The 55932-nt window shown below is 63.1% G+C and carries 57 protein-coding genes, 5 tRNA genes and 1 other RNA gene (1 of these 63 only partly in view); 40 read left to right on the top strand and 23 right to left on the bottom strand.

What is annotated here, in order from left to right; translation table 11 throughout:
* The 10 genes from trmD to B384_RS0109660 all read left to right on the top strand — a co-directional run.
* Positions 1-809 carry the 3' portion of a tRNA (guanosine(37)-N1)-methyltransferase TrmD gene (trmD, locus tag B384_RS0109705; RefSeq protein WP_019482918.1) on the top strand. 1 nt of this gene lie to the left of the window's left edge, so 809 of the gene's 810 nt are visible here — the last part of the coding sequence; the start codon is cut by the window's left edge — 2 of its three bases fall inside, at positions 1-2; the stop codon is at positions 807-809.
* Between the two features lie 201 nt (positions 810-1010).
* On the top strand, positions 1011-1370 hold the full coding sequence (gene rplS, locus B384_RS0109700) for a 50S ribosomal protein L19 (protein WP_019482917.1): 360 nt from the start codon (positions 1011-1013) through the stop codon (positions 1368-1370).
* Positions 1371-1391: 21 nt separating this feature from the next.
* A complete protein-coding gene (gene lepB, locus B384_RS0109695; RefSeq protein ID WP_035766873.1) occupies positions 1392-2066 on the top strand; it encodes a signal peptidase I in 675 nt (224 codons plus the stop codon).
* A gap of 15 nt (positions 2067-2081) precedes the next feature.
* On the top strand, positions 2082-2894 hold the full coding sequence (lepB, locus tag B384_RS0109690; protein WP_019482915.1) for a signal peptidase I: 813 nt from the start codon (positions 2082-2084) through the stop codon (positions 2892-2894).
* 5 nt (positions 2895-2899) lie between these two features.
* Positions 2900-3649 carry a ribonuclease HII gene (locus tag B384_RS0109685; protein ID WP_019482914.1) on the top strand — a complete coding sequence of 250 codons (750 nt, stop codon included), beginning with the start codon at positions 2900-2902 and terminating at the stop codon, positions 3647-3649.
* A gap of 7 nt (positions 3650-3656) precedes the next feature.
* Positions 3657-3983 (top strand): DUF2469 domain-containing protein, encoded by a 327-nt coding sequence (locus B384_RS0109680; protein WP_019482913.1) that lies wholly within the window; start codon positions 3657-3659, stop codon positions 3981-3983.
* A 121-nt stretch (positions 3984-4104) separates the two neighbouring features.
* The gene (locus B384_RS0109675) at positions 4105-4389 is read left to right on the top strand and encodes a hypothetical protein (RefSeq protein WP_019482912.1); all 285 of its coding nucleotides are present in this window, start codon (positions 4105-4107) and stop codon (positions 4387-4389) included.
* Between the two features lie 51 nt (positions 4390-4440).
* A complete protein-coding gene (locus tag B384_RS0109670; RefSeq protein WP_019482911.1) occupies positions 4441-4791 on the top strand; it encodes an ArsR/SmtB family transcription factor in 351 nt (116 codons plus the stop codon).
* Positions 4788-5282, top strand: a complete 495-nt coding sequence (locus B384_RS0109665) for an SRPBCC family protein (protein WP_019482910.1) — start codon at positions 4788-4790, stop codon at positions 5280-5282. Before B384_RS0109670 ends, B384_RS0109665 begins: the two co-directional genes overlap by 4 nt.
* A gap of 123 nt (positions 5283-5405) precedes the next feature.
* Positions 5406-5762, top strand: coding sequence for a YraN family protein (locus B384_RS0109660; protein WP_019482909.1), 357 nt, complete (start codon positions 5406-5408; stop codon positions 5760-5762).
* 125 nt (positions 5763-5887) lie between these two features.
* Here B384_RS0109660 and B384_RS19695 read toward each other — a convergent pair whose 3' ends face one another.
* The gene (locus B384_RS19695; protein ID WP_019482908.1) at positions 5888-6970 is read right to left on the bottom strand and encodes a hypothetical protein; all 1083 of its coding nucleotides are present in this window, start codon (positions 6968-6970) and stop codon (positions 5888-5890) included.
* A gap of 285 nt (positions 6971-7255) precedes the next feature.
* Here B384_RS19695 and B384_RS0109650 point away from each other — a divergent pair, with 285 nt between their 5' ends.
* The 6 genes from B384_RS0109650 to B384_RS0109625 all read left to right on the top strand — a co-directional run bounded on the left by B384_RS0109650 (position 7256) and on the right by B384_RS0109625 (position 12900).
* Complete coding sequence (locus tag B384_RS0109650) at positions 7256-7612, top strand: YraN family protein (protein ID WP_019482907.1); 357 nt, start codon at positions 7256-7258, stop codon at positions 7610-7612.
* Entirely contained in the window at positions 7612-9159 is a 1548-nt protein-coding gene (locus B384_RS0109645; protein WP_019482906.1) for a YifB family Mg chelatase-like AAA ATPase, read from the top strand. Before B384_RS0109650 ends, B384_RS0109645 begins: the two co-directional genes overlap by 1 nt.
* Entirely contained in the window at positions 9156-10394 is a 1239-nt protein-coding gene (gene dprA / locus B384_RS0109640) for a DNA-processing protein DprA (protein ID WP_019482905.1), read from the top strand. The genes B384_RS0109645 and dprA overlap by 4 nt, the downstream gene beginning before the upstream one ends.
* A 21-nt stretch (positions 10395-10415) precedes the next feature.
* Positions 10416-11066, top strand: coding sequence for a methylated-DNA--[protein]-cysteine S-methyltransferase (locus tag B384_RS21105; protein WP_019482904.1), 651 nt, complete (start codon positions 10416-10418; stop codon positions 11064-11066).
* Between the two features lie 197 nt (positions 11067-11263).
* The gene (locus B384_RS0109630; protein ID WP_019482903.1) at positions 11264-12184 is read left to right on the top strand and encodes a tyrosine recombinase XerC; all 921 of its coding nucleotides are present in this window, start codon (positions 11264-11266) and stop codon (positions 12182-12184) included.
* A gap of 212 nt (positions 12185-12396) precedes the next feature.
* Positions 12397-12900 carry a DUF3145 domain-containing protein gene (locus B384_RS0109625; protein WP_024476918.1) on the top strand — a complete coding sequence of 168 codons (504 nt, stop codon included), beginning with the start codon at positions 12397-12399 and terminating at the stop codon, positions 12898-12900.
* A gap of 133 nt (positions 12901-13033) precedes the next feature.
* Here the strand turns inward: B384_RS0109625 and fabF are convergent, their stop codons facing one another.
* The 6 genes from fabF to aceE form a co-directional block, all read right to left on the bottom strand.
* Positions 13034-14269 (bottom strand): beta-ketoacyl-ACP synthase II, encoded by a 1236-nt coding sequence (gene fabF / locus B384_RS0109620; protein ID WP_019482901.1) that lies wholly within the window; start codon positions 14267-14269, stop codon positions 13034-13036.
* 104 nt (positions 14270-14373) lie between these two features.
* On the bottom strand, positions 14374-14619 hold the full coding sequence (locus tag B384_RS0109615) for an acyl carrier protein (protein WP_019482900.1): 246 nt from the start codon (positions 14617-14619) through the stop codon (positions 14374-14376).
* Positions 14620-14702: 83 nt separating this feature from the next.
* On the bottom strand, positions 14703-15755 hold the full coding sequence (locus B384_RS0109610; protein ID WP_019482899.1) for a beta-ketoacyl-ACP synthase III: 1053 nt from the start codon (positions 15753-15755) through the stop codon (positions 14703-14705).
* A complete protein-coding gene (locus tag B384_RS0109605) occupies positions 15752-16717 on the bottom strand; it encodes an ACP S-malonyltransferase (protein ID WP_019482898.1) in 966 nt (321 codons plus the stop codon). Before B384_RS0109605 ends, B384_RS0109610 begins: the two co-directional genes overlap by 4 nt.
* A 96-nt stretch (positions 16718-16813) precedes the next feature.
* Positions 16814-18049, bottom strand: a complete 1236-nt coding sequence (locus B384_RS18450) for a PucR family transcriptional regulator (RefSeq protein WP_019482897.1) — start codon at positions 18047-18049, stop codon at positions 16814-16816.
* Positions 18050-18305: 256 nt separating this feature from the next.
* Positions 18306-21044, bottom strand: coding sequence for a pyruvate dehydrogenase (acetyl-transferring), homodimeric type (gene aceE / locus B384_RS0109595; RefSeq protein WP_019482896.1), 2739 nt, complete (start codon positions 21042-21044; stop codon positions 18306-18308).
* 348 nt (positions 21045-21392) lie between these two features.
* Here aceE and B384_RS0109590 point away from each other — a divergent pair, with 348 nt between their 5' ends.
* The 5 genes from B384_RS0109590 to B384_RS18445 all read left to right on the top strand — a co-directional run bounded on the left by B384_RS0109590 (position 21393) and on the right by B384_RS18445 (position 23839).
* Positions 21393-21812, top strand: a complete 420-nt coding sequence (locus B384_RS0109590) for a DUF3052 domain-containing protein (RefSeq protein WP_019482895.1) — start codon at positions 21393-21395, stop codon at positions 21810-21812.
* Between the two features lies 1 nt (position 21813).
* Positions 21814-22296, top strand: a complete 483-nt coding sequence (locus B384_RS0109585) for a peroxiredoxin (RefSeq protein ID WP_019482894.1) — start codon at positions 21814-21816, stop codon at positions 22294-22296.
* Positions 22296-23231 (top strand): NAD-dependent protein deacetylase, encoded by a 936-nt coding sequence (locus B384_RS0109580; RefSeq protein WP_019482893.1) that lies wholly within the window; start codon positions 22296-22298, stop codon positions 23229-23231. Before B384_RS0109585 ends, B384_RS0109580 begins: the two co-directional genes overlap by 1 nt.
* A gap of 87 nt (positions 23232-23318) precedes the next feature.
* Positions 23319-23394: transfer RNA gene (locus B384_RS0109575), tRNA-Val, on the top strand.
* A 103-nt stretch (positions 23395-23497) separates the two neighbouring features.
* Entirely contained in the window at positions 23498-23839 is a 342-nt protein-coding gene (locus tag B384_RS18445) for a DUF732 domain-containing protein (protein WP_019482892.1), read from the top strand.
* Positions 23840-23905: 66 nt separating this feature from the next.
* Here the strand turns inward: B384_RS18445 and B384_RS0109565 are convergent, their stop codons facing one another.
* Positions 23906-25951 carry an acyltransferase family protein gene (locus B384_RS0109565; protein WP_083850899.1) on the bottom strand — a complete coding sequence of 682 codons (2046 nt, stop codon included), beginning with the start codon at positions 25949-25951 and terminating at the stop codon, positions 23906-23908.
* Between the two features lie 214 nt (positions 25952-26165).
* On the opposite strand from B384_RS0109565, the gene gndA reads away from it, so the two are divergent.
* On the top strand, positions 26166-27605 hold the full coding sequence (gndA, locus tag B384_RS0109560) for an NADP-dependent phosphogluconate dehydrogenase (protein ID WP_019482890.1): 1440 nt from the start codon (positions 26166-26168) through the stop codon (positions 27603-27605).
* Positions 27606-27709: 104 nt separating this feature from the next.
* Here gndA and epsC read toward each other — a convergent pair whose 3' ends face one another.
* The 3 genes from epsC to msrA form a co-directional block, all read right to left on the bottom strand.
* Positions 27710-28297, bottom strand: coding sequence for a serine O-acetyltransferase EpsC (gene epsC / locus B384_RS0109555; RefSeq protein WP_019482889.1), 588 nt, complete (start codon positions 28295-28297; stop codon positions 27710-27712).
* Positions 28298-28320: 23 nt separating this feature from the next.
* Entirely contained in the window at positions 28321-29256 is a 936-nt protein-coding gene (gene cysK, locus B384_RS0109550; protein ID WP_019482888.1) for a cysteine synthase A, read from the bottom strand.
* Positions 29257-29356: 100 nt separating this feature from the next.
* Positions 29357-29881 (bottom strand): peptide-methionine (S)-S-oxide reductase MsrA, encoded by a 525-nt coding sequence (msrA, locus tag B384_RS0109545; RefSeq protein ID WP_026041086.1) that lies wholly within the window; start codon positions 29879-29881, stop codon positions 29357-29359.
* 110 nt (positions 29882-29991) lie between these two features.
* Here msrA and B384_RS0109540 point away from each other — a divergent pair, with 110 nt between their 5' ends.
* The 3 genes from B384_RS0109540 (at position 29992) to B384_RS0109530 (ending at position 32721) form a co-directional block, all read left to right on the top strand.
* Positions 29992-30891 (top strand): Nif3-like dinuclear metal center hexameric protein, encoded by a 900-nt coding sequence (locus B384_RS0109540; protein WP_019482886.1) that lies wholly within the window; start codon positions 29992-29994, stop codon positions 30889-30891.
* A gap of 113 nt (positions 30892-31004) precedes the next feature.
* A complete protein-coding gene (locus B384_RS0109535) occupies positions 31005-31745 on the top strand; it encodes a zinc ribbon domain-containing protein (RefSeq protein ID WP_019482885.1) in 741 nt (246 codons plus the stop codon).
* 4 nt (positions 31746-31749) lie between these two features.
* Positions 31750-32721, top strand: a complete 972-nt coding sequence (locus B384_RS0109530; RefSeq protein ID WP_019482884.1) for a reverse transcriptase-like protein — start codon at positions 31750-31752, stop codon at positions 32719-32721.
* 4 nt (positions 32722-32725) lie between these two features.
* Here the strand turns inward: B384_RS0109530 and B384_RS0109525 are convergent, their stop codons facing one another.
* On the bottom strand, positions 32726-33490 hold the full coding sequence (locus tag B384_RS0109525; protein ID WP_019482883.1) for a YaaA family protein: 765 nt from the start codon (positions 33488-33490) through the stop codon (positions 32726-32728).
* Positions 33491-33598: 108 nt separating this feature from the next.
* Here B384_RS0109525 and rnpB point away from each other — a divergent pair.
* An RNA gene (rnpB, locus tag B384_RS19700) (RNase P RNA component class A) lies at positions 33599-34003 on the top strand.
* A 115-nt stretch (positions 34004-34118) separates the two neighbouring features.
* Positions 34119-35402 (top strand): MFS transporter, encoded by a 1284-nt coding sequence (locus tag B384_RS0109520; RefSeq protein WP_083850898.1) that lies wholly within the window; start codon positions 34119-34121, stop codon positions 35400-35402.
* A gap of 87 nt (positions 35403-35489) precedes the next feature.
* Here the strand turns inward: B384_RS0109520 and def are convergent, their stop codons facing one another.
* From def to B384_RS0109495, 5 genes are all read right to left on the bottom strand, one after another.
* Positions 35490-36062, bottom strand: a complete 573-nt coding sequence (gene def, locus B384_RS0109515; RefSeq protein ID WP_019482881.1) for a peptide deformylase — start codon at positions 36060-36062, stop codon at positions 35490-35492.
* A gap of 48 nt (positions 36063-36110) precedes the next feature.
* Positions 36111-37268, bottom strand: coding sequence for an acyl-CoA dehydrogenase family protein (locus B384_RS0109510; protein WP_019482880.1), 1158 nt, complete (start codon positions 37266-37268; stop codon positions 36111-36113).
* A 115-nt stretch (positions 37269-37383) separates the two neighbouring features.
* Positions 37384-37459, bottom strand: a tRNA-His gene (locus B384_RS0109505).
* Between the two features lie 140 nt (positions 37460-37599).
* On the bottom strand, positions 37600-38202 hold the full coding sequence (gene orn, locus B384_RS0109500; RefSeq protein ID WP_083850901.1) for an oligoribonuclease: 603 nt from the start codon (positions 38200-38202) through the stop codon (positions 37600-37602).
* Between the two features lie 20 nt (positions 38203-38222).
* Entirely contained in the window at positions 38223-38624 is a 402-nt protein-coding gene (locus tag B384_RS0109495; protein ID WP_156809043.1) for a hypothetical protein, read from the bottom strand.
* Positions 38625-38994: 370 nt separating this feature from the next.
* Here B384_RS0109495 and mptB point away from each other — a divergent pair, with 370 nt between their 5' ends.
* The 5 genes from mptB to ettA all read left to right on the top strand — a co-directional run bounded on the left by mptB (position 38995) and on the right by ettA (position 43936).
* Positions 38995-40524: a polyprenol phosphomannose-dependent alpha 1,6 mannosyltransferase MptB gene (gene mptB / locus B384_RS0109490; RefSeq protein ID WP_019482877.1), complete on the top strand. Its 1530-nt coding sequence runs from the start codon at positions 38995-38997 to the stop codon at positions 40522-40524.
* Between the two features lie 55 nt (positions 40525-40579).
* A complete protein-coding gene (locus tag B384_RS0109485; RefSeq protein ID WP_019482876.1) occupies positions 40580-40990 on the top strand; it encodes a DUF3224 domain-containing protein in 411 nt (136 codons plus the stop codon).
* A 165-nt stretch (positions 40991-41155) separates the two neighbouring features.
* Positions 41156-41231, top strand: a tRNA-Arg gene (locus B384_RS0109480).
* Positions 41232-41499: 268 nt separating this feature from the next.
* Positions 41500-42150 (top strand): single-stranded DNA-binding protein, encoded by a 651-nt coding sequence (locus tag B384_RS19685; RefSeq protein ID WP_019482875.1) that lies wholly within the window; start codon positions 41500-41502, stop codon positions 42148-42150.
* A 103-nt stretch (positions 42151-42253) separates the two neighbouring features.
* Complete coding sequence (ettA, locus tag B384_RS0109470) at positions 42254-43936, top strand: energy-dependent translational throttle protein EttA (protein ID WP_019482874.1); 1683 nt, start codon at positions 42254-42256, stop codon at positions 43934-43936.
* A 134-nt stretch (positions 43937-44070) separates the two neighbouring features.
* Here ettA and B384_RS0109465 read toward each other — a convergent pair whose 3' ends face one another.
* A complete protein-coding gene (locus B384_RS0109465; protein ID WP_019482873.1) occupies positions 44071-44952 on the bottom strand; it encodes an acyl-CoA thioesterase in 882 nt (293 codons plus the stop codon).
* Positions 44953-45108: 156 nt separating this feature from the next.
* Between B384_RS0109465 and B384_RS0109460 the strand changes: the two genes are divergently transcribed.
* Together B384_RS0109460 and B384_RS0109455 are read left to right on the top strand one after the other, a co-directional pair.
* Positions 45109-45591, top strand: coding sequence for an acyl-CoA thioesterase (locus B384_RS0109460; RefSeq protein ID WP_019482872.1), 483 nt, complete (start codon positions 45109-45111; stop codon positions 45589-45591).
* A 3-nt stretch (positions 45592-45594) separates the two neighbouring features.
* Positions 45595-46263, top strand: coding sequence for a hypothetical protein (locus B384_RS0109455; protein ID WP_019482871.1), 669 nt, complete (start codon positions 45595-45597; stop codon positions 46261-46263).
* 7 nt (positions 46264-46270) lie between these two features.
* On the opposite strand, the gene B384_RS0109450 is transcribed toward B384_RS0109455, so the two are convergent.
* The 4 genes from B384_RS0109450 to pepN all read right to left on the bottom strand — a co-directional run bounded on the left by B384_RS0109450 (position 46271) and on the right by pepN (position 50791).
* Positions 46271-46756 carry a globin gene (locus tag B384_RS0109450; protein ID WP_019482870.1) on the bottom strand — a complete coding sequence of 162 codons (486 nt, stop codon included), beginning with the start codon at positions 46754-46756 and terminating at the stop codon, positions 46271-46273.
* Positions 46753-47400 (bottom strand): mechanosensitive ion channel family protein, encoded by a 648-nt coding sequence (locus B384_RS18435; RefSeq protein WP_019482869.1) that lies wholly within the window; start codon positions 47398-47400, stop codon positions 46753-46755. Before B384_RS18435 ends, B384_RS0109450 begins: the two co-directional genes overlap by 4 nt.
* 312 nt (positions 47401-47712) lie before the next feature.
* On the bottom strand, positions 47713-48207 hold the full coding sequence (locus B384_RS0109440) for an OsmC family protein (protein WP_019482868.1): 495 nt from the start codon (positions 48205-48207) through the stop codon (positions 47713-47715).
* A 31-nt stretch (positions 48208-48238) separates the two neighbouring features.
* Positions 48239-50791, bottom strand: coding sequence for an aminopeptidase N (gene pepN, locus B384_RS0109435; RefSeq protein WP_019482867.1), 2553 nt, complete (start codon positions 50789-50791; stop codon positions 48239-48241).
* Between the two features lie 176 nt (positions 50792-50967).
* Between pepN and B384_RS0109430 the strand changes: the two genes are divergently transcribed.
* Positions 50968-51441 (top strand): ribose-5-phosphate isomerase, encoded by a 474-nt coding sequence (locus B384_RS0109430; protein ID WP_019482866.1) that lies wholly within the window; start codon positions 50968-50970, stop codon positions 51439-51441.
* A gap of 4 nt (positions 51442-51445) precedes the next feature.
* The gene (locus tag B384_RS0109425; RefSeq protein ID WP_019482865.1) at positions 51446-52369 is read left to right on the top strand and encodes an Fpg/Nei family DNA glycosylase; all 924 of its coding nucleotides are present in this window, start codon (positions 51446-51448) and stop codon (positions 52367-52369) included.
* Positions 52370-52459: 90 nt separating this feature from the next.
* On the opposite strand, the gene B384_RS0109420 is transcribed toward B384_RS0109425, so the two are convergent.
* Positions 52460-52533: transfer RNA gene (locus B384_RS0109420), tRNA-Gly, on the bottom strand.
* A gap of 132 nt (positions 52534-52665) precedes the next feature.
* Between B384_RS0109420 and B384_RS0109415 the strand changes: the two genes are divergently transcribed.
* From B384_RS0109415 to B384_RS0109400, 4 genes are all read left to right on the top strand, one after another.
* Positions 52666-52739 (top strand) — tRNA-Pro (locus B384_RS0109415).
* 87 nt (positions 52740-52826) lie between these two features.
* Positions 52827-54377 carry a trigger factor gene (gene tig, locus B384_RS0109410; RefSeq protein WP_019482864.1) on the top strand — a complete coding sequence of 517 codons (1551 nt, stop codon included), beginning with the start codon at positions 52827-52829 and terminating at the stop codon, positions 54375-54377.
* A gap of 235 nt (positions 54378-54612) precedes the next feature.
* Positions 54613-55209 carry an ATP-dependent Clp protease proteolytic subunit gene (locus B384_RS0109405; RefSeq protein ID WP_024475965.1) on the top strand — a complete coding sequence of 199 codons (597 nt, stop codon included), beginning with the start codon at positions 54613-54615 and terminating at the stop codon, positions 55207-55209.
* Positions 55210-55261: 52 nt separating this feature from the next.
* On the top strand, positions 55262-55932 hold a 671-nt coding region (locus tag B384_RS0109400; protein WP_019482862.1), incomplete at its 3' end, for an ATP-dependent Clp protease proteolytic subunit.

Below are 55932 nucleotides of genomic sequence, written 5' to 3'. Positions count from 1 at the left end.
TGCGCATCGACGTCGTCAGTATTTTCCCGGAGTACCTGGCTGCCCTCGATCTGTCGCTGATCGGGAAGGCGAGGCAGGACGGGTTGCTGGATCTTCGGGTCCACGACCTGCGCAGCTTCACCACCGACCGGCACCGTACCGTTGACGACACGCCCTATGGCGGCGGCGCCGGAATGGTGATGAAGCCCGAGCCGTGGGCATTGGCGCTGCAGTCAGTGATAGACGCGTCGCCGGCCGAGGGCCGGCCGGTGCTGATTGTGCCATCGCCTGCAGGAGCGGTCTTTACCCAGCAAATGGCCCACGAACTGGCTGAGGAACCGCACCTTGCTTTCGCCTGCGGCAGGTATGAGGGGATCGACGAACGGGTGCTCGAGTGGGCCGGTGACCAGTTCGATGTTCGGCCGGTCAGCCTCGGCGACTACGTCCTTAACGGGGGAGAAGTCGCAGTGTTGGCGATGGTGGAGGCCGTCGGTAGGTTGCTGCCCGGAGTGGTGGGTAATCCCGAGTCACTGGTTGAAGAGTCCCACTCCGACGGGCTGCTGGAATACCCGGTTTACACCAAGCCCTCCGACTGGCGCGGCCGCGGTATTCCCGAGGTGCTGCTCAGTGGCAACCACGCGCGGATCGCCCAGTTCAGGCGGGACGAACAGTTCCGGCGCACGGCACAGCGTCGGCCGGACCTGCTGGCCGGGTTGCCGGCCGGGACGCTGAGCAAGGAAGACCTGGCCGCGTTGGCGCAGCTGGGGTACGTCGTCGTCGACGGGGCGTTGACCCGTCAACCGGAGATCACCTCCGAAAGCGTTGACTGACCAACCCCATCCATATGGCATAATTGAACTTTGTGTCTACTGGGTTGTTCCCTGCCACAGGGGGAGAACTACCAACAGGCTGACACGCTGGCGACCAACTCATGGTTTGCCGGTCCAACTAATTTTCCGGCGGACATTGCCTAGGCCTTGACCGCTGTGACTAACGTGAATGACCTGTGGCGTTCACCAGGAGCAATAACCATGCATATTCTTGACGCCGTCGACGCAGCATCACTGCGCACCGACATTCCTGCATTCCGCGCCGGTGACAACCTCAAGGTGCACGTAAACATTATTGAAGGCAAGAACACCCGTGTTCAGATCTTCCAGGGCTTCGTTGTTGGCCGCCAGGGTGATGGCCTCCGCGAAACCTTCACCGTCCGCAAGGTCAGCTTCGGTGTTGGTGTGGAGCGTACCTTCCCGGTTCACTCCCCAGTCCTCGACAAGATCGAGGTTGTCTCACGTGGCGACGTTCGCCGCGCGAAGCTCTACTACATGCGCGATCTTCGCGGCAAGGCTGCCAAGATCAAGGAAAAGCGCGAACCCAAGACTGCCAAGTAACACCAGTTCTTGAACCGCACCATGCCGGGATCAGATCTTCCCCGGCATTCTGCGGGAGCACAACCAGAACGCCGGCCCTTCCGGGGCTGGCGTTTTGTGCTGTCAGCACTCCTCATCGCCGTGGTGCTCGCCTCTGTCCTCAGGGCGACGGTGGTGGACATCTACTTCATTCCCTCGGAATCGATGCAGCCGCTCCTGGAAGAAGGAGACCGGGTGCTCGTTTCCCGGCTCGACGGCGAACCGCAGCGCGGCGACGTCGTCGTCTTCGACGGTCGGGGCTCGTTCGATCCCATCAGTGGGGGTGGTCCGGGGGAGCTCCTCGGGACGGTCGGCCACTGGTTAGGGGTCTCCGGCAGCGACACCGTCTACGTGAAGCGGATCCTGGGTGTCGGCGGCGACACCGTGGCGTGTTGCAGTCCGGGCGGGCAGCTGGAAGTGAACGGGAACCCACTTGACGAGCCCTACGTTTTCCCTTCGGACGCACCCAGTGACCAACAGTTCGAGGTTGAGGTCCCACAGGGTAAATTGTGGGTAATGGGTGATCACCGCTCCGATTCGTTTGATTCACGGTCGTTGCTGGGGGCACCCGGTGGGGGACTGGTCTCGACGGAGCGGGTACTGGGCCGAGCAGTGCAGATTGTCTGGCCACCCTCGCGCTCCGGCCCCATTGAACGTTTCACCGACCACCGACCTTAGGTAGATGACCAGCAGATGGCAACAAGCGTCCCCGGCAAGTCCAACGACGACGCTGATGCCCGTTCGGATGCCCCCAGCCCCGATGTGAGCCGCTCGGCGCACCGTGACCGGAGCGGGAAGAAGCAGGCGAACGACGACGGCGCCCGCAGCCTTGGTGGCTGGCTCAAGGAAATCCTGATCATCGTCGGCATTGCCATCCTGCTGTCCTTCCTGATCAAGACCTTCCTGTTCAGGGCCTTCTTCATCCCCTCCGGATCGATGGAGAACACCCTCGAGATCGACGACCGGATCTTCGTCAACCAACTGGTTCCCGCACCCTTTGAACTGCAGCGCGGCGACGTCGTCGTCTTCCAGGACACCGAGGGCTGGCTGCCAGCACCACCGCCCGGCACCGGCCCCGGAGCCAACTGGGTCAAGGACGGCCTGATCTTCGTCGGCCTCCTCCCCGATGACACCCAGCAGCACCTGGTGAAGCGCGTCATCGGCATGGCCGGTGACCGGGTGGTGTGCTGCGACGACGACGGCCGGATCACGGTCAACGGCGAACCCCTCGAAGAGCCCTACCTCTACCCGGGGGCGAGCCCCTCGGATACCGAATTCGACGTGACTGTCCCCGAAGGCAAAATCTGGGTGATGGGTGACCATCGCAACGCCTCGGCCGACTCGCGCGCCAACGCTGACAAGCCCAACTCCGGATTCATCGACGTCGAGGACATTGAAGGTAAAGCTGCAGTAGTTGCCTGGCCCCTGAACCGGATGGGATTCCTCGGCAATTACCCGGAGGTCTTCGACTCAATTCCCGCGCCCGAAGCCGCCACAGCTCCCTGACTGCGATGAAATCTGCTGCCCCCACCCTCCGCTTTGAACGGTCATTCCTGGACTCGGGACACCGTTTGCTGGCCGGATGCGACGAGGTTGGCCGGGGTGCCCTCGCGGGTCCGGTCTCGGTGGGGCTCGTCATGATCGACCTTTCGGCGGTCAAGGGGTTGAGAGGAGTCCGGGACAGCAAGCTGCTGTCCCCAGCGGATCGGGTGAAGCTGGTCCCGAGGATCCAGAAATGGGCGTTGGCCTACGGCGTCGGGCATGCCACCGCGGCCGAGATTGACGACGTCGGGCTGATGCGTGCGCTGCAGCTGGCGGGAAACCGGGCCTGGGAGCAGGTTGTGGTCACTGCACGACCCGATGCTGTGATCCTTGACGGCAACCACGATTGGCTTTCGCCGCGTGAGCAAGCCACTCTCTTCGACGCCGAAACCGTGGGCCCCGGGGCGCTGGACGTTGACGCGGTGGAGGCGGAGATCTTCACCGGATGCGATGTCCCAGTCCACACCCGCATCAAAGCCGACCTGCAATGCCTTAGCGTCGCGGCGGCCAGCGTCCTGGCGAAAGTGGAACGCGACGCCATGATGGTCGCCTATGCCGCTGAGCATCCCCAGTATGGCTGGGAGATCAACAAGGGTTATGCGACGGCGGGCCACCGCGCCGCGATTGATGGCCTGGGTGCCACCGCTTTGCATCGCACCACCTGGCGACTAGGGGCCGGGGACAGGATCAGCATGCCCCGAGTGGAAATTGGGGGATGATGGGACGATGAGTGCTGAGGATCTTGAAAACTACGAAACCGACATGGAGCTGCAGCTCTACCGTGAGTACCGCGACGTCGTCGGGCTGTTCAGCTACGTGGTGGAGACTGAACGCCGGTTCTACCTCGCCAACCACGTTGACCTGCAGGCGCGCTCGGCCGACGGCGAGATCTATTTCGACCTCACGCTTCAGGACGCGTGGGTGTGGGACGTCTACCGCACGGCACGGTTCGTCAAGAACGTCAGGGTGATCACCTTCAAGGACGTCAACGTCGAAGAACTGACCAAGTCCGACGACATCGCGCTGCCCAAGGATGGTCCACTCGGGAACTGAAGTCTCCCTGAGGTAGGCGCTGGGTAATTTCGGCACACCGCCGGATGGTATCTACAGCTTCCTGCTTCCCTCAGGGTGGGAAGCGGTCGCCGTCGAACCTCTGGACCTGCCCACCTACGGGGTGGAACCCAGCGCATCGGCCTACGTCATTTCGGAGGCCTCAGGTCGACAGATCGCCCGCTTCGACGGCGGAGTTCCAGGCGACGGCGCCGCCCTTCCCAGCCCGGACCATCTGGTCCTCGACTCGGAACTGCTCCCCCAAATCGAGGCAAAGTCCAATCTCCCGGTGCACTTGGTCTTCGAATCGCTTCCCGACTATGAGAATGGTGGACGGCTGTATCAGGCGCACCTTCAAGACGCCCAGCTGAAAGCGATGCTCCTGTCATTCACGGTTAATCCTGCCTGACCATTCCTGACCCCTTGACGGAAAGCTTCGCATTCACTAACGTACAACCACATGGTTGTAGATGAGTTGACTGACGTCGAGGTGGACCGCCTGTTCCAGGCGTTTGCTGACACCACCCGACGGGACATTCTCGTCCGAGCACTGGTCAGTGATTATTCAGTGTCCGGTTTGGCTGCCCACTACGCTATGAGTTTCGCCGCAGTGCAAAAGCATGTGGCCGTTCTTGAGCGCGCCAATCTTGTGACCAAGGAGAAGCGCGGAAGGGAGCAGATTGTGCGGGTTCATCTCGATGCGTTGAGAAGGGCGCGGCGGCTGCTCGAGGAGTACGAAGCGATCTGGCGGCAACGCGTCGACCGGATTTCCGACATCCTGGCCGAGGAAGAAGGGGCATCACCAACATGACAGTTATCAGTACACACAAGGACACCGAGGCTTTAACCCTCACGATCGTTGCCGAGTTCAGCGCCAGCGTTGAGCGGCTCTGGCAAGTCTGGGAGGATCCGCGTCAGCTCGAACGCTGGTGGGGCCCGCCGACCTACCCGGCGACGTTCGACAGCCATGATTTCGTTCCGGGCGGGAAAGCCAGTTACTACATGACCGGTCCGGAGGGGGACAAGAGCCGCGGGTGGTGGGAATTCACTGCCATCAACGCGCCCACCCATCTGGAGTTCGACGACGGTTTCGCCGATGAGAACGGGGATCCGATGGACGAAATGGGAACCACGCACGGCGTGGTCACTCTCGAAGCCATTGACAGCGGCACGCGTATGACGACTGTGTCGAGCTTCGAAAGTCTGGAGCAGCTGGAGAAGATGATCGCGATGGGCATGGAAGAAGGCATCAAGCAGGCGATGGGACAAATCGACGCCGTTCTTGAACGAACCGTGGTCTAGCCCGGGCTGTCACTCAGCGGCACCGTCCTGCACAGGGCGGGTGCCGCTGACTTTTCGCACATAGCTCGAGTAACCCGACACCTCCGGTACCGGCTGTAAGAGGCTGGTACCGGAGGTGTTGTGATGAAGGCGAAGGACCGACTGGGACGCAGGGGAGAGGCGCTGGCGGCGTCGTATCTCGAAGCCGCGGGGTTGGACCTGGTGGACCACAACTGGCGCTGTGGGCTGGGGGAGATTGACCTGGTCGCGATCGACGGATCAACGCTGGTGGTGATCGAGGTGAAGACCCGCTCGTCGCTGGATTTCGGTGATCCGATGGAGGGGATTAGCGCCACCAAGCTTCACCGGCTCTATTTACTTGGTGCGAGGTGGGCGCAGGCTCATGGGCTGCGCTTTTCGGAGATCCGCGTGGATGCGGTGGCCGTGCTCGACGACGGCACCGGCGAACCCCAAATCGACTATCTCCGGGCGGTCAGCTGATGCCGCCGGGACGCACCTACGCGGTGTCGCTCGTCGGGCCGAACAGCCACATCATCTCGGTGGAACCCGACATTGTCAGGGTGCCTCTTGTGGGCTCGTGGCAAGATGCTGACCACGCCGGTGGCTTATCGGGCGGAATTGCTGCTTCCGTCCGTGACGCGAGAAGGCTCCGGAAGGAGACGGGCTTTATCGTCGGTGCTTACGGTTCTCCCTGTCTTCTGGCGCTTGTTTAGCCTGCGCATCCTGCCAGTCTCGAGCGCCCAAAAAGTGGCAAACAATCCAATTTCCCACCACTCAAGTAGGATCACCTCGCGGCCCGGCGCGAAGCGCTGAGCCACAAGTATTGGAACAAAGGCACCAAAAGTCATAAGGACGGCGATGACCAGGTACCCCTGTCGCGCAGACTCGCGGAGGGCGCTGAACTTGAAGAAAGGCCAGGTATTGGTAAGAACGGCCACAAATAGCGAACTTATCAAGAATATTGCCGCAAGATCGTGAATCGTGAGGGGAATGCCCCACTGGGTGAGTCCATCCATGGTTACGTCACCTGCAGGGAAGTACAGCTGTTGGCTTGCTAGGGCCAGAAACCCGATCAGGACTGCCATGGTTGCAACAAGGAAAAAGCGGGTGAGCTTATGCAGCCAGTCACGGTCGACTTCAGCTCGGAAGAGCCTCTGGACGTTCCCCGCTCGCACCTCAAGCAGGAAGACCACCAGGACTAGGAACAAGACACATGCAAGTGTGACGCGTAGGAAGAAGATGTACTCGTCTGCCGACGGAGCCAAACCGTCCGGTGTCTCTGATGACTTCAGTTTCTCCATTAGCACCGGAAAATCCGCCGGAACCAGAGCCACATAGACGGCATAGAAACCGGCGCCGTTGAGTGCATAGTCCTCGATCAGACCCACTCCCTGATAAGCGACAAGGCAAACCGCTATCGCGATGAGGGTTCCTACGAAAACGTCCCGGACCCAGCCCCCATAGTAGGCACTAATCGACCTTTCTAAATGGCCCTGCTCAATTGCGGTGGAGACAGTAACGACGAATAGGACCACTGGCAGCAAAACCAGGAGCCAACGAAGGTAGCTATACGTGATGAGGTGGATGTCCCTCGGGGTTTCGCTCTGAATGTTAGGAGGATTCGGCTGGGCTACGACTGGTGAAACCACGTTTTGCTGGCTGCCGTCTTGCACTGATTCGTTAGTCACGACAGGCCCCTTCTCTCGCATTCGCTTGGAAGAGCGTCCCGCCCCCAGCCTGATCTGTCAAGAAACCCCAGTGGTTTTGGTGATCGTCAAAGCCTCAATTTATTGCGGCCATATCGGGCTCCTTCCGGCTGGGTCTACCGCCCGGCGGGTTCGGCAAGATACACCGTCAACTCCACAGTCCCACTCGCCCTGCACAGGGCGGGCGCTGCTGACTTTCCGCACATAGCTGGAGTAACCCGACACCTCCGGTACCGGTTGTAACACGCTGGTACCGGAGGTGTTGTGATGAAGGCGAAGGACCGACTGGGACGCAGGGGAGAGGCGCTGGCGGCGTCGTATCTCGAAGCCGCGGGGTTGGACCTGGTGGACCACAACTGGCGCTGTGGGCTGGGGGAGATTGACCTGGTCGCGATCGACGGATCAACGCTGGTGGTGATCGAGGTGAAGACCTGCTCGTCACTGGATTTCGGTCATCCGATGGAGGGGATAAGCGCCACCACGCCCGAGCGGTTTTATTTACTTGGTGCGAGGTGGGCGCAGGCTCACGAGCTGCGCTTTTCGGAGATCCGCGTGGACGCGGTGGCCGTGCTCGACAACGGCACCGGCGAACCCCAGATCGACCATCTCCGGGCGGTCAGCTGATGCCGCTGGGACGCACCTACGCGGTGTCGCTCGTGGGTCTGAACGGCCACATCATCGAAGTGGAGGCAGACATTGGACAAACCCTCCCGGCCTTCGTGATCCTGGGTTTACCCGATGCATCGCTCAACGAAGCGCGTGACCGAATTCGGGCCGGAGCACGCAATGCTGGGCTCCCGTTGAGCCGTCGAAAGATCACCGTCAATTTGATTCCCGCCTCTCTGCACAAGCGCGGCTCAGGCTTCGACCTGGCGATCGTCATGGCGGCCCTTGCAGCTACCGGGGAGGTAAGGCGGTGCGGCAACACCGTCTTCATCGCCGAGGTGGGCCTCGACGGCAGGCTTCGGCCGATCAGCGGCGTGCTGCCCGCGGTAATGGCCGGAGTCAAGGCGGGCCACACCCGGTTTGTGGTGGCTGCCGGCAATCACGGCGAAGCGGCGCTCGTCCCGCAGGCCGAGGTCAAAGGATTTGCGAGCCTCGCCGAAGTTTTTCTGGCGTTCGGCGCAGACCCCACGAAAGTGTCCCTGCCTGACACGCCGACTGATCCCGTGCAGGCGCCACTGCCGCCGAATCCGGGGAATCGCCAGCCAGCAATCAAAGACATGGCCGACATCGCCGGCCAGCCAGCAGCACGGTTCGCCGTCGAAATCGCCGCCGCCGGGGCCCATCACATGATGATGGTGGGTCCACCCGGGGCCGGCAAGACAATGCTGGTTGAACGAATGCCCGGGATCCTCCCCGACCTCACAGATCAGGAGGCAATGGAGGTGACAGCTATTCATTCCCTCGGTCGGGTGCTTTCCTGTCACGGGCTGCAGCGACGACCTCCGTTTGAGAGCCCGCACCATACGTCGTCAACGGCCTCGATTATCGGAGGCGGTAGCGGTATTCCGCGCCCCGGCGCCGCGTCCCGGGCACACCGCGGAGTGCTCTTCCTCGACGAGGCGCCCGAGTATCAACGGGGAGTCCTTGAGGCCTTGCGAGAGCCTTTGGAAAGTGGCGAACTGGTGCTTCACCGGTCGGCAGGGACCGCGTCGTACCCCGCCAGGTTTCAACTGGTGATGGCGCTGAATCCTTGTCCCTGTGGGCTGGCCAGCGGCAAAGGCATCGACTGCGTTTGTACTGCTGAACAGCGGCGGCGATACTTCAACCGCTTGTCCCAACCCCTACTCGACCGGGTGGATCTTCAGCTGGCGGTGGCCCGGGTTTCGCTTGCGGATTACTCCGATGGCGCCCGGGCAGAGTCGTCGGCGGTTGTTGCCGCGCGGGTGGCAGCAGCTCGCGCGGCTCAACGTGAACGGTTGGCGAAGTGGGGGGCAAACACCAACGCTGAAATGCCTTCGTCGGTGCTGAACGAAGGTCTCAAACTCCCGCGGGCGGTCACAGCGCCGGTAGACAAAGCCATGAACAACGAGACACTCACCATGCGGGGACACGATCGGGTTCTGAGGGTGGCGTGGACTCTCGCCGATCTGGGCGGACAGTCCTCGCCTACCACCCACGACGTTGAAGTCGCGCTAAACCTTCGACTGCAGGAGAGTGCTTCATGACCAGTTATACCAATCCCACGGTCGTCGCCCGGGCAGCCCTATCGCGGCTGTTCGAGCCATCAGACACCGTGGGTCTGGCCTTGACTCTGGCGGCTGGGCCAATCGATGCTCTGCGGATCGCGACCGGCCGGATTTCGGCTGGATCTACGTTGCCGCTGGAGGTCGCCGGGCTACTTGAATCACAGGGGATCAGTATCCGCCCGCAGGCGCTAGTCGATGCGCTGGAACGATGGAGGCCGCGGGTCGCGGATCTGGCTCCCGAACGAGACCTTGCAACCCTCGAACGACTGGGTGGGATACTCCTGACCCCGGAAAGTGAAGACTGGCCCAACGCCATCGATGACCTGCAGCTCTCGGCGCCCTCCTGTCTCTGGATCCGCGGAAACTACTCGCGGGGCATACCTGAGCTCAACCGCATGGTGGCAGTGGTGGGGTCACGCGACAGCACAGCCTATGGAACAGCTGTGACAGGCGACCTGGCAGCCGGTCTGGTCACCCGCGGGTACACAGTGGTTTCGGGAGGAGCCTATGGAATCGATGCGCAGGCGCACCGCTCTGCTCTGGCAGCCGCCGATGATGAACGGACGCTGCCGACTATCGGGGTGACCGCGTGCGGCATTGATCGGTATTACCCGGCGGGCAATGAGCAGTTGCTGCGCGAAACGGCACGACGCGGGCTGCTGGTCGCCGAAGTGCCGCCCGGCTCCTCGCCAACCCGGTGGAGATTCCTGCAGCGCAACAGGTTGATCGCAGCCCTGTGCGCGGTGACCGTGGTGGTTGAGGCACGCTGGCGGTCGGGTGCACTGAACACCGCCCATCACGCTGCCGGGCTGGGACGGTCCGTAGGCGCCGTACCCGGGTCGGTGTTCTCAGCCAATTCTGCGGGATGCCATCGACTCATGCGGGAGGGTAGCGCCATCTGCGTCACCGACGCCGCAGAGATCGCCGAACTGGCTGGCCCCATTGGGAGCGTCATGGTCCCTGAGCCGGACGGGGAGCATGCCGTGCACGATGGTCTCACCGTCGAGGACATCCTGCTGCTTGACGCCCTGCCTGTTCGAGCGAGCACCACCATCGACAAACTGGCCTCGGTGGCCGGATTAAGCATTCGTGACGTTCTGGCAGGACTAAGCCGGTTGGAGCTAAGCACCCTCGCAGAACGAACCCACGACGGCGGGTGGCGTCGCGGCGCCCCTCATCCTGACCACAACCGGCCCCACACCAAGCCCAACTAACAGTATGGAAGGATCACCCCGATGAAGACGCATAAGTTCATCGATACCCCGATAGGCAGACTCCTCCTGGTCGTCGAACGGGGTGCGCTCACAGCGGTCTTTCACGACCTGCATAAGCCACCACCGATCCCATCGGCCGTTGGCCTCCCGTTCGCCAGGATATTGGGCGCGAATACGATACCTGGTCTGAGCAACGGGTCCGGCGCCCCGGGTACCTCAGGAGGTTCAGCGGGCTCGGGCGGACATACCTCTGCTGCCGGTGGGTCCGGCGTTGTGGAGGAGCACATGAGTGCAGCCAGCCTGAAGGCGGACACCGCCACCTTCAACCGCGCGAGCGACCAGTTCCGCGCCTACTTCGCGGGAAGCCGACGCGCCTTCAGCCTCCCTGTCCACGCCAACGGCACTGACTTCCAGCAGAAAGTCTGGGCTGCGGTCCTGGCTATCCCGTACGGGGAGACTCGCAGCTATCGGGAACTTGCCGCGCAGCTCGGGAACCCTTTAATGGGTCGGGCGATCGGCGCTGCCATCCGGGTCAACCCGCTGTCGATCATCATTCCCGGGCACCGCGTGGTCAGGTCCACCGGCGGTATCACAGGATACTCGGCCGGACCGGAGGTCAAGCGCTTCCTACTCGAGCTTGAGGCAGGTGATGCAATCCGTCCCGCCGCCTGAGGTCGGGCAGGGCCTGTGGTCGGGCAGGGCCTGTGGTCGGGCTGCCGCCTGTGATCTGCCCGTTGCCTGAGGTTAGGCTGGGCCTGCGACCCGGCTTCTACCCCTGGGAACTGGTTCAACCCGCGATCTGGCGACAGAAGGCCGGTAGACCGGAGCGCCTGCTTGAGGATGGACGCCGCAGGGCCCACAGTGAATAGATGCAGCAATTGCCTGAGCCCTTCCAGAGTATCGTCGCTCGGTACCAGGGCTATCTCAGCGCCGAACGGAATCGGTCTGTTCACACCGTGCGTGCCTACCTGACGGATATCGGAGGGCTGCTCCGCTTCGCTCAGGATTCCGGTGTCACACGACTGGATGAGCTGACTCTCGCTGATCTTCGATCCTGGCTTGGTTCGATGGATGCGCAGGGCCAGGCGCGGTCGACGATTGCCCGGCGCGCTGCCACCGTTCGCAGTTTCCTCGCATGGGCGGTGCGCGAGGAACTGATCGAGGCAAACCCTGCGCTTCGACTACGCGCACCCAAACGGGAAAAAACATTGCCCGGGGTCCTATCCTCGAAACAGCTGGACGGGATCTTTGAATCCCTGCGCGCCGCATCAACCGAGGGCGACCCGATTGCCCTGAGGGACACAGCCCTCGTAGAGGTGCTTTACGGCACCGGCATCCGGGTGGGGGAGTTAGTCGGGTTGGACGTTGACCACCTCGACGTAGATCGCCGGACCCTGCGCGTGGTCGGTAAAGGCAACAAGGAACGAACCGTTCCGTACGGGGTGCCTGCTGCACACGCCCTCGACGATTGGCTCCGTCGCGGCCGTCCGAAGCTGGTTACCGCGGCCAGCGGCTACGCGCTGTTCCTGGGTCGACGTGGGGGCCGAATGGATCAGCGCCAGGCACGGTCGACAGTCGAAAGGCTGTTCGCTGGCGTCGAAGGCACTTCGGCGACAGGACCGCACGCCTTGCGGCACAGCACTGCGACCCATCTGCTGGACGGCGGCGCAGATCTGAGGGCAGTCCAGGAAATCCTCGGACATTCGAGTCTTGCCACCACCCAGATTTATACCCACGTCTCGGTGGATCGTCTCCGTAGGAGCTATGAGCAGGCCCACCCCCGCGCCTGACGCCACACCTGGTGGTTGGCAAAGACCGACGTTGGGCGAAAGACAAGTAGCCCGAATGGCAATGTGAGTAGCACTAACGTAGTTACAGTGGCGCAATTAGACTATGTAAGGCAGAATGAACCCTAGTCTGCCGTGTCGGCGGACACAGACAGATATTTTCGATCCCGTTGCAGGTCGTTGGGGAAGACGTACCTACAGCTATGGAGGATGGAATGTCTGGTATTACGGCGCGCGGAGTGTTGTATATTCACTCAGCCCCTTCCGCGCTATGCCCACATATCGAGTGGGCCATCGGTTCTGTGATTGATCAGCGAACCGATCTAAAGTGGACCCCTCAACCTGCCTCGCCCGGTATGTTCCGTGCCGAGTTGTCTTGGGTGGGCCCGCAGGGTTCCGGTGCGCAGCTGGCATCGGCCCTTCGCGGATGGGCCCATCTTCGGTACGAGGTCACCGAGGAACAGAGCGCTGGCGCTGATGGCGGCCGGTGGTCACACACACCGGAACTGGGGATCTTCCACGCCGCCACTGACGTTCACGGCAACATCATGGTGACCGAGGACCGCATCCGGTATGCCTACGAAACGGGCGCCGGCGACCCCGCTGCCGTCTACCACGAGCTTTCCCTCGCCCTCGGCGAGTCCTGGGATGAAGAACTTGAACCCTTCCGGCACGCCGCGGAAGGCGCACCGGTCAGGTGGCTTCACCAGGTCGGCTAACAAACCACCACTGCCTAACGGACACTCACCGTCCCTGAGCTCAACCTCTTCCAGGAAAAGTCAAAGGCGCCGTCCCCTGAGGGGCGGCGCCTTTGACTTTCGCTGGGTCGCTGGGGGCGAACCCGCTGACTTACTAGACGCTGCGAACAACTATCACAGCGTTGTGTCCGCCAAAGCCGAACGAGTTGCTCAGCGCCACCAGATCACCAGCAGGAAGCGTGCGCTCGGTGGTGACAATGTCCAGCGGAATTTCAGGATCCTGGTTCTCCAGGTTGATCGTGACAGGCATCTTGCGATCATAGACAGCGAGGACCGTCATCACCGCTTCAACGGCACCTGAAGCGCCGAGCAAATGGCCGGTCTGCGACTTGGTTGCTGACACCGCCACATTGTCGATGTGTGAACCCAGCGCTGTCTTCAGAGCCACGTATTCGGGTTTGTCACCAACGGGAGTGGATGTTGCGTGTGCGTTCACATGCGAAATATCCGATGGCTGCACCCGTGCGTCGAACATGGCGGCCTTCAACGCCCGCGTAGCGCCCAATCCGCCGGGATCGGGAGCAGTGATGTGGTAGGCATCGGCGGTGACCGATGTGCCAGCGAGTTCGCCGTAGATCCGGGCTCCGCGAGCCAGAGCATGTTCCTCAGCCTCGATGAGGAGGGCCCCAGCACCTTCACCCATGACGAATCCATCTCGCCCGGTGTCGTAGGGACGTGACGCATGCTCGGGATCGTCGTTGCGACGCGAAAGCGCGTGCATCGACGCGAACGCGGCAATTGGCATGGGGTGGATAGCAGCTTCGGCGCCGCCACACATGACGACGTCGGCCTTCCCGGAGCGAATCAGCTCAAGCCCCTGGTGGAGTGCTTCGGTGCCCGAAGCACACGCCGAGACCGGCGTGTGGGCACCCGCGCGGGCACCCAGGTCCAAGCTGACGGCCGCTGCAGGCCCATTGGGCATCAACATGGGCACCGTCATGGGCAGCACACGGCGTGGGCCCTTGGCGCGGAGGGTGTCCCACGCATCCAGCAGGGTCCACACCCCGCCGATACCGGTTGCGAAGGCTACCGCAAACCGATCATGATCAATTTCTTCAAGCCCGGAATCCCGCCAGGCTTCGCGGGCTGCGATGACCGCGAACTGGGTGGACGGATCCATGCGCTTGGCTTCGACTCGCGAGAGGACCTCGCTGGCAGGGGTGGTGACCTGTGCCGCGAAGGTCACAGGCAGCTCGTACTCCTGGACCCAGTCGGCTTCGATGGTTCGAGCACCGGAAACACCTTTGAGGGCGTTCTTCCACATGGTGGGAACGTCGCCGCCGATGGGCGTCGTCGCGCCTAGGCCAGTGATCACTACTTTGCGTGCCATGGTTCACTCTCTAAAACGTGGGGGTGTTGCGATGGAACGTGCTGGTGGGCGTCTTCCGGGCCGCCGGCACCCGAGGATGCCGGCGGCCCCGAAGTCTGAAAAATCTAGGCCTGCGCGCCGGAGATGAAGTTGACGGCGTCGCCGACGGTCTTCAGGTTCTTGACCTCTTCGTCGGGGATGCGAACGCCGAACTTTTCCTCGGCGTTGACCACGATGGTCATCATCGAGATGGAGTCGATGTCCAGGTCATCGGTGAAGGACTTGTCCATCTCAACCGACTCTGGTGCAAGACCAGTTTCCTCGTTGACGATTTCGGCCAGTCCGGCCAGGATTTCTTCGTTGCTAGCCATGGATGGCTCCTTTTCTTGTCTAGCCGGATCAATGACCCGACATGGTTAATCAAACCGCGGTTGACGGTTTGGCTTGGGGAAATCTAGGGGAGTACTATCACCTGTGCGCCGAACACCAACCCGGCGCCAAAACCGATCTGCAGCGCAAGACCGCCACTCAGGGCGGGATTTTCCTGCAGCATGCGGTGCATGGCAAGTGGAATGGAGGCGGCGGAGGTGTTTCCCGCGTCTACGATATCGCGAGCCACCTCGACATGCTCGGGAAGCTTGAGTTGCTTGACCATTTCATCGATGATGCGGATATTCGCCTGATGAGGGACAAACGCGACCAGGTCGTCAGCTGTGACCCCGGCTTCGTCGAGAGCACGTTGTGCCACCTTGGCCATTTCCCAGACAGCCCAACGGAAGACGGTCTGCCCGTCCTGGCGCATGGTGGGCCAGGAGGCCTTCGGCGCGTCGTCGAGGGATCCACCCACTGCGGCAACCGAGGCCAACTCGGCATCCCGGATGTCGAGGAGCGAGTGGGACATCCGGATGGCCTGGTGCTTGCTGCCATCGGAGCCCCAGACGGACGGACCAATCCCGGCGCTGTCGGCAGGACCGATCACCACCGCGCCGGCCCCGTCGCCCAGCAGGAAGGAAATAGTGCGGTCTGCGTTGTCGATGAAGTCCGACAGCTTCTCAACGCCCACCACCAGCACGTACTCGGCAGTTCCGGCGTGCACCATCGCATCAGCCTGCGCAATGCCATAGCAATAACCTGCACAGGCTGCGGAAATGTCGTAGGCCGGCGCCGGAGTTGCTCCCAACCGGTCGGTGAGCTGGGCGGCTGCCGAGGGAGTGGCATAGGGGTGGGTCACGGTTGAGACGAGCACGGCGTCGAGCTGGGATGCCTCAATGCCAGCGTTCTCCAGAGCGCTTCGGGCAGCAGCTTCGGCCATGTCGATCACACTGGTGTCCCGGTCGGCGCGATGCCGCGTCACAATCCCGGTACGCTGCCGGATCCACTCATCAGAAGAATCTATCCACTGACAGACGTCTTCATTGGTCACAATGACATCGGGGCGGAAAGCCCCAATACCGAGGATGCGGGTGTGCTCGCGCAGTGGAGCTTGCTTCAAAGCCGGGGCGTTCACGAATGTCCTTCTGCGATGGGGGAAATGACCGGATCCGGTGTACGGGAATGCTCATCAATGAAGGCAGCCGCAGCATCAAGATCCTCTGGCGATTTTACGGCCAATGTGGGGGTCCCGCGTATTCCGCGCTTCATCAGGCCGGTTAAAGTACCCGCCGGCGAAAGTTCGATCACCCCGGACACACCCATCTGTTCCATCTGGGCCATGCAGAGATCCCATCTGACCGGCCGGGATACCTGGGCGATCAGACTGTCCAGATTGCCCTCCCCAGTGACCACCGGTGCCCCATCAAAGTTGGACAACAGGGTGGCGGCCGGTGCCATCGGCATCAGGGACCCTCTCAGCTCCTGCAGCGCTGTCGCAGCCGGGCTCATGTGATGAGTGTGGAAGGCGCCCGCCACCTTGAGGGGGATGACTCGGGCCTTGGCTGGCGGATCGGCTGTCAAAGCCGCGAGCTGCTCCAGGGTGCCGGCAGCGACTACCTGGCCACCACCATTGCAGTTCGCCGCTGTCAGGCCGTGCCGCGCAAGTACGGTGGCGACGTCGTCGGGATCTCCACCCAGCACTGCACTCATACCGGTGGGAACGACCGCAGCCGCCTCCGCCATCGCTGTCGCTCGGACGCGAACAAATGTTACGGCGTCCTGTTCGGACAATGCACCGGAAATGGCCGACGCCGTCAGCTCGCCGACCGAGTGACCGGCGACAACTGTCGCTGCAGTCATTGGACGATTGGCCAGCAGTACACGGGCTGTCACCAAGCCGGCAGCAACAATCAGGGGTTGCGCCACCGCCGTGTCCTTGATCGTTTCCTCATCGGACTCGGTGCCGTGCCGGATGAGATCCAGACCGGCCTGGCCGCTGAGGGAGTCGAGATGATCAGAGACGCCCGGAAGTTCCAACCAGGGGCTCAGGAAACCGGGCGTTTGGGACCCCTGACCGGGGCAGACGATTGCAAGCACTTTTCAAGCTTTCCAAACTGGGAGAGGTTTATTGGGTATCCCGGTGCACGAAGCTCCGGGGGTCGCTTTGTAGGAAGTCTACAACGAGGGACCGGGTTACGGACGAGTAACAGGGCGCTCGGCCGGCCCTGGCGATGGTTGGGACAGTCTGCCCACCACGAGCGCCGTCTGCAGGACAAACGCCTCACGGGGGAGCAACGGATCCCATCCGGTGATGTCGCAGACCCGTCGTAGCCGGTAGCGAACGGTGTTCGCGTGGACGAACAACGCGCGGGAGGTTGCCTCAAGCGAATGCCCCAGATTGAGGTAGGAGGACAGGGTCTCCTCGAGGCCATTCGATGCACCCACCAGCGGACGGTAGATGTTGCGAATCAGCGCCTTTCGCGCCGTGTCGTCGCCGGAGATGACCCGTTCCGGCCACAGGTCGTCGGCAGCAACCGGGCGTGGCGCGGCAGGCCAGGCGCGCGCCGCGGTCAGTCCGGCGAAAGCCGCCTGCGCTGAGCTGCTCGCGGCCACCAGGGATTCGGATTCGGGTCCGTACACCACAGGCCCCGGCCCAAACAGATCACTCAAACGGCTGTAGGTGCTTTCGTTGTTCTCCACCCCGCCGAGGACGAGGATCAACCGGTCGCCCTGGATTCCCACCAGGGTGTCTTCGGCGATTCGATCGGTGGTGCGCCGCAACTCGTTGAGGAATAGGGCGTTGGGCTCCGGCGGAGAACTGCCTACCATGACGGTAATTCTGGCCTGGGACTGCCAGCCCACTGCGGCGATCCGTGAACGCAAGGCGTCCGAACTTTCCCCGCGGAGGATGGCGTCGACCACGAGTGCTTCGAGCCGGGTGTCCCAGGACCCACGGGTCTCAGCGGCCCGCGCGTACACGTCGGCAGCAGCAAATGCCACCTCCCGTGAATAGCGTAGAACGGCTTCGCGGAGTGCGCCCTGGTCGGCGTCAGCTGCCAGGTCAGGCACCCGGTCCTCGACCACTTGAACCACTACGCGGATCAGTTGCAGCGCCTTCTGCAGGCTGATTGAGCGGGTGAGCTCGGTTGGCGCGGTGCCAAAAACGTCGCTGAGGACCCAGGCCGGCGAAACCGGGCGCTGATACCAGTTAACGAAAGACGCGATTCCCTTTTGCGCCACCAGTCCCAGAGCAGACCGCTCATCCGGACGTAATCCCCGGTACCAGGGCAGCGACGCATCGAGTTGCTGCAGGGTGGCGGTTGACAGGGCGCCGATCTTCGACTTCAGCCGCTCCACCGTGTCCGGGTCGGCTACAGGGATCTGAGCCCTACGGGAACTGGGTGGAAAGGGGCGTTCGGACACAGGCATGGGTTGAGCATACGTCCCCTCGGCGTCAGGCTCCATTTTGTGCGGAGGCTACAAACACGCCGCCAGCGCGCCACCCACCCAACAGAAACGGCCCTGGGCCTCAGATTCGCCGGTTGCAACCGGCAAACCTGAGCCCGAGGGCCGTTTCTGACTCGAGCGAGCGACTGTGCCCGCCGACGCTGTACCTACCTAGGCCGTGTCAGCCCGCCGGCGTGTGCCTGCCGACGCCGCCGCAGTCGCTAGCCCACTGTGCGGGCTAGCTGTCCCCGCCGGTGTTGCCGGTGGTGCCGGCGTTCACATCAAGCAGCTTGTACTTGTCGATCGCTTCGGCGGGCGCTCCAGCGTCCACCTCCCCGCGGCGTGCCAGCATCTCGAGGGCTCGCACCACCACGGAGTGGCTGTCGATCTTGAAGAACCGGCGTGCCGCGGCCCGGGTGTCGGAGAAACCGAACCCGTCGGCGCCGAGCGTCGCGAACTCGTTCGGCAGGAACTGACGCACCTGGTCCGGAATAGCCTTCATGTAGTCGGTCACTGCCACGATCGGACCGGTGGCGCCTTCGAGTTGCTGGGTGATGAACGGTACCCGGGCATCTTCGGACGGGTTCAGGAACGCGTCCTCTTCAGCCGCGAGCCCGTCCCGGCGCAACTCGTTCCAGGAGGTCACCGACCACACGTCAGCGGAGACACCCCAGTCGTCAGCGAGAATCTGCTGCGCTTCCAGGGCCCACGGCACCGAGACTCCGGAGGCAAGCAACTGGGCGCGCGCTCCGTCGATCTTGGCCGGCGACAGCAGATAAATGCCCTTGAGGATCCCCTCGACGTCGAGCTCTTCCGGTTCCTTGGGCTGCAGGATCGGCTCGTTGTAGACCGTGATGTAGTACATCAGGTTTCGGTCCTCTGACCCTTCGCCATACATGCGCTTCAAACCGTCCCGCACAATGTGGCCGATTTCGTAGCCGTAGGCCGGATCGTAGGTGACCACTGCCGGGTTGGTGGAGGCCAGCAGTGGGGAGTGCCCATCAGCGTGCTGTAGCCCTTCACCGGTCAGGGTGGTGCGGCCCGCGGTGGCCCCGATGATGAACCCGCGGGTCATCTGGTCGGCTGCAGCCCAGTAGGAATCGCCGGTGCGCTGGAAGCCGAACATCGAGTAGAACACGTAGACGGGGATCAACGGTTCGCCGTGGGTGGCGTAGGCAGTTCCGGCGGCGGTGAACGCTGCTACCGAACCAGCCTCGTTGATACCTGCGTGTAGGATCTGCCCTTCGACCGACTCTTTGTAGGCCAGGACGAGGTCCCGGTCCACCGACAGATAGTTCTGCCCATTCGGGTTGTAGATCTTGGCCGTCGGGAAGAACGAGTCCATCCCGAAGGTGCGTGCCTCATCAGGGATGATCGGCACCACCCGGTTGCCGAACTCCTTGTCCCGCATCAGGTCCTTCAACAGCCTGACGAACGCCATGGTGGTGGCAGCCATCTGCTTCCCGGAGCCGCGCTTGGCTACCTCGTAGGCCTTGTCGCCCGGAAGGGTAATCTCCGTGTGCTTGTTCCGGCGCTCGGGGACAAAGCCGCCCAGTGCCTTGCGGCGGTCCAGGAGGTACTTGATCTCGGGGGCATCCGCACCTGGGTGGTAGTACGGGGCGTTGTAGAGGTCGTCGTCGATCTGCTCGTCGGAGACGGGGATGCGAAGGTGGTCCCTGAACGCTTTCAGGTCTTCCGACGTCAGCTTCTTCATCTGGTGGGTCGCGTTGCGTCCCTCGAAGTGTGGTCCGAGACCATAACCCTTGACCGTCTTGGCCAGGATGACGGTCGGCTTCCCCTTGAACTCGGTTGCGGCTTTGTAGGCGGCGAAAACCTTGCGGTAGTCGTGGCCACCCCGCTTGAGCTTCCAGACGGCGTCGTCGCTGTAGTCAGCGACCATTTCCTTGGTCTGCGGCGTCTTTCCGAAGAAGTGCTCGCGGACAAATCCACCGGATTCTGCCTTGTATGTCTGGTAGTCGCCGTCGGGCGTGGAGTTCATGATCCCGACGAGAGATCCGTCCTCGTCCTTCTCCAGCAGCTCGTCCCACTCGCGGCCCCAGACCACCTTGATGACGTTCCAGCCGGCGCCCCTGAAGAACGCCTCAAGTTCCTGCATGATCTTGCCATTACCGCGCACCGGCCCGTCGAGGCGCTGCAGGTTGCAGTTGATGACGAAGTTGAGATTGTCCAGCCGTTCGTTGGCTGCAAGCTGCAGCAGGCCGCGCGACTCCGGTTCGTCCATTTCGCCGTCGCCGAGGAACGCCCAGACCTGCTGGTCGGAGGTGTCCTTGATGCCACGGTTGTGGAGATACCGGTTGGACTGGGCCTGGTAGATCGCGTTCATGGGGCCGATGCCCATCGACACGGTGGGGAATTCCCAGAACTCCGGCATCAGGCGCGGGTGCGGGTATGAGGAGAGGGCATGGCCCTCTTTCGACTTCTCCTGTCGGAATCCGTCGAGGTCTTCCTCGGTCAGGCGTCCCTCAAGGAAAGCCCTGGCATACATCCCGGGGGAGGCATGGCCCTGGAAGAACACCTGATCGCCACCGCCCGGGTGGTCCTTGCCGCGGAAGAAGTGGTTAAAACCGACTTCGTAGAGCGTGGCCGCGCCCGCATAGGTGGAGATGTGGCCGCCGACCCCGATTTCGGGGCGCTGAGCGCGGTGCACCATGACGGCCGCATTCCAGCGCATCCAGGCGCGGAACTTGCGCTCGATCTCTTCGTCACCCGGGAAGTCGGGTTCCTGGTCCACCGGGATGGTGTTCACGTAGTCCGTCGTTGTCACCATCGGCACACCGACGCTCCGCGCACCGGCACGCTGCAACAGCGAACGCATGATGAATTGGGCCCGTTCGGTGCCCTGGACCCGGATCAGCTCATCGAGGGATTCAATCCACTCGGCTGTTTCTTCCGGATCACCGTCCGTGCCGCCGGCCAAATTGCTTAGAATCTCCGGTCCACCCTGCTCTACAGCCACGCCAAACCTCTCCCACTTCGCAGATGATTTCTGCGATGCTCAAAACTGCCGCAACGGAGCTGTACTCCGAAGCCTGTCTGTAGCCACAATCCAAGATTGTCAGGATCGTGACGGATCACTTAGTTACTCTAGCCGCGACGTGCCGGGGATGCGTAGCCGGGACGGGGTGACAAGCGGCTCAGCGCGGCGAAGACCGGCTATAAGGTGTAGGTATGCAGGCAATAGACCGCTGGAAACCCGTGCTGGCTTGATGCATGGCGTTAAAGGGTGTTGGCTGGTAATAATGCATATCAACGTAACTAGTGGTCCCATCCCCAGGATGGTCCACAGTCTTTCGGGAGGACAACAGTGAGCGAGGCCGAAGCCGCCACAGCGGATACCGTGGCGGGCAAGTTGGGTTTCAAGGACGGGGACCTGCTGCAGGAACTCGGATACGACGAGGATGTGGACTTCGATTTCCGCGCCACCCTCGAAGATGAAACCGGATCGGAATTGCTCACGGAAGACGATCAGGACGTTGTCGACGGTGTGCTCCTCTGGTGGCGCAGCGACGACGGCGACCTGGTCGACGCGCTCGTGGATTCCCTGACCTGCCTCGACGAGGGTGGCACTGTGTGGGTACTCACCCCCAAGTCCGGACGCGACGGCTACGTTGCTCCCTCCCTGATCCAGGAAGCGGCACCAACCGCTGGACTGCACGCGACGTCGTCGGCCGGTGTGTCAAAGGATTGGGCAGCCACCCGTTTGGTCAGCCGACGGAAAAGCTAGCATGACCGGGCTCCCGGCAATCGGCGAGCCAGCGCCGGACTTCGCACTGTCAAATCAGTTCGGCGAAACAATTCGTCTTGGCGACCTGCGCGGGACACCAGTCGCGCTGGTGTTCTACCCCTTCGCCTTCTCGGGTGTCTGCACCGGTGAGCTCTGCGAGTTGCGTGACAACCTGGCCATGTTCGACGACGACGGCGTCCGCCTCCTCGCGGTCTCGGTGGACTCGAAGTACACCCTGCGGGCCTACGCCGAAGAGCAGGGCTTCGGCTTCGATCTACTGGCGGACTTCTGGCCGCACGGCGCCCTCGCAATCCGATACGGGGCCTTTGATGCCACCCGTGGTTACGCCGAGCGGGCCACCTTCCTGATCGACCCGGACGGGGTCATCGCAGCGACCTTCAGAACCGAACTCGGAGCCCCTCGTCCGCTTCGGGCCTACCAGACGGCACTGACCACCCTTGCCGCACCGGTGCAACTCTCCTGATGACCGCCAACGCTCCCGATGCCAAAGCCCCTAAAGGTTTAGGGTTGACTGGTTTCGCCAGCGGCGATCCTGTGGCCACCGGCCAGGCCCTCACCGCAGAGCAGGGGAGGGCGATGGGGGCGGTAGTCGAGTTGCTGAGCGGCCACCGACTGGCGGTGCTGACCGGGGCCGGACTCAGCACAGATTCGGGGATCCCCGATTATCGCGGCCCCGAATCGGTTCCCCGGAGCCCCATGACCTATCAGCAGTTCGTCGGGGACGAACTACTGCGGCGCCGCTATTGGGCCCGGAACCATGTGGGCTGGCATCATCTCCGTCACGCGGACCCCAATCCCGGACACCTGGCGTTGGCAACACTCGAGGCGCGGGGTCTGCTGTCCGGGCTGATTACTCAGAACGTTGACCGGCTCCACTCGGCCGCTGGTAGCGCCGAGGTGATCGACCTGCATGGCACCTACGACCGCGTGGTATGCCTGCAATGCCGGACGCAATACAGCCGCGCCGAGATCGCCGTCCTCCTTGAAGCACTCAACCCCGGTTATCTGGAGCGTGAGTCCGACGCCGGGGACGTGGCACCCGACGCCGACGCCGACATCGACGACACCGGCGATTTCGTCATGGCCCCCTGCCCCAACTGCTCAGGCATGCTGAAACCAGACTTTGTGTACTTCGGAGAGAACGTGCCGAAGGACAGGGTTGCCGAGGCCTACCAGGTGGTCGATGCAGGCGATGCCCTCCTGGTGGCCGGATCGTCGCTGACGGTAATGAGTGGACTGCGTTTTGTACGACACGCATCGAAGGCAGGCAAGCCGGTGGTAATCATCAATCGGGGTAAGACCCGAGGCGACGATCTGGCCAATCTCCTGGTGGACATCGGGGTGTCGGAGGCGTTGACCTTCCTCGTCGAATCCCTGCCGGACCTAGAGCGCCGTTAGCCCGGCGGCGATTGGCATTCTATTTGGAATGCCAGTAGAGTAATTCTTCGTTGGTTGGCCGGTCCAAGGACCGCCGGCAACGTGTTCGGGTCTTTAGCTCAGCTGGTAGAGCGCCACGTTTACACCGTGGATGTCATCGGTTCGATCCCGGTAGGACCCACCACCGAAAACCCCGTCATCTCAAGCGACAGAGCTTGAGAAGGCGGGGTTTTTCCATTGCCAATCACCTACGGCCTTGACAGCGGGCGGGCAGGAGCCATCGGGCTATGAACCGGAGAACAACGAACCAGGCCGCCAGCGCGGCCACGCTCTGTCTGCTGGCTGGGCTGGCGGGNGGCTGCGGGTCAGCCGGCGGAGCCGCCAGCTCTGCCACTTCCCAGGAACGGTTTCTCACCGAATTGCGCCAGGCGGCACCCGACTCAGCGTACTCAAAGGACGAACAGCTCCTCGCCACCGGTCAGCATGTCTGTGAGGAACTGGCGGCTGGAACCGACCTCGAACACCTCAGCGCCCGCAACCCTGCGGAGAATCTCACCGACGAAACCGTCGAACGGATCCGGATCACCCAGGCCCTCGCCTCCCAGCACCTCTGCCCTGACGCTGCCTAGGGACCCGCCGCCTCGGGACTGACGCCGCTTAGAGACCCGGCGCTGCCTAGCTTCTCGCCCCGCCCGCTACTGGACCTTGTCCAACTCGTCTCCCAGCGGTCCCGCCAACGCCCGGCTGAACTCGGTGGTGATGTGGTGCTCGTCCCGGTAGACCAGCAGGTCGCCAATGATTGAGGGGCAGATATCGGTGCACAGGTAGCCGTTGAGATCGACATAGAAGGAGTTGTTCCCCTCGCTCGTGGCTCGCTTCTCCAGTGCGATGACATCCTCATCCACGCCCTCAGCCCGGTCCAGGTCACACCTGCTGGCATCCTCGGTGTTTTGCGACAAACAGTCCAGCGGAGACGCATCGTGACTGGGCGTATCGGCCAGCACCACGGCCCGCGATGACTCTGGCAGGGCCTCCAGGGTGGAACGCAGGCCCGCTTCCCACTGCTCGAGCAGCCCTCTCGGCGTGTCGACCGGCGACACCTCTCCGAAGTTGCTGAGCAGGACCAGTTCGGGGCCCAGTGCGTTGACGTAGCTCAGGGCGCTCTGGCGCCACTCTTCGCACTCGGAATAGGGGGACTCTTCATGCAGGATCCCGATATCCACTGACGGACAGCTGGATTTGGTCAGATTATGCAGCCGATAGGAATTTTCGGCGGCGTAGGCCTCTACGGCGGGGAACCATTGGACGGCATGGGAATCTCCGAACAGCACAATGTCCCGCTCTGCGGTGTTCTCCCCATAGACGCAGTCGGCCTGGACGACCGTGGCGGCAAAGTCAGCATGGCAGCCGTCCTGATAAATCCCGGGAACGCTGTCGGGCGCATCGCGGAGGGCGGGCGTCAGGTTGGCGGGCACGAACGTGGACCCGGTGGGGGAGACCTGCAACGGTTGGGCGACGGCGTTCCGGGTGCTGGCAATGGGAGTGCTGCTCTGCACCGCGCTGAGGCCGGCGGCGACGGCAACGAACGCCAACGACGCTACTGCAGCAGTGGCGATGACCCGGCCGGAACGGACCGGTGCACCCGCCCCCGGATGCCTGAAGCGGGTTTCGACAAACCTGTACAACAGGACGGCGAGGGGCACGCTAAGCACGCCAAGGACGAGCGTCAGATAGAGCGGCAGCGGGTTCTCGTAGCCAACAGCGGCCTGCGGGATGATCAGCAGCGGCCAATGCACCAAATAGATCGAGTAGGACCAGGCGCCGATCTTCTGCAGGGGCCGAAATCCGAGCACCCTGCCCGCCCCGCCAGTCGGACTCGCGCTGCCACACACGATCACAGCCGCGGTGGACAGGACCGGAAGCAGCGCAGCCCACCCAGGAAATACGGTGCTTGAGTTCAGGACCACGAGGCTGACGGCGATGCCTGCCATGCCCACCCAGGTTCCGATGGCCGCGGTCCTGCCCTTCAGGCTGATCAGCCCAGCATGAAGAGCGAATGCTGCGAGTGCACCGACCCCCAATTCCCAGGCCCGCGTCGGCAACAGGAAAAATGCTGCCGGCTGCGAGGTGGTGGTCATGATGACACACAGAACGAATGACGCCGTGACAATCGCCAGGACCACCCAGAACAGGCGCTTGATGGATTTGCTGACAAGCAGGAAACCCAGCAGAAGAATCAACGGCCAGAAGAGGTAGAACTGCTCCTCAATTCCCAACGACCAGTAGTGCTGGAACGGTGACGGCGCTGTTTCGGTGAGATAGTCGGCCCCCTGCGCGGCGAACACCACGTTGGGGACATAGAGTGCGGTGGCAATGGCATCCTGGAGGGCGCCCAGCCGGGTGGACGGCGGAAGGAAGAGCAAGGAGGCCAACGTCGTCAGCGCAAGGACAGCGAACGACGCTGGAATGATCCGCCTGATCCGTTTGGCATAGAACTCGCCGAACGGGATCCGGCCGTGTGCCTGAAGCATCGAAATTAGCTGGCCGGTGATCAGGAAGCCGGAGATCACGAAGAAGATGTCCACCCCGACGTACCCGCCCGGAACCACCGCCAGTCCGGCGTGGTACAGGACCACGGCGCCGACCGCTATTGCGCGCAGCCCCTGGATATCAGGCCGGAACGACGCCGACTGCCGGGCAGGTGGAGAAGAAATGACATGTCCTTTCGCCGGGGATGCCATGGTTAACGTATATCAATTCTGCAACGATGTGTGGATTGCGGGTTGACTGCTGGACATTTTCTGTTTAAGGCATCATCGTCACGATCCGACCCCGTCTGGCCACTGGGCTACCGGCAGTAATAGGGTGAAAGCACTGCTTCGTAACACGGGGCTAGCCAGCTGTCCGCGTATCGGCCCGCCTCAGTGGGGGCACAAACCCAGTATTGGAGACTTCATGAGTGCACAGATCGGTGTCACAGGCCTTGCGGTCATGGGCGCAAATTTGGCCCGCAACCTTGCGCGTAACGGTTACACCGTTGCGTTGCATAACCGCTCGATCGAGAAGACCGACGTCCTGTTGGAGAAGCACGGCCACGAAGGTGACTTCATTCGCACCGAATCCCTGCAGGAACTCGTCGATTCTCTCGAAACGCCGCGCCGGGTGCTGATCATGGTCAAGGCTGGCGGCCCGGTGGACTCGGTAATCGGCCAGCTCGAGCCGCTGCTCGAAAAGGGCGACATCATTATCGACGCCGGTAACTCGCACTACGAGGACACTCGCCGCCGGGAAGCTGAGCTGGCGACCAAGGGCCTGCACTTTGTGGGCGTCGGTGTCTCTGGGGGCGAGGAAGGTGCACTGCTGGGCCCATCGATCATGCCGGGCGGCTCCCGCGAGTCCTACGATTCACTTGGACCGATGCTCGAGAAAATCTCCGCCAAGTACAACGACGAGCCATGCTGCCGCTGGATCGGCACCGACGGGGCCGGTCATTTTGTAAAAATGGTCCACAACGGCATCGAGTACGCCGATATGCAGGTCATCGGCGAGGCCTACGACCTCCTGCGGTCGGGCGCTGGCATCGAGCCAGCCGAACAAGCCAGGATCTTCACCGAATGGAACACCGGCACCCTCTCATCGTTCCTGATCGAGATCACCGCCGAGGTGCTCGCCCACACCGACGCCAAAACGGGCAAGCCCTTCGTTGACGTCGTCGTCGACTCTGCGGGCCAGAAGGGGACCGGCCGCTGGACAGTGGTTTCGGCGCTCGAACTGGGCAGCCCGACGTCGGGGATCGCCGAGTCGGTGTTCGCCCGAGGTCTGTCGTCGCAGCGTGACCAGCGTGCCCAGGCACAGGAGATCCTCGCCGGCCATGAAGGGTCCGTGGAGCTTCCCGAGACCTTCGTCGAGGACGTTCGGTTGGCTCTGTACGCCTCCAAACTGGTCAGCTACGCGCAAGGCATCGATATGCTCACCGCAGCGGCCAAGGAGTACGGCTGGGAGCTGAAGCTGGATGAGATTGCTTCGCTGTGGCGTGCCGGTTGCATCATCCGGGCCGAACTGCTGGACGACATCATGAAGGCCTACGCCACCGCTGACGGTCAACCAGCCAACCTGCTGCTTGCCCCGGCCTTCGCTGAATCCATCGCCGGAGCGCTTCCGGCCTGGCGCCGGGTCGTCTCGACCGCCGTCCAGCTCGGCATCCCGGTGCCGGTGTTCTCGGCGTCGCTGGCATACTATGACGGGCTCCGTCGTCGACGCCTGCCTGCAGCCCTCACCCAGGGCCTGCGGGACCTGTTCGGTGCCCACACCTACAACCGGGTGGACATCGACGGCACCTTCCACACCCTCTGGGGCGAAGACAAGTCGGAAATCGAAGCCGTCGACACGCACTAGAACACCACTGGTCACGGCAGCACCGGTACGTAGCGGCTGTTAACTGAGGATTGGCCCGGCAAATTGCCGGGCCAAACCTCTTTAACGGTGCGCTAGATGTTGCGCTAGATGTACAGTGCCGGATCGATGTACTCCGCCGGGTCAACGGCCGGAAGGTTTTCCCGCGCCGAATCGCGATGCCGGTAGGTCGCCGGGATGCCGGTCGCAATTGAATCGGGCGGCGTGTCCTTGACGACGACGGCGTTGGCGCCGATGGCGCTTCCGGCGCCGATAGTGATCGGTCCGAGCACCTTCGCGCCAGCGCCGATCGTGACCCGGTCACCGATGGTTGGATGCCGTTTGACCTTTTCCAGGGACCGTCCACCCAGCGTGACGCCCTGATACAGCATTACGTCCTCACCGATTTCGGCGGTTCCGCCGATCACCACACCCATGCCGTGGTCGATGAAAAACCGCCGGCCAATGGTCGCTGCGGGGTGGATTTCAATCCCCGTCGCCGCCCGGGCCAGCTGCGCCAGCAGCCGGGCCGGGAACCGTAGACCGGGTCTGGCCCACATCCGGTGCGTCAGGCGGTGCACCCAGATTGCGTGCAGGCCGGAATAGACCAGCCCATTCTCGAAGGAACCCCGGGCGGCCGGATCGTGTTCGCGGGCCGTCTGAAGATCCTCGTGCAGTCGCGCTAAAAAACTCACAGACTACTTTCTGTTGAGGGGTGTTAGCCCCTGATGTCGTCAAACAGGACAGTTGAGATGTAACGCTCACCGAAGTCGCAGACCACAGCCACAATGAGCTTACCTGCGTTCTCCGGCCGCTTGGCGAGCTCCAGGGCCGCCCAGACGATGGCGCCGGAAGAGATGCCACCGAGGATGCCTTCCTGGGTTCCGAGGGCGCGTGCAACCCGTACCGAGTCCTCGACGGAGGCGTCGATAACCTCGTCGTAGGCGTTCCGGTCAAGAATTTCGGGGATGAAGTTGGCGCCAAGGCCCTGGATCTTGTGGGGGCCTGGGGCTCCACCATTCAGGATCGGCGAATCGGCTGGTTCCACCGCGACGATCTGAACGCCAGGCTTGCGTTCCTTGAGGACCTGCCCGACGCCGGTGATGGTTCCGCCGGTGCCAACACCCGCCACAAAGATGTCAACGGCACCGTCGGTGTCTTCCCAGACTTCCTCCGCAGTGGTGGCGCGGTGGATGGCCGGGTTGGCTTCGTTGGCGAACTGCTGGGCCCAGATAGCGTTCTCGGTGGTCGCCACAATGTCCTTGGCCTTGTCCACGGCGCCACGCATGCCCTCGGACCCGGGGGTCAACACAATCTCGGCGCCATAGGCACGCAACATCACCCGGCGTTCGGTGGACATCGTCTCGGGCATGGTGAGCAGCACCCGGTAGCCGCGTGCAGCGCCCACCATGGCAAGGGAGATGCCGGTGTTACCGGAGGTGCCTTCAACGATGGTTCCGCCCGGCTTGAGCGCTCCTGCCTTCTCGGCGGCGTCAATGATGGCCACCCCGATCCGGTCCTTGACGCTGTTTGCGGGGTTGTAGAACTCGAGCTTGACAGCGACCTGGGCGTCGAGGCCCTTGGTCAGACGGTTCAGGCGCACCAGGGGGGTGCGACCTACCAGCTGGGTGACGTCGTCGTAAATTTTTGCCATGGGTACCTACCTAGGTTGGAAGTCGGGACTTGTCCGCCGGATGCTCCGGTGCACGCTGGGATTCAGCCTAGCGGCGCGGGTGTGCGGGCGGGCGGGTGCGTTACTCGATCAGCCATTGGGCGTAATACTTCCGCGCCTTGGCCAGCTTGGGGTTGATGATCACCTGGCAGTACCCCTGCTCGGGGTGCTTGGCATAGAAATTGTTGTGCCATTCCTCGGCCAGGTGGAAGCGGGGGAGCCGGCTGACCTCGGTGACGATCGGCGTGGACCAGCTCTCCTGGTTCCGTTCAATGGAACGCTCGAACAGTTCCTTCTGCTCGGTGTCCTGGTAGAACATTGACGACCGGTACTGGGTACCGACGTCGTATCCCTGGCGGTTGAGGGTGGTCGGATCGTGCGACACGAAATACATGTCAAGGATCACCTCCGGCGGGATGATCGATTCGTCGAAGGTCACCGCCACTACTTCGGCGTGACCGGTGGTGCCGGTGCAGACCGCGTCGTAGTCAGGGTCCGGGGTGTGACCGCCGGTATAGCCGGAGATGACGTCGGTGACGCCGCGGGTTTTTTGGTAAAGGGCGTCGAGGCACCAGAAGCAGCCTCCGCCAAGTACGAATGTCATCATGCCTATAACAATGCGTTGCCGATCCAGAAGATTCCCGAGGCGCACGATCAGTGCCAACGGGGACCCCCAAAATTGGGCCTGAGCAGCAATTGCGGGGTACAACTAGTGCTATGGAAGCTGATCATCAGACCGCTGAGCAACCCTCCGAGCAGCCCACCGAAGGCGCTACGACGCCGAGTGTGGGCGATGCCCTGTTAGCCATTGAGGAACTGTGGCCCGAGGCCCTGGCCGAGAGCTGGGACGCGGTCGGCCTGGTGGTCGGGAGGCCGGAGCGCAGCGCGGCGAAAATCCTGTTCGCCGTCGATCCGACCCACGCCGTGATCAGTGAGGCCCTTGACTGGGGCGCTGACCTGGTTATCGTCCATCACCCCCTGATGATGAAGCCCGTGAATTCGGTGGCGGCCAGCCACTTCAAGGGCGATGCGGTGCACCGTCTGATTGAGGGCGGGTGCGCCCTCGCCACAGTCCACACCAACGGCGATAGCGCCGTCGGCGGCGTATCGGATGTGCTGGCAGACGCGTTCGGGCTGGAGGACGTCGAACCCCTCTCCAAATCCGCTGATGGGCTCCCGGAGGAGGGCATCGGGCGTGTCGGTAATCTCACCGAGGCGACCACCCTGGGTGATTTCGCCGGCGTGGTGTTCTCGATCCTGCCGGCGGTAGCGGGAGGAGTACGCGTTGCCGGTGACCGCGACGCAGTGGTACGCCGGGTTGCTGTGTGCGGCGGAGCAGGCGACAGCCTCTTCGAGAAGGTACGGGAAAGCCGCGCCGACGTCTACGTGACCGCTGACCTGCGCCACCACCCGGTGTCGGAAGCGCGCGAAGCGGCCGGGGATGGCAGGCCATACCTGATCGATGTGTCACACTTCGGCAGCGAATGGCTCTGGCTGACGCCCGCTGCCGCAGCCCTGGAGAATGTGCTGGCCGATCAGGGATTCACCGCCGAGATCAGGGTCAGCACCGTCAACTCAGACCCCTGGGATTTTGTCCTGACGCCCGGCACCGACTAGCCGGAAACCAGGCAGTCGGCCCACGAAGGTTCACGGCTCCTCGACGGTGACCGGACCGTGCTCTGTGCAATAGGGTGGATGGACGCCCCATCAGCAACTGCGGAGGTTTTACTGTGGCAAAAGCACCACCGGCAGAGCAGCTTCGGCTGTTGGAACTACAGGCGCTCGACTCGCGGCTGAACCAGCTGCAACGTCAGGCGGCCACAGCGCGGGCTAATCCGGCCATTGCTGAGCTTTCCTCACAGCTTGAAGGGACCGACGGCGACCTGGTGCGCGCCGAAACGGCACTCCTCGATCTTGAGCGTGAACTGACCCGCTCCGAGGATGACGTGCAGTCGGTCGTCAACCGGCTCGAGCGCGACCAGAAGCGACTGGACAGCGGCACGGGCAGTCCCAAGGACCTGATAGCCCTGCAGAGCGAAGTCGCGTCCCTGACCAAACGACGCTCAGATCTTGAAGACGTCGAACTGGACATCATGGAACGGGTCGAATCGGCCCGCGGAGCCAAACAGTCGGCGCAACAGTTGAAGGACGACGCCCGGGAGCGTCTCGCCGCCATCGAATCCACCCGCGACGCCGAACTGGCCACCATTGCAGCCGAGGCGGACTCGGTCAAAGCCGAGCGCGCCGAATTGGCAGCGACCTTCGAGGCTGGTCTTCTCGCCTTGTACGAAAAGACCCTCGCCCGCCGCGGTGTGGGTGCTGCGCGCCTGTTCCATGGCACCTCTGAAGGCTCGGGAATGCAGCTGAGCCCCGGCGACCTCGCTGACCTCCGCAAAGCTGCCGAGGACGACCTCGTGTTTTGCCCGGATTCGGGCGCCATTCTGGTGCGATCCGACGAGTGGGGCAACTGAGCCGGTGCCCGCTGAACAAACCCTTTTTGACCACGCCGACGAAACCCCCACCACGGCAACTCCGCGGTTCCTGATTGTGGAAGCCGACGGCGGATCCAGGGGCAACCCCGGCCACGCCGGCTACGGCGCCCTGGTGCGCGACCCGGAATCCGGTGCCATCCTGGTGGAGAAGGCCGCCTACATCGGCAAGGCGTCCAACAACGTCGCCGAGTACTCAGGCCTCGTTGCCGGTCTGGAACTGGCCAACGAGCTCGATCCCACCTGCCGGATCCTCGTCAAGATGGACTCCAAGCTCGTGGTTGAGCAGATGGAGGGCCGCTGGAAAATCAAGCACGCAGACATGCAGGCTTTGGCCCGAAAGGCCCGGGCGGTGCTGGATCCCCGGCGGGTGAAGTACCAGTGGATTCCGCGGGAGATCAACAAGGACGCCGATCGTCTGTCCAACGAGGCGATGGACGCGGGCATGGCCGGCACCCCCTGGGTGCCGCGCAGCCTCTCTCCAGCCAGCGCCCGACCGGCAGCAGAGACAGCTGAGTCTGGGCCTGAGCCGGTCAGGGCGCCGTCCGGACGGCTGCACCATGTTGAGCTGTGGGTCAGTGATTTGCAGGCGGCCACAGCTTCCCTCGGCTGGTTGCTGCTGCAACTTGGTTTCACAGCCAGGGAAACCTGGGCGGACGGCGCCAGCTACGTCGGCGCCGACGGGCTGTACCTGGTGATTGAAGCAGGCCCTGATGTCACCGGCGAGCTTCACGAACGACGTCGGCCCGGGTTGAATCATCTGGCATTCCGGGCCGGAAGCCCGGCTGAGGTGGATTTACTGGCACGCCGCGCCACAAGCCATGGCTGGACGCCGATGTTCGCCGACGCGTACCCGCACGCCGGTGGCCCGCAAAGTTACGCAGCTTACCTGGAGAACGCGGCCGGTTTTGAAGTGGAGCTGGTCGCCGACTGGGACGGACCAGCTCAATCCACCTGAGCGACTAGCCCTGCAGGATGATGCTGAGCTGGGCTGGTTTGCGTGAGGTGGCCGGGGTGAGTTCGGCTTGCCACTGCTCGCGGGCAGCCTTCAGCAGCTGATCCGGTGTGGTGGGGCGGCTGGACCGCCGGGTAATCAAATGCCGGGCCAGCAGTCCGCGGGTGTGCTTGGCTGAGTGGGACACCACTGAACGCTTGCCGTCCCGCTCCAGCAGCACGTTCACCGCGACTGTCCGCTCGGGGACACCAGCCCAGGCCGCCCCATAGGTGCTGGAGCGGCAGTCAACGATGAGCGAATCGCCGGACCGGTGATCCAGGGGACCGGCAAGGCGTTGCTTCCAGAAGGAGGCGAGCGTACCGGTGCCGGGAAGTGACACCGACATGGACAACCGGTAGGCAGGGATCGCATCGGCGAAGCCAAGGGCCCCCCAGAGCGCAGAGATCACCACCACCGATTCCTGAGCCTTCCGGCGTTGCACCGGGGTGAGGGTGCTGTAACCCAGCGCGTCGTACAGGACCCCCGAGTAGACCTGGTAGGCCGGTGCCGCGGGCTGATCCAGCAGGGTGATGTTGCGGAGCACCTCGGCGCCCAGCGACGGGCCGACACCAAGGATACGGTGAGCGTCCGGGCCGGTGCTGGCGATAGCCAGGGATCCCAGCACCGTTTGGCGGGCGGCCGTGAGCTCAGGGAACTGAAGACCTCCGAGATTCACGGCAGAGCCCTTCACCGCTGGGGATTTACCTTCGGACGGGGGCAGCAAAATCAGCACCGCACCACTTTACCCAGGTTCACCGCCCCCATAATGCCGGGTACCGAGGACCACCAGTCGTTGGACGATTAAGGACAGGGCCGCCAGCCGCGTAGAATCGGGTGCGGATGGGTTGACTAGGCGGCCGCGTTGCACCGACTCAAGCGCCTGGCGCGAGGGATCGGTGCACCGAGGAACGTCCGGGCTCCGCAGAGCAGGGTGGTGGGTAACGCCCACTCGGGGTAACCCGCAGGAAAGTGCCACAGAAAACAGACCGCTGCAGCCCGCAGCAATGCGCTGTAGTAAGGGTGAAAAGGTGGTGTAAGAGACCACCAGCGTGCCGGGTGACCGGCGCGGCTCGGTAAACCCCACCCGGAGCAAGGCCAGACAGGGCGCGTTTGAAGGCTGCTCGCCTGAGTGTCCGGGTAGGCCGCTGGAGGGCGTCGGCAACGGCGTTCGTAGATGGATGGCCGCCACTTCACCACCGGCGACGGTGGTGAAGGACAGAACCCGGCGTATCGGTCAACCCATCCCCAAAAAACCGGTGATTATCTCTGCGTCAGGGCCGCTGGTCAAGACCCCGGAACGAAGTTCAAATAGAATTCCCGATCTGGCCAGTGAAGCGATTCCGCTCGGTTACGCTATCCCAATGACCGACACCCTGGTGCCCCAAAAGTCGTTGCTGGTACGCAACCGCAACTTTCGGGCACTGTGGCTTTCCAGCACCGTCGGGGTGCTGGGAACGGCGGTCACCTCCATCGCCTTCCCCGTTATTGCCGTCATCGAACTGCAGGCCAGCGACTTCGCTGTGGCCGCGCTGGCAGGAATGACTTTCCTCCCATGGCTGCTGCTGGGGTTGCCGGTGGGAGTCTGGGTGGACCGGTGGCCACGGAAGCCGGTGATTATTTGGTCCCTGATCGCGCGAATCCTCGTGCTGGCGACCCTGCCGGTGGCGTTCTGGTTCGGCATCATGTCTATCGCCCAACTGTTCATTGTCTCCTTCCTTGTCGGCCTGTCGGCAGTCTTCTTCACCCTGGCTGACCAGGCGTTGATACCCCAGGCGGTGTCGAAGGATGAGCTGGTCGAAGGCAACGGCCTGATGACGGCGTCGTCGGCGTCCGCGGACGCGGCCGGTCGCGGCCTGGCCGGCTGGTTGACCGTGGCGTTCGGCGCCTCCAATTCCTTGCTGGTGCAGATCGCGACGTCGGTTGCCTCCCTGTTCGCCATTTCGTCCCTGAAGCTCAAGGAGGCGCAGCCGCACCAGGGGGAGCGGCGGATCTTCCGGGAGATGAAGGACGGGCTGCGCTACACGTTCAGCACCGGTCCGCTGCGGGCGATCCTGTTCAACGCGGCGCTCTGGAATCTGGGCGGAAGTATGGTCGCATCGCTTTTGGTGCTTTTGGTGCTTCGGACCCTCAACGAGTCCGAGATCTGGCTGGGCGTGCTCCTGGCCGCAGCGTCCGTCGGGGGAGCGTTGGGCGGTATTACCGTCAAGGGCGCCACCGACCGGTTTGGGTCCGGCCCGGTCTGGCGCTATTCGATGGTGCCCGGCGTGCTGGGCTACGCCTCGCTGCTGGTCATGACCCCGGGCTACGGAATGCTCTGGGGCGTGCTGGGCCTGTTCCTGATGGGCGTGTGCGTCGCCTGGAACATCGTGGTCGGGGCAGCCTTCAGACAGCGGGTTTGCCCGCCCACCATGATGGGCAGGCTCGGGGCCGCTTCCCGGATGGTCAGCTGGGGGATGCTGGGGATCGCCAGTATCCTCGGTGGCATCCTGGCAGAGCTGGTCGGAATCTGGACCGCTATCCTGATCGGCGTCATCCTGACGGCCGGAGCACCCCTCGTGGCGATCTTTGGGCCGCTCCGCCGCGTCGAGCGGCTTGAGGATCTCGAACCCGGGCAGGAGCCGGGTGCCGCCGCCAAAGAGGTCTAGCGGCCACGGACCACCGGACCGACCGGACCACCGGACAGACCAGACCTACGGACCGGACCGGCCGACCGGACCGACGGGCGCCGTCGGCTAGTGGCCGAAGGGGTCCGGGTCCACACCTGGCATCCAGGTCAGACCGGGAGCGCCCCAGGCATTCTTCTTGATGGCCTTGCGGGCGGCGCGTGAATAGGGTTCGACGAGCCGGTCAACGTACAGCTTGCCTTCCAGATGGTCATACTCGTGCTGCATGCAACGCGCAAACCAGCCGGTGGCCACAAATTCAACCCGCTCGCCGAAGCCGTCAAAACCCGTCACCTTGACCCATTCGGCGCGTTTCAGCGGAAAGGATTCACCAGGAACGGACAGGCAACCCTCGGATTCTTCGTCGGGGTCCGGGTCGGCCCCCGAAATCTTGGTGGTCACCAGCGTCGGATTCACCAACACGCCGCGGGGCGCGACGTCGTCGTCGTTCACCATTCCGTACACGAATATCCGCTGGCCCACGCCGATCTGCGGTGCGGCGAGGCCAACGCCGTTGGCTTCGTCCATGGTCTCGAACATGTCGGCAATGAGGGTGCGCAGCTGCTCATCGAACTCGGTGACGACGGCGGCGCGGCGGTGCAGCACAGGCTCACCGGTGATGGTGACTGGGTGAACGGTCATTGTCGCTTTCCTGGAGGGGAGAAAATCGGAAGGGGCTAACGAGCTCGGTTATCGGCCGGCGATGTGGCGGCCGACGACGTCGCGCATGATCTCGCTGGTGCCGCCGAAGATGGTGAGCAGCCGGGTGGCGAGGAACGCCTGCGCCACCGGATACTCGAGGATGTACCCGTACCCGCCGTGGAGCTGGAGGCAGCGGTCAGTGATGGATTTGGCCCGCTCGCTTGCCCACAGTTTCACCCGGGCAGCGCTGGCCGCGTCCAGGGTTCCGGCGTTGAACGCGAGCATCGCCTGGTCGACGTACGTTTCGGTGACCTCAACCTCGGTGAGGATATCGGCCAGCTGGAAACGGGTGTTCTGGAAGTCGATAACCCGCTCGCCAAACGCGTTGCGTTCCTTGGTGTAGGTGACGGCGGCCTCGTAGCTGGCGCGGGACACAGCTGAGGCTGCAACGGCAATCGCGAGGCGCCCCTGCGGCAGCTGTTCGGTGGCGTAACGGAGCCCGTGGCCCAGTTCGCCCACCAGGTTGTCCCCGGTGACCCGAACCTCATCGAAAAAGAGCTCGGCGGTGTCGGAGGCTTTCAGGCCCATTTTGTCGAGCTGTTTGCCGGTGTTGTACCCCTCGCCTTTTTCGACCATGAACAGGGAGAAGGAATCGGCGGAGCCCCGGCCGGTGCTGCCGTCGGTGCGGGCCAGCACGAGGGAGGCGTCACCGCTGATGCCGTTGCCGATGAAGGTTTTCTGTCCGGAGATCAGCCAGTCGTCGCCGTCGCGCACCGCCTTGGTCCTGATGCCGCGCAGGTCGCTGCCGGCACCGGGCTCGGTCCACGCAACGCTGGTGACGCGTTCGCCGCTGACCATCCCGGGGAGCCACCGGGCTTTGAGGTCGTCGGAGCCGTAGGCCAGCAGGTGGGGGAGGACCAGGTCGTCGTGCAGGTGGAGGGCGAGGGCGACGGCGAGGTGGTTCGTTTTGGCGAACTCCTCGTCCAGCACGGCGCGGAAACGATAATCGGGCATTCCCGCCCCGCCGAACTCCTCGGGCACGGCCAGACCAAGGAGCCCCTGTTCGCCAGCGGCAGTCCACAGCGTGCGTGGCATGAGGTGGTCCTGATCCCAGCTTGCGTAGTGGGGTGCCACTTCGCGGGAAATGAATTCAGCTGCGACCTCGCGGAACAGCAGATGGTCTTCCTCAAACACGTTGCGTTCCATGCGGTCCAACCTCCACGGTGGCTCAACGCCAGCTGACGCCGGCCTGGGTCCTACAGGTAAGGCCGCCCCCGAAGATCTTCAGGGACGGCCTTCCAAGGCTAACTTTCAACCTTCTTGGGGTGAGTAACGGGGCTTGAACCCGCGACCTCCTGGACCACAACCAGGCGCTCTGCCAACTGAGCTATACCCACCATGTGCCTTCGGCCAAAATGACATCCCACCGGATGTTTCCGGTCGTGTTGTCACCTACAAAAGGCAGCGCAGACAAGTCTACACAATTTTTGCGGTCCCTCTGCAACCGGCTGCCCGGAAGGGGTTCCGGGCGCCCGAACTAGTCAGCCATCGACCCGGCAATCGCCTTGCTGGACGCCGAATCGGGGCCCGGGCTCGGCACGAAAATCGACTCCCGGTAGTAACGCAGCTCACGAATGGAGTCCTGGATATCCCCCAGGGCCCGGTGCCCCCCACTCTTGGCAGGGGACTGGAAATATGCCCGGGTGAACCACCGGCGAGCGAGTTCCTTGATGGTCGATACATCGATGATCCGGTAGTGCAGGTGCTCGATCACGGCCGGCATGTCGCGGGCCAGGAACGACCGGTCGGTACCCACCGAGTTCCCTCCCAGCTGGGCCTTGCGGGGTTCGGGGACCCATTTGGTGATGTAGGCCAGTACCTCAGCCTCAGCCTCGGCCATGCTGATGCCCTCGGGAAGTTCGGTGAGCAGCCCTGACGTCGTGTGCATGTCCCGCACAAAATCGCCCATCTGCGCGAGCGCGGCGTCGTCGGGCTTGATGACGACGTCGACACCCTCTCCCAGAATGTTCAGCTCGGAATCAGTCACGAGTACTGCAACTTCGATGAGTGCGTCCGAGACGAGGTCGAGCCCCGTCATTTCGCAGTCAATCCAGACAATGTGTTCATTAGATATCGGCACACCCCAAATGTACCGCGTGATCAGGCGCGGGAGTGGCTCCACTGGCGGCCGTCGGAGCGTTGCTCAACTGATCCGGCGAACACTCCCGCACCGCGGTTGCGCCGATAAGCCTGAACCGGCAGGGGGCCGGTGTCCGGCGGACCGAACTCCTGAACCCAACGGCTCGCCGCGGTGTGGCTCCCCGCTTCCGAGGCTGGCTGCTCACGAGCGGGCGGGGCCAGGGCCGGACGGGTGGGCTGCGGACCCGGCAGGGTACCGTGACCCCTGGTGGGCTCCGGCGTCACGCCCGGTGTTGTGGTGCCAACGGGTGCAGTGGCTGCTGTTGGCGCAGGCTGGCACGAGGCCGAGTGGGCTCCAGCGGGGTGTTGGGTGAGGGCACCGTTGTTGAGGATCCAGACCACACCGAAAGCTGCCGCAGGCATCGCGCCCAGGATAAACCCGGGTCCGGGGTCGAGGTCCAGGACCCACATGGAGGCGAAACATGCCGCCGAGATAAACACACCCCACGCAAGAAGTTCGTCAGCGGGTTTCTGCCGTTTGACAGGTTCCGCACTGTGGCGCCCCAAAGCCATCAACCACCAAATCGTCAAGGAATATTGGTCAAGCCAAGTGTAAGCACTGTTTCGCCGGATCCGGACGCAGCAACCGGGTGCGGCGATACCGGCTACGGACCAGCTGTCAATGCTAAAATCTAGCCAGTCTGCCCGGCCACGGCACCTCGGTTTAGATGCAGTAATTCAGCAGCACAGCCGTTCGAGATTTAGTGTTCGACCGAAGATTGGATAACCTCAGATGACTGCCCAGGTGCCAGCCGACGCCTCGCAGCCCCGGACGGACTCAGCCTTGGCGGGCCGCCCGAATGTCGCGGTTATCCAGGGGTTCGTGGGATCACTGCTGATGATGATCGGATCGTATGGTGTCGGCTGGCTGTCGCTGGCGTCAGTCGAGTTGCGCAGGGTCCCCGTCATCATGTGGATGCGGTTTGAACCGGCCGGCGCTGTGGTGTCCGTCCTGATCCTCGCCTTGGGTGGCATGCTTCTGGTCCGCTCCTGGCTGCGGCTTGGTCAACGCCTGCATGGGTGGGGGCCCGAGTCCCGGCCGGTGATCCTCCGCGCCGTGATTGCTTGGGGTGCGCCCATGTGCCTGGCCCTCCCGCTGTTCAGCAGGGATGTGTTCGCCTACATCGCGCAGGGCCAGGTGGTGTTGTCAGGGTTGAACCCCTATGTCGACGGCTACTCCCAGATCTCGAACTACCTGCAAATCGGTGCCGACGATATGTGGGCGCAAAGCCCCACCCCCTACGGGCCCGTATTCCTGTGGATTGAAGCCCTGGTAGTTGGCATCACCGGCGGGCAACCCGACTTCTCGATACTGCTCTTCCGGCTCATCGCCATTGTGGGAGTGGCACTGTGCGTGTACTACGTGCCCAAACTCGCCGAACTGCACGGCGTTAACCCCAACCGGGCGCTGTGGTTGACCGCGGCGAACCCCCTCTTCCTGATCAATTTCATTGCCAGCATCCACAATGATGCGCTGATGATCGGTCTTGCCCTCTGGGGGCTCTACCTGGCGGCGACCCAGAAACCGCTGCGCGCCATCGTGATCGTCACCCTGTCCATCGCCATCAAGCCCATCACGCTGATCTTTCTTCCTTTCATGGGGCTGATGTGGGCAGGTAAAGGTGCCAGCTGGCCGCGGAAGTTCCTCTACTGGGGTCTCACCGCTGGCATCTCATTTGCCATCCTCTGGGTGATGGGAATGATCAACGGGTTCGGGTTTGGCTGGGTGGGCGCACTGAGCACCCCGGGCAGCGTCTGGATCTGGTACGCGCCCATTGGATTCCTCGGCATGGTCGTCATGATCCTCGCGGACGCACTGGGCTTTGACGGTCAATCCTTCACTGATGTGGTCTACCTGCTGGGGCGGATCACCTCGCTGGCCATCATCGGGTGGCTCATGTTCACCGGTGAACACAGCCGGTTGGTACGCCGGCTCGCCCTCGCCTTCGCGGCGATCGTGTTCCTCGCGCCGATGATCCAGTCCTGGTACGTCGTGTGGCTGATCCCCTTGTTCGCCGTGACCGGTATCCGCAACGACTGGCAGGTCAAGACCCTTTACTTCATGGTGTCCTTCTTCATGATCTACGCCATCTCGGATCAGCTGGACATTTTCCCGTACTTCGAGCTCAGCCTGACGGTGGCACGGCAGGTCGCTGCGGTGGTGGCTCTGGGCTTCGCGTGCTACCTGGTTTTCCTCGATCCGAAGACCAAGATCCTGTTCCGGAAACGCTATGAAACCCCGGCGGCAGGCGAGCTGCACTGATCACCGGGGTCCTCCCAAACATGCTTTCTCGGGCTGAACCGGCGATACTGGGTCAATGACCGAATCGACAGAACACATCATCAGCGGCGATTTCGAGATATCTGACTGGAGTCCCGAGCCCTATTCAGTTCCCGGGTCGTCGAGTGAATTGTCCCGGGTCAGCGCCACCAAAGTCTTCACCGGCGACCTGGCTGGGACCAGTTTCGCCGAGTTACTGATGGCGGGGAACGACTTCGGCGCCGGCTACGTCGCGTCGGAGGTCTTCACCGGATCGGTCGGCGGCAGGGTGGGCACCATGATCGTCCAGCACTGGGGGATTGCCGAGGGTAGCGCTGCAGCCAGTTCAGGCCACATCATCCCGGGATCCGGTACCGAAGGCCTCACGGGAATCTCCGGCAAGGCGGTCTATTCACAGGATATCGCAGGCCAGCACCACCTCGAACTCAAGGTGACCTTCGGGGCGTAGCGAACCACCACCCGTTCCGGTGACCAACCCGGACCCCGGCGAGCAACCCGGCCATCCGTGGACGGAAATGCCCTGCATGTCAGCCACGCATGTCCAGATGCTGACGTAGAACCGGGGCGCCCATCGTCACGACGATGCTGGGCGGCGTAGTAACCTAGAAAAGTCGCCCCCGTAGCTCAGTGGATAGAGCAACGGCCTTCTAATCCGTTGGTCGCGCGTTCGAATCGCGCCGGGGGCACCACAGCATTACCGGGCCGACCAGCCGGCAAGACGCTGGCCCCGGAACAGGACGACCTGCAGGCAAGACCCCAGCCCCGGAACAGAGGCGGCCCGCGGAGTTGCGGCCGACCGCAACCGGTCCAGCGTGTTGATGACTTTCCCTCCACCTGCGACCCTTCCCTCAGCCTGTCCACATAGCGTTGCCACAGCCCCCGCCCGCACCCCGGTACCGGTGAAATAGTGTCTGCTGGCACACCCGCCAGCGCACACCTTTGCTGAAGGGGAATTCGATGAGCGACAACATCACAGTCCGAGGCTATGTGGCCACCGACGTCAAGTCAGGGGTCGCAGTCAGCGGCCTGGCCTACGCCAGTTTCCGCATGTGCTCGACCGAGCGCCGATTCGATCGGAACACCAGTTCCTGGGCTGACGGCCAAACCAACTGGTACGCCGTGTCGATGTTCAGGCAATTGGCCACCAACGCCGGAGTGAGCATCAAGAAGGGCGACAAGGTGGTGGTGAGCGGGCGGCTTCGGGTCCGGCCGTGGATCCGGGAGGACGGGAGAACCGGTACCTCGGTAGATATCGACGCTGAAACGGTCGGGCATGACCTGATGTGGGGGACCGCCCACTTCCACCGCACCAGCGCCGACCGCACCGGAGGGGAAACGTCGACGGCGGGTGATCCATCGGATGTGCAGGACTCCGACGTGGATTATCCACGGGTCGACCAGGCCACCGGGGAGATCATGGACGCGTCGGGCGGCTACCCGGAGCGCTCTGACGACGACGGAGCAGAGCACCCCGACGGGCACACTGACGGGCACACCGCTGGCGCCGACGCCGGGCACACCGCTGACGCCGACGACGCCGACGACTCGTCTGGCGGTGGCACCAGTTCACCGGAAGCAGGACGTCAACTCAGTGATGCACCCTTCTAGAACTCGGTGGCGCCGCCCTTCTGAAGGGGAACGCTCCTGTCAGGCAACGGGAGCTACCGCACACAAATGGGAGATAGTTGGTTGCACCGACTAGCCTTGGAGCATGGCGGAATTTATCTACACAATGACCAAGGCACGCAAGGCTGTCGGCGACAAAGTAATCCTCGACGACGTCAGCATGTCCTTCTACCCCGGCGCGAAGATTGGCGTCGTGGGCCCCAACGGCTCGGGCAAGTCCACCATCCTGAAGATCATGGCAGGCCTGGACACCCCTTCGAACGGCGAAGCGAAGCTCAGCGCTGGCTACTCAGTGGGCATCCTGCTGCAGGAGCCGCCCCTGAACGAGGAAAAGACCGTTCTGGGCAACGTGCAGGAAGGTGTCGGTGAGATCTACGGCAAGATCCAGCGATTCAACGAGATCTCCGAAGAGATGGCCAACCCGGACGCCGACTTCGACACCCTGCTTGAAGAGATGGGGAAACTGCAGGAAGCCATCGACGCGGCTGACGCCTGGGACCTCGATTCCCAGCTGGAACAGGCCATGGACGCGCTGCGCTGCCCGCCCCCGGAAACCGATGTCACGATCCTTTCCGGTGGCGAACGACGCCGGGTTGCGTTGTGCAAGCTGCTTCTACAGAAGCCCGACCTGCTGCTCCTCGATGAGCCCACCAACCACCTCGACGCTGAAAGTGTGCTGTGGCTCGAGCAGCACCTCAAGAGCTACGCCGGAGCTGTCCTGGCCGTGACCCACGACCGGTACTTCCTCGACCACGTTGCACAGTGGATCGCCGAGGTCGACCGCGGCCACCTGTACCCCTACGAGGGCAACTACTCCACCTACCTGGAAAAGAAGCGTGCCCGCCTCGAGGTGCAGGGCAAAAAGGATGCCAAGCAGTCCAAGCGCCTCACCGAGGAACTCGAATGGGTTCGCTCCAACGCCAAGGGCCGCCAGACCAAGTCGAAGGCCAGGCTCGCCAGGTACGAGGAGATGGCGTCAGAAGCGGAGCGCACCAAGAAGCTCGACTTCGAAGACATCCAGATCCCGCCGGGCCCACGCCTGGGTAACCAGGTCATTGAAGCAACTGACCTGCGCAAGGGCTACGACGATCGCATCCTGATCGACGGACTGTCCTTCTCGCTGCCCCGCAACGGCATCGTCGGCGTCATCGGCCCCAACGGCGTCGGTAAGACCACGCTGTTCAAGACCATCGTGGGCCTGGAACCAATCGACGGCGGCAAGCTGACCATCGGTGATTCGGTGAAAATCTCCTACGTCGACCAGTCCCGTGGTGGCATCGACCCCGAGAAGACCCTCTGGGAGGTTGTCTCCAACGGACACGACTTCATCCAGGTGGGACAGGTCGAAATGCCTTCACGGGCCTACGTATCGGCCTTCGGCTTCAAGGGCCCCGATCAGCAGAAGCGTGCCGGTGTCCTCTCCGGTGGTGAGCGTAACCGGCTGAACCTGGCCCTGACGCTCAAACAGGGTGGAAACCTTCTCCTCCTTGACGAACCGACTAACGACCTCGACGTCGAAACGCTGTCCAGCCTGGAAAACGCACTGCTGGAATTCCCCGGCTGCGCCGTGGTGGTATCGCACGACCGGTGGTTCCTCGACCGGGTCGTGACCCACATTCTCGCCTACGAGGGTACCGAGGAGAACCCGGACAAGTGGTACTGGTTCGAGGGTAACTTCGAGTCCTACGAGGAGAACAAGGTGGAACGGCTCGGCGCCGACGCCGCAAAGCCTCACCGCGTCACGCACCGCCGCCTGACCCGCGACTAACAGCTGACTCGTTGAAAAAGGAGCGCCCCGGCCACTAACGGTCGGGGCGCTCCTTCTTTTCATCGAGTCAACACCAAGGACGCGTTTGCGGCGATTTTCCGGTTATGTGTGTTGGCTCGATCCAGGTGGGGGCATCAGGGAACGCGGACCATGCCCTCCTGGGCAACGGTTGCCACCAGCTCGCCGGCACGGTTGAAGATCTGCCCGGTCGAGAGGCCACGTGCCCCCGAAGCGCTGGGGGACTGCTGAACATAAAGCAACCACTCATCCACCTTCACCGGACGGTGCCACCACATGGCGTGATCCAGGCTGGCGACACTCATGCCGGGGGTGATCCAGCTCAGGCCGTGCTGGCGGAGGATTGATTCGAGCAGCGTGTAGTCGCTGGCGTAGGCAAGGGCCGCCCGGTGCAGCCCCTGATCTGCCGGCATCGGAGCAAAGGTTTTCATCCAGACCGCATTGCGTGCCACCCGGTCGCTGTCGTGCTGCACATAGAGCGCACCATCCACATGCCGAATGTCGAACGGCCGGTCAAATGACCATGCGCGTGCCAACGGGTGGTCCATGTCGCCGAGCAGGTCGGCGGTACTGGGGAGCGACTCAGGATCGGGTACTCCCTCAGGCATCCGCTCCTGGTGGGACAGACCGTCGTCGGGCTGCTGGAAGGAGGCGATCATCGACAGGATGGGGACCCCATTCTGGTACGCGTGCGCCCGCCGGGCCGAGAAGGACCGGCCATCACGCAGACGCTGCACCCCGAAGGTGATCGGTTCAAGCGCATCTCCCGCCCTCAAAAAGTAGGCGTGCATGGAGTGGACTTCCCGGGTCGGCTCGACGGTGCGAATCGCCGCAATCAGTGCCTGAGCCAACACCTGACCACCGAAAATCCGCCGCCCTGCCTGTTGCACCGAGGTACCCACGAAGATCTCCTCGTCGGTCTGCGCTCCATCCGCGCTGCTCAGATCAAGCAGGTCGACCAGCGTTTGGGTTGGATCGACAGTGGACTCGACAGCCATAGGTAAATTCTCCTTGTAGTGCGGTGATGCGTGGGGTAGATCCGTCGCGGAAACGACGTCGAAAGTACCTCTGACCTTAGTTGCACACGCGTCCGCCCCTCAACACCAGTGGTGAAGCGTTTAGCCGGGCCGGGTTACGTTTGAGAGGATGGGAGCATGCCCCGGATCCAGCGCTTCCCTATTCAGCTACGCTTCGGCGACGAAGACTCCTACGGACACGTCAATAACGTGCGGTTCCTGCAGTACCTTGAGGACGCGCGCGTCCAGTTCATTCATCTGCCCCTCTCGGACCCGGTCCAGGGCGGCGCCGAACCGTCCGATACCCTGCTTGACCTGATCGGCCCGGACCACTTCACGCTCGTTGCACGGCACGAGATCGAATACTCGGCGCCGCTGAACTACCGTCCCAGCCCGCTGGAGATCAGCATCTGGGTGACCGGCATCGGCGGCTCAAGCTTTGATCTGGGCTACCAGATCGCGGAGCCGGACGGCTCCATCAGTTACGCTCTGGCGGCTTCCACCATGATCCTCGTCAACCGGACCACCGGCCGGCCCGCGAAACTCAACGAAGCGCAGCGCGCCGCCCTGGAGCGCTGGCTCGGCGACCCGGTGGCCTTCCGGCGCCGACAGGACGGCTGACCGATGGTGTCACCGCCGGAATCAACCGAGCTGATCTTCACCGATCCACTGGTGGTCGCCGACCTGCGGACGTTCATCGCCCGGGCCAGGGCAGCCGAAGACGGCGCCGTCCGGCTGCAGGCGACGGGAACTGTCCTCGCCGCCTACATCTGCATTCTCCGGCCGCGCATCCTCGGCGAGGCGATCCCCACCGTTCTTGGATTGCGGACCATGCCGCTGGCAGCCCCGGCGAACGTGGACACCACTGTTGCTTTGGCCTCGGTGTCGGACCGGCTCGCCCGGATGGCCGACGACGACGTCGTCCTGCAGGTTCCCCCGACCACGGTCACCGAGAGCTGGACCGGGGTGCTGCCCCCACGCTCCGGGTGGGAGCCGCGCGGCGACCTCAGCGCCGAGCTTGTCGAGACTGCAGCCAGAAACGGTATCCGCGAAGTCGCGGAGACCGTCCCGAACAATCCGGGTGCCCTGATCGTCAACAGTGCCAGGGGAGCGATCTGGGGTCGCAGCATCGAAGATCTGGCAGTCGAGGTGCCAGCGGGTGCAGCCTTCGGGGCCTTCGCCCTGGGTTTCCTCGCCGGGGAAGAGCGTCCACTGGTCCTGACCAACGGGCGGTGGACCCGGATCAGCACCTCGCGAGGCCATGTGCTGTCGCGGATCCCTACCGTGATATGAACGGGTCCTAGCGGTCGTCCGCTGAGTTGACCATCGAATGGGCAGCCCGCTCAAGGTAATCCCACAGCGTCGCCTCATGGAGAGGTGCGAGGTCCAGGGCGTCGACGGCAGCGCGCATGTGCGTCAACCAGTGATCCCGGGCCTGGGGTGACACGGCGAACGGCATGTGCCGCATCCGGAGTCGCGGATGCCCTCGCTGCTCCCCGTACGTCTTGGGACCGCCCCAGTACTGTTCAAGGAACATCAGCAGGCGTTCCTTGGCCGGTCCGAGATCCTCCTCGGGGTACATCGGGCGCAGCAACTCGTCATCGGCGATGCCGGCGTAGAAAATATCGACCAGTTTCACGAAGACCGGATGCCCTCCGACTGCTTCGTAGAAGTTGTCGGTATAGGCTGGCTGGTCGAATCGCGGACCCACCGGTGTGAGCCTGGCGAGCGGCTCCCCGAATCGGGATGGGATGGGGATGCCTTCGGCGTTTCCGGGGTTTGTCATGATTTCTCTCCTGTAGGTTCGGCGCCGGGTACCGGGGCAACGGGTGCGGCATCGGCAGCTACTGGCGCCACGTAGTCGCCCTGTGAACGGTTGCCCACTTTCATGATGTCCCCGTTGCGGAGGTACCAGATGGCCCCGTTGTCATCGATCAGACGCGTAATCCGCAGACCTACCGACTGCACCACTCCGACGGTGTCGCCGACCTCGATGGTGTCGCCGATTCCGTACTGATCCTCGAGGGTGATGAAAAACCCGAGGAACGCATCCCTGATGATTTCGCGGGCACCAAAGCCAATGGCGATACCCACGATTCCGACGCTCGCGAGAATGGGACCAATATCCACGCCGAGCGCCTGCAGGGCCATCATGATGGCAATGATCGCGATGGTGAGACCCGAAACGCTGCGCAGCAGTGCCCCGATGGTCTCGGTTCGTTGCACCCGCCGTTTGTGGTCGAGGGTACGAAGGACGGGCTGCGCCCATTTGAGATGCGGTTTCTTGAACAGGTCGGACCCGCTGCGCACCCGCCGCACCATCCGGTTGATGATGAAGCGGACCACCAGCCATAACACCAGCCCAGCCACCAGGATGATGGCGGCGTGGAGGAGCTGGTCTCCTAAACCAATCTGGGTGGGCGACTGCATGGGGGCGTGACCGTTTCCTTCACAAGCGCAGGGTTCTCCCCGCCAGCGGCGGAAAGGGTGTCTGGTCCTAGGCTAGCGCCGTAGGTCGAGCCGAGATGCATCCTGATCCCCGGCGGCAGCGGATTTCTCTCCCGGCGGATTGTCGGCCAAACACTCAATTTGGGCATGGGTGCCGCGGGGGACGACGTCGGGCCCGCCGGGGGGCGCTGGATTGGCGCAGGCAAAGAGGGCCACCCGAAGCAGCGAGCGGAAAATCGGGTCTGATCCCGGCGCGGAGGAACGGCTCCATCCGCGCCGGACCGACGACGCTTCCTAGGCGTCCTGCGGGGCCTCTTCCACCACCACTACCACCGGTTCGTGATTGACCGGAAAGTTGACCGACCGCGCGATAAAACAGGACGCGGCGGCATCACGGTGGATGGCCTGCGCGGTGTATTTCAGCAGGGGATCGGTGATGGTCACCCGAGGCTTCAGGGTGACACTGATGAACTCGCCGCTGCCGTTGCCATTCAACCTCATGGTGCCGACGGCGGGATCCTCGTAGGCGGTCACTACCACCCCGTTTTTCACCGCCATATGGAGATAGGACAGCATGTGGCATTGGGACAGTGCCGCGAGCAGCAACTGTTCAGGATTCCACCTGTCTTTGTCTCCGTGGAAGGTGGGGTCCGCCGTGCCGAGCAGCAACGGCGGACCCACAGCCGACACCTCGTGGTCCCGGCCGTAGCCTCGGTATGACCGGGTGCCTTCGCCACGATTCCCGGTCCATCTGACAGCTATCCGATAGTGGTGCTCGGAGAGGTTCATGGGTTATAAACTACACCCCAAACCGCCTGATTTACCGGTCGACGGCCTGCGCTTTCAGAGCCCGCACAATCCCGTCCTGGCTCTCAAGGATCAGGCGTCGCAACGAGGTGCTTTCGGCATCGAGCGCGGCCAGGAAGGCTGCAGATTTGTCCAGCGTCTCCTGGGTGGTTAACCGCGATGGATACAGCCCCACGATGATTTGCTGAGCGATCTCGTGAGTCCTGCTGCCCCAGACGTCAGGGGCAGCAGCAAAGTACTTGTCCACGAAGGGAGCAAGGACTGCTGGGTCGTGAACGCGCATGAACCCGGCAATCGCTGACCGCTGGGCCGCGTTGGGCATGTCCGACCGCTCAATGATGCTGTGCCACGCTTCGGCCTTCGCCTCCGGCGTGGGGATGGCCGCCTTCGCCTGGGCGGCTGCCAGCTGACCGGTGGCGGTGGCATCGCGCTCGAGCTCGGCGTCGATGTCCGGCTGCGCGAACCTGCCACCAGCCACGAGTGAGGTGACCAACTCCCAGCGTAGGTCGGCGTCAATCTCCAACCCCGCGCGCACCTCGGAGCCGGTGAAGATCGCTTCAATGGTGTCCAGATGGGGTCCGGTCTGCGCGTGTCCGGCGAACGCCTTGATGAACTGCAACTGTGAATCCGATCCGGCGTCGGCCCGCTGGGCGAGTTCCCAGAGGCTGTCGGCGGCCGCGATAGTCATCGCTGACCGGTCGACGGGGTTCACATAGAACGCGAGCGTCGTGGCGAGCTGACGGAGCAGGACCAGCACCACCGACGAATCGGATTCGGCGCCGATGTTCTGCAGGATCAGCTCCACGTAGTTGCGGGCCGGTGTCTCACCGTCGCGTGCTGCGTCCCAGGCTGAAGCCCAGACCAGGGTGCGGGGGAGCGAGTCGTTGAAGTCCTTGAGGTGTCGCGTTGCTGTGCGCAACGACACCTCGTCGAGCCGGATCTTCGCGTAGGCCAGATCATCGTCGTTGAGCAGCACCAGGTCGGGGCGGGCCCGGCCAACCAGTTCAGGCACGTCGGTGCGTTCGCCGTCGACGTCGAGTTCCACCCGGTCAATACGCTGCAGCTTTCCGGCATCATCCAGGGAATAGCAGCCAATCGCCAGTCGGTGCGGGCGGATCGTGGGGTAGTCGGCAACAGCCGACTGGAGGACTGCAAAGCTGGTGATCACGCCGTCGTTGTCGACCTCGAGTTCAGGCCGCAGGGTGTTGACGCCAGCCGTTTCCAGCCACAGGGCCGACCATTCCTTCAAGTCACGGCCGCTGGCTTTCTCCAACTCGGACAGCAGGTCCACCAGTTCGGTGTTCTTCCAGGAGTGCTTGCCGAAGTACTCCCTGACGCCTTCCATGAACTTGTCCTGGCCCACCCAGGCCACCAGCTGCTTGAGCACCGAGGCGCCCTTGGCATAGGTGATGCCGTCGAAGTTCACCTGCACATCTTCGAGGTCGTTGATGTCGGCGACGATCGGGTGGGTGGAGGGGAGCTGGTCCTGACGGTAGGCCCAGGCTTTCTCCAGCGAGGCGAACGTGGTCCATGACTGCTTGAACTCGGTGGCTTCGGCGGCGGCGAGGGTGGACATGAACTCGGCGAAGGATTCGTTGAGCCAAAGGTCGTTCCACCAGCGCATGGTCACCAGGTCGCCGAACCACATGTGCGCGAGTTCATGCAGGATGGTGATGGCCCGGCGCTCAACGGTGGCGTCGGTGACCCGGGACCTGAAAACGTAGCTTTCCACGAAGGTCACGGCGCCGGCGTTCTCCATGGCACCCGCATTGAACTCGGGGACAAAGAGCTGGTCGTACTTGGCGAACGGGTACGGGGTTCCGAACTGCTCTTCGAAGAAGGCGAACCCCTGCCTGGTCAACGCGAACACGTTCTCGGCGTCGAGGTGCTGCATCAGAGACTTCCGGGCAAAGACACCCAGGGGAATGACACGGCCGTCCGAACTGGTGAGCTCGCTGCGCACCGACTGGTACGGTCCGGCGATCAGGGCAGTGACGTAGGACGACAGCACACCGGTGGGCTCGAAGGACCAGGTGGACGTCGCGACGCCGTCGTCGGCCGAGCCGGCGTCGACAGGGACGGGCGTGGGGGAGTTGGAGATGACATCCCAGTGCGACGGCGCCGTCACGGTGAAGCTGAAGGTGGCCTTGAGATCGGGCTGCTCAAAGACGGGGAACACGCGCCGGGAGTCCGGAACCTCGAACTGGGTGTAGAGGTACACCTCGTTGTCGACCGGGTCGACGAAGCGGTGCAGACCCTCGCCGGTGTTCATGTAAAACATGTCAGCGTCAATCACCAGCTCATTGGCTGCCGCGAGCTGGGGCAGCTGGATGCGGATTCCATCAGAGACCTCGGACGGGTCGAGCTCGACGCCGTTCAGGGTCACCCGTGACACGTCCTTGGTGACGGCGTCAATGAACGTTGAAGCACCCTGGGTGGCCTCGAACTTCACGACAGTCCGCGACCCGAAGACTGTGTCGCCACGGGTGAGGTCAAGGTTGATGTCGTAGGAGGTGACGGTCAAAATGTCAGCGCGAGCTCGTGCCTCTTCGCGCGTCAGATTCATGCCTGGCAAAGTGGAGCCTTTCGAAAAAGATGATGGGAAGCCCTGCGGGTGGCGGGCGTCGGGTGTGATGCAGCTTACGCAGCACAGCCATTCTTTCATCAGCGTCGACCAACCTGCACACCCGGCAACCAAGTACCCTTGACAGCACACACCCATCTCATCGAAACGGATCTTTCATGCGCGTTCATATCGCCACTGACCACGCCGGCATGGAGCTCAGTGCCCACCTGATCGAGCACCTGCGCGGAACCGGGTACGAGGTCATCGACCACGGACCACAGGTCTACGACGCTGAGGATGACTACCCCGGGTTCTGCATCAACGCAGCGCAGGCCGTCGTCATTGACCAGCAGGCAGGGCGCGAAGCGCTGGGCATTGTGCTCGGTGGATCCGGCAACGGCGAACAAATGGCTGCCAATAAGGTGCGGGGAGTCCGCGCTGCGCTGGCCTGGAGCCTGGACACCGCAAAGCTGGCGCGCCAGCACAATGACGCCAACGTGGTGGCAGTCGGCGGACGGCAGCACACGGTCGAGGAAGCAACACTCATCATTGACGCGTTCCTCGCCGAGCCGTTCAGCGACGCCGAACGCCACGTGCGGCGGATCGGGCAGCTCGCCGCCTACGAGACCACCGGCAGCGTCAACCTGTAGTCCCATGCCCGAAGGCCATTCAATTCACCGGCTGGCGTCCCAGCTGTCCTCAGTGTTCGGCGGGCAGCAGGTCGCGGCATCCAGCCCACAGGGTCGGTTTGCTGCTGGCGCGGCAGGCCTGGACGGACGCGTGTTGGTGCGAGCCGCTGCGCATGGAAAACAACTCTTCGTCGAGTTCGCCGACGGTCTCGACGAAAGTCCTACCCCCACACTTTTCCTACGCGTGCACCTGGGGCTTTACGGTGCCTGGAGCTTTGGCGGCGACAAGTCGTTCATGGGCGCGTCCAGCATCGGTGCGCCGCGCAAGGTGGGGGAGCGGGAGGTCGCCGGTACCCCCGACGCCACCTACGCCGGGCCGCCGGCTCCCGTGGGTGCCGTCCGTCTGCGCCTCGTCAGCGAGTATGGCTGGGCCGATTTGCGCGGCCCGACAGCCTGTGAGGTAATTACCGAACCGGAGCGCGACGCCGTCTTCGCCCGCCTTGGCCCCGATCCGCTCGGCAGCGCCGCTCTGGATGCGCCCGACGACGTCGCCCGGTTCGCGTCCGGTCTGCGCAAGAGCGCCAGCCCGGTGGGCCTGCTCCTGATGAATCAGGCGGTGATCGCGGGCGTAGGCAACATCTATCGGGCTGAGGCGCTGTTCAGGCAAAAGCTGGACCCGTGGCGCCCCGGCAAGTCGGTCAGCGTTGAGGAAGCCACAGTCCTGTGGGAGGACATCGCCGCGATCATGGGGGACGGAGTGCGTGCTGGCCGGATTATTACGACGTCGCCGGCCGATCGATCCTCGTCGTCGTCCCGGGTCAAACGCGAGGACGCGCATTACGTCTATGGGCGGGCCGGTCTGAACTGCCGCCGCTGCGGAACGCCGGTGGCAGTTGCCGAGATGGCGGCGCGGAAATTGTTCTGGTGTCCCGGCTGCCAGGCGCCCTAGCAGCCCGGTAGTCAAACGAAAAAAGCACCCGGCGCCAGGTTGGCGGGGTGCTTTTTTATTGGACTGGGTTGAGGAAATTTACCCACATTCTGGAGGGGATGACGGGAATCGAACCCGCATCATCAGTTTGGAAGACTGAGGCTTTACCACTAAGCTACATCCCCAAAAACCCGAGCAAGCTACTAACTACTTTAGCGGCTCAGGCCGTCGGAACGCCTATAACTACACCACAAGCAAGGCCGTTTAGCCAAATGTGCAACTGGAGCAAAAGTTACGTAGACTAATGGCTGCACTTACGGGGTGTAGCTCAGCTTGGTAGAGCGCCTGCTTTGGGAGCAGGAAGTCGCAGGTTCAACTCCTGTCACCCCGACTCTGCATTATCGCCGCGGATGCCGTTCCGGTAATTCCACGGGCGCCGTGTGGTCATTCATCTTCAATCATTCAGGAGTACTACGCCGTGAAGAGCGCTGTCGAAAACCTCACTCCCACGCGAGTGAAGCTCAATGTTGAAGTTCCTTTTGAGGAGCTCAAGCCAAACATCGATGCGGCTTACAAGACCATCTCCGCCCAGGTCCAGGTTCCGGGCTTCCGCAAGGGACGCGTCCCCAACCAGCTGATTGACCAGCGGGTAGGTCGCGGTTACGTCATCGAAACCGCAATCAACGATGGTTTGAATGACTTTTACCAGAGCGCCGTTCAGGAAACGGGAATCCGTCCCCTGACCCGCCCAGAGGTTGAGATCACCGAAGTGCCGGATCCCGCCGCCAAGGATGGACAGCTCCTGTTCACCGTCGAGCTGGATGTCCGCCCGGAGATCACCCTTCCCGAGTACTCGGGTCTCGAAGTGACCGTCGAAGCTGCAGAGGCATCCGACGCCGACGTCGACAAGGCTCTTGACGAGCTGCGTGGCCGGTTCGGTACCCTCACCGCGGTTGATCGTCCCGCCGCCGACGGTGACTTCCTCACCGTAAACCTGGTAGCAACGGTCGACGGCGAGCAGGTTGACGCTGCGCAGGACGTGTCCTACCAGATCGGTTCCGGCACCATGCTTGAGGGCATGGACGAAGCCGTCACCGGGCTCAGCGCCGACGAGGACGCCATCTTCGAGACCACGCTGGCCAACGGCGAGAACGCCGGCAACAAGGCGCAGGTCAAGGTTGAGGTCAGCGCCGTCAAGGAGCGCGAACTCCCCGAAGCTAACGACGACTTCGCCCAGCTTGCCAGCGAATTCGACACCATCGCTGAACTGCGCGCCGACCTCACCAAGCGCGCAGCCGAAGAGAAGGTCACCAAGCAGGGCGTTGAAGCTCGTGACCTGGTTCTTGAGAAGCTCATCGAGCTCATCGAGGTCCCCGTCCCAGCAGCCTTCATCGAGGATCAGCTGGAACAGCACTTCACCGGTGAAAACGCCCACGCCAACGCCGAGGGTCACGACACCGAAGAGCACCGCACCGAGATTCGCGAGAACACCGAGCAGGCGTTCCGCAACGAAATGATCCTCGACGCGATCGCCGAGAAGGAAGAAATCGGTGTCAGCCAGCCGGAGCTGATCGATTACATCGTGTCGACCGCCGGCCAGTACGGCATGGAGCCGAACCAGTTCGCTCAGATGCTGGATCAGAGCGGTCAGGTTCCGATGATTGTCGGAGAGGTCCGTCGTCGTAAGGCACTGGCGAAGGTCCTTGAACTGGCAGTCGTCACGGACAGCTCCGGATCCGTTGTTGACCTGAGCGACTTCGTTCGCCCCGGCGATGAAGCTGACGACTCATCCGAGGCGCCCGCTGAGAAGAAGCCGGCCAGGAAGGCCCCAGCAGCCAAGAAGCCGGCCGCTGAGAAGAAAGCTCCTGCAGCCAAGAAGCCTGCCGCTGAGAAGAAGCCCGCTGCGGAGAAGAAGCCAGCCGCTGAAAAGAAGCCAGCTGCGGAGAAGAAGCCTGCTGCGAAGAAGGCGGCTCCGAAAAAGCCAGCCAAGGCCGAGGCTGCAGCTGACGAAGAGTCCAGCAAGGCATAGCCCCACCATTGACGAATGAGGGCCGTCTTCCCACCCGGGAGGACGGCCCTCGGCCGTTAAGTTCCGCAGCCCCCGCTCTGGTGCGCCGTCAGCGAACAGCCTCCGCAGCGGGATCAAACGGACCCCCAAACAAGTTACTGTCCAATGAGAGACAAACGGTCGGCTACCGGCACCCGGTAGACCAACCAGAGTGAGAGGCTAACTTCCAATGGCAATCGAACCCACCACCCCGACCATGGCGACCGTAGACCCCGCTGGCCGGGATGACTACATCTATAACCGGCTCCTGAAAGAGCGCATCATCTGGCTCGGCTCAGAGGTCAGGGATGACAACGCCAACGCCATCTGCTCCCAGCTGCTGCTCCTGTCAGCTGAAGACCCGGACAAAGACATCTTCCTGTACATCAACTCGCCCGGCGGGTCGGTCACCGCGGGAATGGCCATTTACGACACCATGCAGTTCATCCCGAACGACGTGGTCACCGTCGCCACCGGGCTTGCGGCGTCGATGGGACAGTTCCTCCTCTCCTCGGGCACCAAGGGCAAGCGCTATGCGACCCCTCACGCCCGGGTACTGATGCACCAGCCCTCCGGCGGCATCGGTGGAACGGCGTCGGACATCCGGATCCAGGCCGAACTGATCCTGCACATGAAGCGCGTGATGGCTGAACTCACGGCAGAGCAGACCGGGCAGACGGTCGAGAAAATCCTCAAGGACAACGACCGCGACAAGTGGTTCACTGCGCAGGAGGGCCTGGAATACGGCTTCTTCGACAAGATCGCTGCGCACGCCAACACGGTATCCGGCGGCGGCGGAACGCAGCGCGACTAAGTCGCTGCGCCTGCGCCCCACCCACCACAGCAGAGATCACCCAGGAGAGACCATGAACCACAATTTTGGAGCCGCAGCAGGCGGCGCCGCACCGCAGATGCCGTCCAACCGCTACGTTCTTCCCCAGTTCGAAGAGCGCACCCCCTACGGGTTCAAGCGCCAGGACCCGTACACCAAGCTCTTCGAGGACCGCATCATCTTCCTCGGCGTGCAGGTTGACGATGCATCGGCCGACGACGTGATGGCCCAGCTGCTGGTGCTTGAGTCGACCGATCCAGAGCGCGACATCACGCTCTACATCAACTCGCCGGGTGGATCGTTCACGGCCATGACCGCAATTTACGACACCATGCAGTTCATCCGCCCTGAAATCCAGACCGTCTGCCTCGGCCAGGCTGCCAGCGCTGCAGCCGTGCTGCTCGCGGCAGGGGCCCCCGGCAAGCGGCTTGCACTTCCCAACGCCCGTGTCCTGATCCACCAGCCGGCCCTTGGCGGCGGCCAGGGTGGTCAGGCGTCGGACCTGGAGATCCAGGCCAACGAAGTGATGCGGATGCGCACCTGGCTGGAGGACACGCTGGCCCTGCACAGTGGCAAGAGCGCCGAGCAGGTCAACATCGATATCGAACGCGACAAGATCCTCACCGCCGCCGACGCCAAGGCGTACGGCCTGGTGGACGAAGTTCTGACGTCACGCAAGATCAGCCCACCGAAGATCAACAAGCC

This window comes from Arthrobacter sp. TB 23, assembly GCF_000294595.1.
GTDB lineage: Bacteria > Actinomycetota > Actinomycetes > Actinomycetales > Micrococcaceae > Arthrobacter_D.
This window is presented reverse-complemented; position numbering and strand designations above follow the sequence as displayed.

Bases quoted from the DNA above. Each gene is read 5' to 3' on its own strand.
- lepB (WP_035766873.1), top strand. From the start codon at position 1,392: ATGCCGGGATCAGATCTTCCCCGGCATTCTGCGGGAGCACAACCAGAA.
- rplS (WP_019482917.1), top strand. From the start codon at position 1,011: ATGCATATTCTTGACGCCGTCGACGCAGCATCACTGCGCACCGACATT.
- mptB (WP_019482877.1), top strand. From the start codon at position 38,995: ATGACTGCCCAGGTGCCAGCCGACGCCTCGCAGCCCCGGACGGACTCA.
- B384_RS0109450 (WP_019482870.1), bottom strand. From the start codon at position 46,756: ATGACAAACCCCGGAAACGCCGAAGGCATCCCCATCCCATCCCGATTC.
- B384_RS0109615 (WP_019482900.1), bottom strand. From the start codon at position 14,619: ATGGCTAGCAACGAAGAAATCCTGGCCGGACTGGCCGAAATCGTCAAC.
- B384_RS0109460 (WP_019482872.1), top strand. From the start codon at position 45,109: ATGCCCCGGATCCAGCGCTTCCCTATTCAGCTACGCTTCGGCGACGAA.
- B384_RS0109665 (WP_019482910.1), top strand. From the start codon at position 4,788: ATGACAGTTATCAGTACACACAAGGACACCGAGGCTTTAACCCTCACG.
- cysK (WP_019482888.1), bottom strand. From the start codon at position 29,256: ATGGCAAAAATTTACGACGACGTCACCCAGCTGGTAGGTCGCACCCCC.
- B384_RS0109430 (WP_019482866.1), top strand. From the start codon at position 50,968: ATGCGCGTTCATATCGCCACTGACCACGCCGGCATGGAGCTCAGTGCC.
- dprA (WP_019482905.1), top strand. From the start codon at position 9,156: ATGACCAGTTATACCAATCCCACGGTCGTCGCCCGGGCAGCCCTATCG.
- B384_RS0109670 (WP_019482911.1), top strand. From the start codon at position 4,441: ATGGTTGTAGATGAGTTGACTGACGTCGAGGTGGACCGCCTGTTCCAG.
- B384_RS0109425 (WP_019482865.1), top strand. From the start codon at position 51,446: ATGCCCGAAGGCCATTCAATTCACCGGCTGGCGTCCCAGCTGTCCTCA.
- B384_RS0109440 (WP_019482868.1), bottom strand. From the start codon at position 48,207: ATGAACCTCTCCGAGCACCACTATCGGATAGCTGTCAGATGGACCGGG.
- def (WP_019482881.1), bottom strand. From the start codon at position 36,062: ATGACCGTTCACCCAGTCACCATCACCGGTGAGCCTGTGCTGCACCGC.
- pepN (WP_019482867.1), bottom strand. From the start codon at position 50,791: ATGAATCTGACGCGCGAAGAGGCACGAGCTCGCGCTGACATTTTGACC.
- B384_RS0109465 (WP_019482873.1), bottom strand. From the start codon at position 44,952: ATGGCTGTCGAGTCCACTGTCGATCCAACCCAAACGCTGGTCGACCTG.
- B384_RS0109565 (WP_083850899.1), bottom strand. From the start codon at position 25,951: ATGGCATCCCCGGCGAAAGGACATGTCATTTCTTCTCCACCTGCCCGG.
- B384_RS21105 (WP_019482904.1), top strand. From the start codon at position 10,416: ATGAAGACGCATAAGTTCATCGATACCCCGATAGGCAGACTCCTCCTG.
- B384_RS0109660 (WP_019482909.1), top strand. From the start codon at position 5,406: ATGAAGGCGAAGGACCGACTGGGACGCAGGGGAGAGGCGCTGGCGGCG.
- B384_RS0109520 (WP_083850898.1), top strand. From the start codon at position 34,119: ATGACCGACACCCTGGTGCCCCAAAAGTCGTTGCTGGTACGCAACCGC.
- B384_RS0109650 (WP_019482907.1), top strand. From the start codon at position 7,256: ATGAAGGCGAAGGACCGACTGGGACGCAGGGGAGAGGCGCTGGCGGCG.
- lepB (WP_019482915.1), top strand. From the start codon at position 2,082: ATGGCAACAAGCGTCCCCGGCAAGTCCAACGACGACGCTGATGCCCGT.
- B384_RS0109485 (WP_019482876.1), top strand. From the start codon at position 40,580: ATGACCGAATCGACAGAACACATCATCAGCGGCGATTTCGAGATATCT.
- gndA (WP_019482890.1), top strand. From the start codon at position 26,166: ATGAGTGCACAGATCGGTGTCACAGGCCTTGCGGTCATGGGCGCAAAT.
- B384_RS19685 (WP_019482875.1), top strand. From the start codon at position 41,500: ATGAGCGACAACATCACAGTCCGAGGCTATGTGGCCACCGACGTCAAG.
- B384_RS0109585 (WP_019482894.1), top strand. From the start codon at position 21,814: ATGACCGGGCTCCCGGCAATCGGCGAGCCAGCGCCGGACTTCGCACTG.
- B384_RS18450 (WP_019482897.1), bottom strand. From the start codon at position 18,049: ATGCCTGTGTCCGAACGCCCCTTTCCACCCAGTTCCCGTAGGGCTCAG.
- B384_RS0109405 (WP_024475965.1), top strand. From the start codon at position 54,613: ATGGCGACCGTAGACCCCGCTGGCCGGGATGACTACATCTATAACCGG.
- B384_RS0109680 (WP_019482913.1), top strand. From the start codon at position 3,657: ATGAGTGCTGAGGATCTTGAAAACTACGAAACCGACATGGAGCTGCAG.
- ettA (WP_019482874.1), top strand. From the start codon at position 42,254: ATGGCGGAATTTATCTACACAATGACCAAGGCACGCAAGGCTGTCGGC.
- fabF (WP_019482901.1), bottom strand. From the start codon at position 14,269: ATGGCACGCAAAGTAGTGATCACTGGCCTAGGCGCGACGACGCCCATC.
- B384_RS18435 (WP_019482869.1), bottom strand. From the start codon at position 47,400: ATGCAGTCGCCCACCCAGATTGGTTTAGGAGACCAGCTCCTCCACGCC.
- B384_RS0109685 (WP_019482914.1), top strand. From the start codon at position 2,900: ATGAAATCTGCTGCCCCCACCCTCCGCTTTGAACGGTCATTCCTGGAC.
- B384_RS0109495 (WP_156809043.1), bottom strand. From the start codon at position 38,624: ATGCCTGCGGCAGCTTTCGGTGTGGTCTGGATCCTCAACAACGGTGCC.
- B384_RS0109455 (WP_019482871.1), top strand. From the start codon at position 45,595: ATGGTGTCACCGCCGGAATCAACCGAGCTGATCTTCACCGATCCACTG.
- B384_RS0109540 (WP_019482886.1), top strand. From the start codon at position 29,992: ATGGAAGCTGATCATCAGACCGCTGAGCAACCCTCCGAGCAGCCCACC.
- B384_RS0109580 (WP_019482893.1), top strand. From the start codon at position 22,296: ATGACCGCCAACGCTCCCGATGCCAAAGCCCCTAAAGGTTTAGGGTTG.
- B384_RS0109625 (WP_024476918.1), top strand. From the start codon at position 12,397: ATGTCTGGTATTACGGCGCGCGGAGTGTTGTATATTCACTCAGCCCCT.
- B384_RS0109645 (WP_019482906.1), top strand. From the start codon at position 7,612: ATGCCGCTGGGACGCACCTACGCGGTGTCGCTCGTGGGTCTGAACGGC.
- msrA (WP_026041086.1), bottom strand. From the start codon at position 29,881: ATGATGACATTCGTACTTGGCGGAGGCTGCTTCTGGTGCCTCGACGCC.
- B384_RS0109510 (WP_019482880.1), bottom strand. From the start codon at position 37,268: ATGGAACGCAACGTGTTTGAGGAAGACCATCTGCTGTTCCGCGAGGTC.
- B384_RS0109630 (WP_019482903.1), top strand. From the start codon at position 11,264: ATGCAGCAATTGCCTGAGCCCTTCCAGAGTATCGTCGCTCGGTACCAG.